The sequence below is a fragment of the Actinotignum sp. usb-actsch-213 genome (genome assembly GCF_059085665.1).
Map to the genome: position 1 here is coordinate 1 of NZ_JBHNSQ010000070.1, position 57,671 is coordinate 57,671.

Below are 57,671 nucleotides of genomic sequence, written 5' to 3' on the forward strand. Positions count from 1 at the left end.
TCTGCGTCACCATCATTTGAAATTTGGTGGCGGGTATGGTGAAATATTCTCTGCGTTTGCACAATCACTCGCGGTGATCCTGGAGATCCTGCTGGTGGTGACGGCATATGCACAAGCTCCTGTGGTGGAATTGGTAGACACACTGCACTCAAAATGCAGCGCCGCAAGGCGTGAGGGTTCGAGTCCCTCCGGGAGCACCGCGGCGATAACCTTGAAGTTCGCTGGGAATCTCTGTCCCGTTGTTTGCTCTGCACCGCGTGGTCTGACAGCATGGTAAGGGGCGCGTGAATCCCGTTGCCGGTCATCATTCTCTCAAGGGTCAGAGAACACTTCGGTGTGGATGCAGGTGCAACATCGCACGCAGTAAATTGGTTCAATCTATCCGGCATGCCGGTCGAAGGGGTCATGATGGCCAAGGACACGGCGGCGCAAGCCGCGGAGAACAAAGAAGCCATTCGGGTTCTTGTCGTTGAAGACGAAACTCTCATTCGCCTCGATATTGTTGAAACACTGGAAGATGCCGGGTATGAGGTTGTCGGAGAAGCCGGCGATGGCGAATCCGCTATTGAACTCGCCGGCGAACTCGAACCCGATCTGATTGTCATGGATGTGAAGATGCCGGGTATGGACGGCATTACCGCAGCGGACCGGATTCTAGAAGAACATCGGGTGGCCATCGTTATGCTCACCGCCTACTCTCAGCGTGACCTGGTGGAACGCGCACGGGACGCCGGAGCGATGGCTTACGTGGTCAAGCCGTTCACGCCCGCTGATCTCATTCCCGCGGTCGAAATCGCCGTCTCGCGTAATCAGGAAATCGAAGCGCTCGAAAACGAAGTCTCTACCATGGCCGAGCAATTTGAAACCCGCAAGCGAGTGGATCGGGCTAAGGGCTTGCTGGAATCTCATATGGGCCTGACCGAACCGGAAGCTTTCCGCTGGATTCAAAAGACCTCGATGGATCGGCGGCTGACCATGCGCGAAGTGGCCGATGCTGTGATCGAACAGGTTGGCGGGCGTAGTTAAGCGCATCCAGCCGCGTACGTGCCAGGTCCCACATTCTCACAGTCAGGCGCTCATCGGTTTTCCGGTGGGCGCCTGCTAGCCATCTCGCGTAGGCTAGAGGGGTGAGTGAAAAAAAATTCCTTCTTGTCGACGGCCATTCAATGGCGTTCCGCGCCTTCTACGCCCTGCGGGCAGAGAATTTCCTCACCGATCGCGGGCAGTACACCAATGCTGTTTACGGTTTCCTCTCCACCCTGCTCAAAATCATTGGTGATTACCACCCCGATTACATCGCCGTGGCCTTCGACCTGCCGGGAGGAACATTCCGTACCCGCGTCTATCCGGAATATAAAGGAGGCCGGGCCCCCACACCGGTAGAATTCTCCGGGCAAATCGATGTTATTAAAAACGTCCTGGATACCTGCGGAATAAGTTGGCTTACTTACGAGGACTACGAAGCCGACGATATTATTGCCACCCTTTCCCGTCGTGCGGTAGAAGAGGGAGCGGATGTCTATATTGCCTCCGGCGACAAAGACTCCTATCAGCTCGTTGATGAGCACACCACCGTGCTCTATCCCATGCCGCGTTCGGCAATGCAGGCCCTTGACCCGGCCGGTATCGAAAAGAAAACTGGAGTGCGCCCCGAACGCTATGCCGACCTGGCTGCACTCGTGGGGGAAGGCGCCGATAATATTCCCGGAGTCCCCGGCGTGGGCCCGAAAACCGCGGCGAAATGGCTCGCGAACTACGGTGACCTTGACTCCATCCTCGCCCGCGCCGACGAAATCGGCGGAAAAGTAGGTTCCTCCTTGCGCGAGCACCTGGATCAGGTTCGCCAGAATCGGTCCCTTAATACCCTCGTGCGTGATCTTCCTATCGGAGAGAACCTTGAGGAATTCCGCCCGCGCGGAGTGGACCGGGAAGCGCTGCACGAACTCTTCGATACCCTCGATTTTGATACCTTGCGCGGGCGTGTCCTCACCGAATTACCGGCGCGTGACGGCGCACCTGAATCCGATGCTCCAGCCGGATTCACCCTCGCCGGCCTGGAGATCACCACATCCGGGGTACGCGCATGGCTTGATCAGCATGCCGACGCCCCATTCTTTGGCCTCGAAATCGCCGGGCCGGCCAGTCCGGGTGCGGGGAGTGTGGAGGCACTTGCGATTGGAACGGCAACGGCCGCCTTACTTCTCGATACTCACACCATGAACGACGACGATACTGCCCAGGTGCGTGCCTGGCTGGAATCTGATGCCCCGAAAGTGGTGCACGGCGCCAAAGAAGCCTGGCATCGGGTGCGGGGGCAGGGCGCCGAGTTACGCGGCGTCGTCCGCGATACCGTGCTGTGCGCTTACCTTCTCTACCCCGATCAGCGCAGCTATGACCTCGGCGATCTTGCGCTGCGTCACCTCGGTGTTGATTTGGGGGACGGGGGAGTGCTGCCCGGGTTGGACGGACAGGCTGATCCTTTGGCGCAGCGCGCCGCACTCCTCGGCCCGCTCTCGGATAAGTTGCTCGGGGAATTGAAGGCCCGCGGTGAGGATGGTGCCTTGCTCGACCTCGAAATGGACGTGTCCCGCACCCTCGCGCGCATGGAGGACACCGGTATTGCGGTGGATTCTCCCTACCTTGAAAAACTGCGAAAAGATTTCGACGGGCGTGTAGAAGCCGCGGCCCGACTCGCTTATGATGCCATCGGCCACGAAGTCAATCTCTCCAGTCCCAAGCAATTACAAGGGGTACTTTTCGAGGAACTCGGCTTGCCCACCACCCGGAAAACCAAATCCGGGTACACCACGAATGCGGAAGCGCTGGCAGATCTGGCGGTGCGCATTGCCGCGCGCGAAGATGATAAGGCGGTAGCCGGGACTCAATTCCTCGGGGCTCTCCTTGAGCACCGTGATGCCATTAAACTGCGGCAATCTGTGGAAGGCCTGCAGCGCAATACCCGGGCGGATGGGAAGATCCACACTACCTACCAGCAGGCGGTGGCGGCTACCGGGCGGCTCTCGTCCACGGATCCGAATCTTCAAAATATTCACGCGCGCACGGCCGAGGGGCTGCAGATCCGCTCTGCCTTTATTCCTTCCGCGGGCTATGCGGCGCTGATGACCGCGGATTACTCTCAGATCGAAATGCGGATCATGGCCTCGCTTTCCGGCGATGAAGCGTTGATCACCGCTTTTAACGAGGGCGAAGACCTGCATTCCTCGGTGGCCTCTCTCGTCTTCGGGATTCCCGAAAGCGAGGTAAGTAGCGAACAGCGCTCCCGTATTAAAGCGATGAGCTACGGCTTGGCTTACGGGCTCTCCGCCTACGGGCTTTCCCGCCAGCTCCGTATTTCCGCCCACGATGCTCAAGAGCTCATGGATACCTATTTCGCACGTTTCGGGAAAGTGCGCGAATATCTCGATTCCCTCGTGGTGAAAGCCCGTGAAGATGGCTATACCCAGACGATGTTGGGGCGGCGGCGCTACCTTCCCGAATTGCGTTCCACGAACCGACAGTTGCGCGAGGCATCTGAACGTATGGCTCTCAATGCTCCGATCCAGGGTAGTGCGGCCGATATCATCAAGATCGCCATGGTGGCCGTGGTAGAGGCGCTGCAGGAAGCAGGTTTGCGCAGTCGGGTACTGCTCCAGGTTCATGACGAACTGGTGCTGGAAGTGGCGCCCGGCGAGCACGAGGCGACCGAGGATATCGTGCGCCGAGAAATGGCCGGGGCAGCGCAGCTGCGGGTGCCACTTTCGGTCGGGGTGGGGTACGGCCCGAATTGGCGGGAGGCAGCCCACTAGAACGAGGCGCTCACACCACGTCGATTCTGGCCCGGATGCCTTGCACTAGCCAAGCTTTTCCGCGTAGTATGGAGAACTGGTGTGAGCACCCGCCGCACTGGCCGATGTCTGTCGGTCCCAAGCAAATATTCACAATAGTGTCCGGAAGTTATCAGTTAATGACTAATACCACCCCCGAGTCTTCGACTCTCCCCGAGATTGCCGTCAACGATATCGGCTCCGAGGAAGAACTTATTGCCGCCGTCGATAAGACGATCAAGTACTTTAACGATGGTGACCTCGTCGAAGGAACCGTTGTCAAGGTCGACCATGACGAAGTGTTGCTCGACATTGGCTACAAAACCGAGGGTGTTATTCCCTCCAAGGAACTTTCGATCAAGCACGATGTCAACCCCGATGATGTCGTCGAAATTGGCGACCAGGTAGAGGCCCTTGTCCTCCAGAAGGAAGACAAGGAAGGCCGTCTCCTCCTTTCGAAGAAGCGCGCGCAGTACGAACGTGCCTGGGCTGAAATCGAGAAGGTCAAGGAAGCTGATGGCGTCGTTACCGGCACTGTCATCGAAGTCGTCAAGGGCGGTCTGATTGTTGATATCGGACTGCGCGGCTTCCTGCCTGCTTCGCTCGTTGAAATGCGCCGCGTGCGCGATCTGCAGCCCTACATCGGCCGTGAGCTTGAAGCGAAGATCATCGAACTTGATAAGAATCGCAATAATGTGGTTCTTTCCCGCCGCGCCTGGCTGGAAGCGTCCCAGTCCCAGGCTCGTGGAGAATTCCTGCACCAGCTTCAGAAGGGCCAGGTGCGCGAAGGCTTCGTGTCCTCCATCGTCAATTTTGGTGCCTTTGTGGACCTCGGCGGTGTGGACGGCCTCGTCCACGTTTCCGAGCTGTCCTGGAAGCACATCGACCACCCGTCCGAGGTTGTCGAAGTGGGTCAGCCTGTCACCGTGGAAGTTCTCGATGTTGACATGGATCGCGAGCGTGTCTCGCTCTCCCTCAAGGCCACCCAGGAAGATCCCTGGCAGTCCTTCGCCCGCACCCACGCGATCGGCCAGATCGTTCCGGGTCGCGTAACCAAGCTCGTTCCCTTCGGTGCCTTCGTGCGCGTGGAGGATGGCATCGAAGGTCTCGTCCACATCTCCGAACTGGCTTCCCGTCATATCGACACCCCGGAAGAGGTTGTCAAGGTGGGCGACGATGTTTTCGTCAAGGTCATCGATATCGATCTGGACCGCCGCCGTATTTCGCTCTCCCTCAAGCAGGCGAACGAAGGCGTGGATCCGAACTCCCAGGACTTCGATCCCTCGCTCTACGGCATGGCCGCTGATTACGACGAAAACGGCAATTACAAGTACCCCGAAGGCTTCGATCCCGAATCGAATGAATGGCTCGAGGGTTACGAAGCTCAGCGCGAGGCATGGGAGAACGAATACGCCCAGGCTCAGGCCCGTTGGGAAGCGCACAAGGCGCAGGTCGCTGCCGCGCTTGAAGCCGATGCTGCTGCGGGCGCCCAGGCTGCTGCCGCTGCCGAACCGGCCGCAGAAATTCCGGCCAGCTACAGCTCCACGTCCGAACCGAGCGGCTCGCTTGACTCGGATGCCGATGAAGCGCTCGCCGCTCTGCGTGAGAAGCTGACCAACAATTAAGGCATAGGCTACCGCGGGTAGCATCTAGTACCGCCGCCGGCGCGTCTCCTCGGGGAGCGCCGGCGGCGTTTTCTTTCCGCGGGACGCATTGTTAAGCTGGGACGGTGAAAACACTACGAGTCGGCGGAGCCAGCGCACAGCAGCTGCGCACCTTCTCCTACCCCAGCGGGCGCGCCCTGCGAGTGGCCGTCTCCGGTGGAATCGGTGCCGGAAAATCCACGGTTACTCGTGTTCTGCGTGAGCGCGGCGCGCTTATTGCCGATGCGGACGCCCTCGCCCGGGAGGTCACCGCCCCGGGTAGCCCGGTCCTCGCGCAGCTCGCCACCGTTTTCGGTTCGGGCATTTTAAACGACGACGGCGCACTTAACCGCACGGCCCTTGCCACACATATCTTCTCCAATCCGGCCGCCCGCCACCGGCTTGAGGCTCTCACCCATCCCGCTATTATCGCGCGGGCCCGGGAGATCCTCGCCGGTGCGCACCCGGACCAGCTGGCTGTCTATGATGTGCCCCTCCTGGTAGAAACCCGCGCCGATCGTGAGGTCGATTGCGTGATAATCGTCTCCGCCCCGGAAGAAAAGCGCCTTGAGCACCTACGCGGCCGGGGCATGAGCGAAGCGGATGCGCGGGCCCGCATGCGCACTCAGGTTGATGATGAGGTCCGTCGGGGCCTGGCTCATATCTGGATTCAGAATGCAGGAAGCCGCCCAGAGCTGGAGAGTCTCGTTGCCACATGCGCGGATAGCTGGCTGGTGGCGCCGCGGGCGCCAGCGTCGTCGTAGAAAAATCAAGATAAACGCAAGTAAAAAGGTGATCCGTACCGTGTTTACTCTCAGCGTAAGGGGGAGTACCATTTACAAATAGTGAAATGACCGTTTCGCTATATGGTACGTCTCGTCGCCACGAAGCAACGATGCGCGGCGATGGGGCCTAAAATTTGAGAGGTTAAAAGCTATGCCAATTGTTTGGCTGCTCGTGGGCATTGCGTTGATGCTCGTGCTCAACATCGTATTCAAGGTGAATTCGATGCTCGCGCTGTTGCTCGCCGCCGTGGTGGTGGCACTGTGCAATGGCATGGGCCCGATGGAAACTCTCAAGACCGTCACCACCGGTTTTGGTTCTACGCTGGGTTCGCTCGCCATTATCGTTGTTTTCGGTGCAGTTATCGGCCGCCTCATGGTGGATTCCGGTGCGTCTCACGTGCTGGCATCGGGGCTCATTCGCCGCTTCGGACTGCGCTTCGTGCGTATCGCTGTTATTATTATCGGTCTTATTTTCGGCCTGGCGATGTTCTACGAAGTCGCCTTCCTAATGATTGCTCCGCTCGTTATTTCTATCGCTCAGGAAGCAAAGGTGCCGTGGCTGCGCCTAGCCATTCCGGCTGTGTGCGCTACCACGGTCGCTCACTCGATCTTCCCGCCGCAGCCCGGTCCGGTTGCGCTCATTGACCAGTATCACGCGGATGCCGGCATGGTGTACCTCCTTGGTATTCCCATGGCGATTCTCTGGGTGATCGTGGGTGGCGTGCTGCTGCCCAAGGTGCTTGGTAACCTCGAGCGCCCGGTGCCGAAGTTCATGTCCGGTGATAAGGACGATAAGGAAGCCGCGGTCAATCCGCCGTCGTTCTTCATCTCCCTCATCGTGCCGCTCAGCCCGGCCATCATCATGATCTCGGTGACCATCGCCAATATTTGGGTAGATAAAGAATCCACGCTGGGCCAGTGGCTCAACTTCTTCGGTTCCTCCCCGGTGGCCATGTCCGTGGCGCTGGTGCTCGCCATGCTGCTCTTCGGTATTCAGCGCGGGCACAAGGGCGAATGGGTCATGGACAAGTTCAATAAGGCCGTGTCGATTATCGCCGGCGTTGTCATGATTATCGGTGCCGGTGGCGCCTTCAAGCAGGTTGTGATTGACTCCGGCATCGGCGATTACATCGGCGGCTTCATGAGTGCGGGCGCGGTATCGCCCTACATCATGGCCTGGTTCATCACCGTTCTTATCCGCCTGGCTACCGGTCAGGGCGTGGTCTCCGCGATGACCGCCGCCTCCATTATTGGTGCGGCTGTTATGGATCCGACCACCGGTGTGATGCAGGCGGGCGTGGATCCCACGCTGCTCGTGCTTGCCACCGCCGCGGGCTCCAACTTCATGACGCATATTAATGACGCGTCCTTCTGGCTCTTCAAGGAATACTTCGATCTGTCCATCAAGGACACTCTCAAGACGTGGGGCGGCCTGCTCGCCTCCGGTTCGCTGGTTTCACTGGCGTACGTAATGTGCCTCTCGCCGTTCTTCGGCTAGAGCATGAGTAGGAGGGTGCGGGCGGCCGGTATGGTCGCCCGCATCGCACACATAAAGAAAATCAAGGAGTACACATGACGCAGAGCATTCCCTTTGCCGAGCAAGCTATCGCCGGCGTCAGCCTCGTCACCCGTGGGGACCTGAGCGCGCTAGAGATTAACACCGATACCGTATCCGGTACCGTATTCCCCTACGGCGCCCACGTTGCCTCCTGGAAACCGGCTGGCTTCGAGGACGTCCTCTACATGAGCGACCTATCTGGCCTCACGCAGGGCACTCCTATCCGGGGAGGTATCCCGGTGGTAGCCCCGTGGTTCGGGCCTTCGGATAACGGCCTGCACGGCTGGGCCCGCATCCAGGACTGGGCCCTCGAATCTGTCAGCGGCGATTCGGCCGCGGTGGAAGCAACTTTCACCCTCGCGGGCAGCGCACTGGGTGGCGACCTGGCTGATTCCCTCGCCCTCAGCTACACCGTGCACCTGGGCAGTGATTTCTGGGTGCGGCTGAAGGCCACCAATACCGGCACCGAAACGATCGGCCCGGAGTTAGCCCTCCACGCCTACTGGGCTGTGGATGCGCAGGATCTGCGTATCAAGGGTATCGAGGAAGGCGGCATCAATCGCCTTGCGGATAATGCCCAACTCCCCGCCGGCCCCTTCGAGGCTCTCGAAGGCCAAACCGTTGATCGTTTCTACCCCTTCGCGGGCGATATCGTGCTCGTGGACGCGGGCGGACACCGTAAGATCACTCTGAGCTCGGAAGAATCCGATAAATCGGTGGTGTGGAACCCAGGTACGAAGGGCTCGGCCGCGAATGCGGATATGCCCGATGATGCCTGGAAGCATTTTGTGTGCGTGGAAGCAACTCGGGTGCGCGAAGGGGCCCCGCAGCTGGCGCCGGGGGAGAGCGCCACGCTCACCCTGCACGCCACCGTGGAGCACCTTGACTAGTTTTTAGTTCAAGGCCGGTTCTCGCCACGTTCGAACGGCGTGGGATAACGACGGCGCCCAGCGGCCGGATAGAAACTCGACCATAACCTCGGGTCTCTATCCGGCCGCTGGCGTATTTCGTACCGCGCGCCGGGTGAGGCTAGTAAGCTCGCCACTATGGCTCTTGATTCTGAGATTGTGCGCAGCGATAAGCCTTTTGAAGTTATCTCCGAGTACCGTCCCTCGGGAGATCAGCCCGCCGCGATTGCCGAACTCACCCGTCGTATTAACGACGGTGAAAAGGATGTGGTGTTGCTGGGAGCCACCGGTACCGGAAAATCGGCCACCACCGCCTGGCTCATCGAACAGGTACAGCGCCCCACCCTTATTATGGAGCCGAATAAAACGCTGGCCGCGCAAATGGCAGCGGAATTCCGCGAACTTATGCCGAATAATGCGGTGGAATACTTCGTTTCCTATTACGATTACTACCAGCCGGAAGCCTATGTTCCTCAAACCGATACCTTTATCGAAAAAGATTCCTCCATTAACGATGAGGTTGAACGACTGCGCCACTCGGCCACCAATTCGCTCCTCACCCGGCGGGATACCGTGGTAGTGGCCTCGGTTTCTTGCATTTACGGCCTGGGTACCCCGCAGGAATATGTTGATCGTATGGTGCAACTGCACGTGGGCCAGCAACTGGATCGTGATGAGCTGCTACGCACCTTCGTCTCCATGCAGTACACCCGTAATGATATTGCTTTTACTCGCGGCACTTTCCGGGTGCGGGGCGATACTGTGGAAATTATTCCCGTGTACGAGGAATTGGCTATCCGCATTGAATTCTTCGGCGATGAAATTGACGGGATATCCCTACTGCACCCGCTCACCGGGGATGTTCTCCAACGCACCGATACCGCCCACGTGTTCCCGGCTTCCCATTACGTGGCCGGACCCGAGCGGATGGAACGCGCTATCCGTTCCATTGAGGAAGAACTGGCCGAACGCCTGGAATACCTGCGTGCGCACAATAAGCTCCTCGAGGCACAGCGCCTGGAAATGCGCACCAGCTACGACATCGAGATGATGCGCAATATTGGAACAACCTCCGGGATTGAGAACTATTCGCGGCATATTGACGGGCGCGGGCCGGGTACCGCACCCAATACGCTTCTTGATTACTTCCCCGATGATTTCCTTCTTATCCTTGATGAATCCCATGTGACTGTTCCCCAAATCGGGGCCATGTACGAAGGGGATATGTCCCGCAAGCGCACGCTCGTCGAGTATGGTTTCCGATTACCTTCCGCCATGGATAACCGTCCCCTCAAATGGGAGGAATTTCTTGATCGTATCGGCCAAACTGTGTACCTATCCGCGACACCTGGTAAATATGAACTCGAGCAAGCGGACGGCGTCGTCGAACAAATTATTCGACCCACCGGTTTGGTGGATCCTCTCATTAAAGTCAAACCCACCGAAGGTCAGATCGATGATCTCCTCGAGGAAGTACGGGTACGGGCCGAACGTGATGAGCGGGTACTTATCACCACGCTAACGAAGAAAATGGCTGAAGATCTCACCGCCTACCTGGCTGACCGCGGGGTGCGGGTGGAGTATCTGCATTCGGATGTGGATACCTTGCGCCGAGTGGAGCTGCTACGGGAATTGCGGCTCGGGAAATTCGATGTGCTTGTGGGTATTAACCTGCTGCGCGAGGGCCTGGATCTTCCGGAAGTTTCCCTCGTGGCCATCCTCGATGCGGATAAGCAGGGCTTTTTGCGTTCTACCACCTCGCTCATCCAAACTATTGGGCGAGCGGCCCGTAACGTTTCCGGGGAAGTGCATATGTACGGCGATAGCATTACCCCGAATATGCAGCAGGCTATTGATGAAACGAATCGGCGCCGGGAAAAGCAGCTCGCCTATAACCGGGAACACGGTATCGATCCGCAACCACTGCGCAAACGCATTGCGGACGTGACCGATATGCTCGCCCGGGAAGACGTGGATACTGAGCAGCTGCTCGCCGGCGGGTATCGTCAAGAACCCGCGCATGCTCGGGCGCGGGCTTCGGAAGCTGAAATTGCCCGGGCGCAGGGTGGCAAAGAGTTGCGCGAACTCATTACCGAGCTCACCGCACAGATGCACGCGGCCGCCGAACAGCTCCAATTTGAGCTCGCGGCGCGCTATCGCGATGAGATCAAAGATTTAAAAAGCGAGCTGTGGCACTCTCAGCAGGCCCAAAAGTAAAATGCCCGCACGGGAAACGCGCGCCCGCACGGGCACGCACTTCCGCCCGGCACCCAAACCGCATAGGAAACGCGGCTCGGTGGTGCTCCCCATCGTGTAAAGTGTGCACTCGTGGAGGGGAGTATTCCCGTCAACCGCCGATTCGTCAGCACGAGACCCACCCGGGTCGTCCGGATCGGAGACCTGCCGCGGCCGCGCGCCCGGTCGGTGGGAAGAGACCTCCGGTCATTCCATCCGGAGGTATATATGCTTTCATACGCCACGGGTGTGCTGCCGTTGACGAGCACGCCCGATCAGATGTCGGTCCATATGGCCGAGTGGATCCTGCTGTTCGTTGTTGTTATCGGTATTTTCGCTTTCGATCTGCTCTCCCACGTGCGCAAACCGCACGAGCCCAGCATGAAAGAATCGGCAGGTTTCCTGCTTTTCTACATTTTCCTCGCCGTCTGCCTGGGCGGATACCTGTGGTGGCGCCACGGGGATACCTTCGGATTGCAATTCTTCAGCGTCTGGGGCGTGGAGTATTCCCTCTCTGTCGATAATATCTTCGTCTTCATTATTATTATGGGTTCCTTCGCGGTGCCCCGTGCCCTCCAGCAAAAAGTGCTGTTCTGGGGTATTGTTATCGCACTGTGCCTGCGGTTCCTCTTTATTTTGCTGGGTAAAGTCATTGTGGAATCCCTGGCCTGGTCCTTCTTCCTCTTCGGCGCTTTCCTGCTGTGGACCGCGTTCTCGCAGGTCAAAGAGGGTCTCTCGAATAGCGAACCGACAGGTGAGGAAGCCGATAATTTCTTCGTGCGCCTGGCGCGCCGCACCCTCCCGGTAGCCGAGGATTACCACGGCGACCACTACATCGTGAAGCGGGGCGGCAAGCGCTACATCACCCCGTTACTGCTGTGCATTATCGCCATCGGCGGGATTGACCTCATGTTCGCCCTCGATTCCATCCCGGCCTCCTTCGGTTTCACCACCGAGCCCTTCATTATTTTCGCGGCAAACGCCTTCGCCCTCATGGGCCTGCGTCAGATGTTCTTCCTGGTGGATGGGCTGTTGGAGCGCCTTGTGTACCTGCACTTTGGCCTGGCAGCTATCCTCGCTTTTATCGGTTTCAAACTCATTTTCGAGGCGCTGCACCATTACGATATCGCCGCGGGATTCTTCGAGTTCACACCGCTGAGCTCGCTGCTCGTGATCGTTGTCATTATCGTGGTGACGGTGGTGGCCTCCCTGCTTCGCTCGCGTTCCCTTGCACGCAAGAAGAAGAACGACGACGATGCAGCTGGCGGTGCTAACTAGGGCGGCGCGTGCCGGGCTAATTGCTGTGGCGCCGGGCTAGGCGGCGCGCCAGAATTGCGCACACAAAAATTTGTAGCTGGTGGAAAATAACCACCGGAACGGACAACGGGGCGACCGTGGCCGGGGCGAATAGTGCCTTAGCCATCGGGAGCCCCGTTGCCAATGATTTCTTCGATCCGCACATGAGTACCACAATGCGGTCCTCTACACGCATCCGAGCCAGGCCCCCCAGCCACCAGGTAATGGATAGCATTGCAGCCAGCAACACACAGCACAGGGCGAGCAGTCCGAGGATTGTCCAGACCGTTACCCCGGCCCAGGCCCCTTCCGCGGTGGCATTGAGGACGGATGAGAGCACGATGAGGATAATCGAGGTGTTATCAACGGTGCGTACCAGGCGCGGGTGCGCGCGGAACCACGTGCCGACCCAGGGCTGAAGGCACTGCCCAATAACAAAGGGGAGGAGCAGCTTGAGGAGCACCGAATTAATAGATCCGGCCGAAGCCCCCTCTACGTGCAGGAAAAGCAGGACGAGTAGCGGGGTGAGGAAAATTCCCGCGATATTGGATACCGTGGCGGACGTGACGGCAGCGGCAACATTCCCGCGGGCGATGGAGACCATGGTCACCGAGGACTGGATGGTAGAAGGCAGGAGTGCCAGGTAGAGGAAACCGAGGGCAAAAGCTGGACCCACAACCGGTGCAACGAGGTGGCCCAGGGCGAAACCGAGGAGTGGGAAAATCAGGTAGGTGCATAGAAACACCAGGCCTTGCAGGCGGATATTGCGCAGCCCGGCCAGTACGTCCCGGGTGCGTAGCCGCATCCCGTAGACCAGGAATACGCAGGCAACCGCGAGGTCCGATACGGTTCCCAAGTGTGCCCGCAGGGCGCTGGGCGCCGGAATCAGCAGTCCCGCGATCATCGCCAGGATAATTCCTGCTACTAGGGGATCGGGGCGGTAGCGGAGGAGGCGAGCGCCCCGATGGGCTCTCTTATCCTCTCGGCCATTCCCGCAGCTTCGTGCTCGCTTAATTGCCATGGAAACCAGCCTAGCGTGAACATTGCACCATTCGGTTATCGAACCTGTGTTCAACCGTGTAAGCTTGGCCGGGTGAGTGATGTTATCCATGTTCAGGGCGCACGGGAAAATAACCTCCGTAATATCACGGTGGATATTCCCCGCGATCAACTCGTTGTGTTTACCGGGCTCTCGGGCTCCGGTAAATCTTCCCTGGCTTTTGACACCATTTTTGCCGAGGGGCAGCGCCGCTATGTGGAGTCGCTGAGCTCCTATGCTCGCATGTTCCTCGGTCAGATGGATAAACCGGATGTGGATCTCATTGAGGGGCTTTCCCCGGCGGTGTCCATCGATCAGAAATCCACCAACCGTAACCCGCGCTCCACGGTGGGCACGGTCACGGAAGTCTACGACTACCTGCGTTTGCTCTACGCGCGTGCCGGGGTGCAGTACTGCCCGGAATGCGGGGCGAAAATCACCGCCCAAAGCGCCCAGCAAATCGTGGATACGCTCCTTACCTACCCGGAAGGAACCCGTTTCCAGGTCCTTGCCCCGGTTGTGCGTGACCGCAAGGGCGAATATGTGGATGTTTTCACGGATCTCGCCCAGGCCGGTTACACTCGCGCCCGGGTGGATAGCGAAGATATCCGCTTGGATAACCCGCCCAGTCTCGATAAGAAGCTGCGCCATAATATCGACGTCGTTGTTGATCGGCTTGTGGTGCGCGAGGGTATCACCAGTCGCCTCACCGATTCGGTGGAGCAGGCTCTCGGGCTCTCCGCCGGGCTCATGGTGGTGGAATTCGTGGACGCGGTGGAAGGTGAAGAACGCTCCCGGCGTTTTTCCGAACATCGGTCCTGCCCAAACGGGCACGCCCTCGCCCTGGAAGAAATCGAACCGCGGACTTTTTCTTTTAACGCTCCTTACGGGGCCTGCCCGGCTTGTGATGGTCTGGGCTCCACCTTGGAAGTGGATCCGGATCTGGTAGTGCCGCATCCGGAAAAAACTCTGCGGGAGGGCGCGATCACTCCGTGGACCGGCCACCAGGACTTCTTTACCCGCCAGATGGAAGCCCTGGGGGAGGAACTCGGCTTCGATGTGGATACTCCCTGGCAGGATCTGCCTAAGAAGGCGCGAAAGGCCCTGCTGGAAGGTAATAATTACAAGGTCACTGTCAAGTACCGTAACCGTTGGGGGCGGGAAAAAACCTATGCGACCGGCTTTGAAGGAGTACTCGGCTACGTTAAACGCAAGCACGGGGAAACCGAATCCAGCTGGTCGAAGGAACGCTACGAAGGCTATATGAGGGAGATCGCCTGCTCGGCCTGCCACGGCGCGCGTCTCAAGCCGGATGTGCTGGCCGTGCGCATCGGAAACCTCAATATTTTCGAGTTGTGCTCCCTCTCCATCGACGATGCTAAAGCCTTCCTCGACTCCGTGGAACTCGATGCGCGCCAGGCCCGTATCGCCGCGCAGGTGCTGCGCGAAATCCAGGCTCGGATGGGCTTCCTCGTGGATGTGGGGCTGTCCTATCTCACCCTTGCGCGCGGGGCCTCCACTCTTTCGGGGGGCGAAGCCCAGCGGATTCGCCTGGCCACCCAGATCGGTTCCGGGCTTGTGGGTGTGCTCTACGTGCTGGACGAACCTTCCATCGGCCTGCACCAGCGCGATAATGAAAAACTCATCGGTACTCTTGTCAAACTCCGTGATCTGGGGAATACCCTGATCGTTGTCGAACACGATGAAGAAACAATTCGCACCGCCGATTACGTTATCGATATTGGGCCGGGTGCGGGGGAATTCGGTGGGCATGTGGTCTACGCGGGGGATGTTGCGGGCTTAAGTGACTGCGAAGAATCCGTGACCGGTGCTTACCTTTCCGGAAAACGTAGTATTACGACGCCGCAGCAACGCCGCGCTAGTGATCCGGATCGGAAGATCACGGTGCGGGGTGCACGGGAAAATAATCTCAAAAACGTGGAGGTGGCGTTCCCCCTCTCTACCTTGATAGCGGTGACCGGGGTTTCCGGTTCCGGGAAATCTACCCTCGTCAATCAGATTCTGTATCGTTCCTTGGCTAATCAGCTTAACGGTGCTCATACCGTACCCGGGCGGCATCGTGAAGTTACCGGGGCCGCGAACCTGGATAAGGTTGTACACGTGGACCAGTCTCCGATTGGGCGCACCCCGCGCTCAAATCCGGCCACTTACACCGGGGTTTGGGATAAAGTTCGTCAGCTTTTCGCCCAAACCCAGGAGGCGAAGGTGCGCGGTTACGGTCCGGGTCGTTTCTCCTTTAACGTCAAAGGTGGTCGCTGCGAAGCCTGCAAGGGCGATGGCACCGTGAAAATTGAGATGAACTTCCTTCCCGATGTGTATGTGCCCTGCGAAGTCTGCCACGGAACCCGCTACAACCGGGAAACCCTAGAGGTGAAGTACCGCGGGAAGAATGTTTCCGAAGTTCTCAATATGACCATTCACGAGGCTGCGGAATTCTTTGATCCCATCACGAATATCACCCGATATCTCACCACCCTGGAACGGGTGGGCCTGGGTTACGTACGCTTGGGGCAATCGGCTACCACGCTCTCCGGTGGGGAAGCGCAGCGCGTGAAGCTTGCTTCGGAACTGCACCGGCGCTCCAGCGGACGCACGGTCTATATTCTGGATGAGCCCACCACGGGCCTGCATTTTGAGGATATTCGCAAGCTTCTTCTAGTGCTGCAATCCCTCGTGGATAAAGGTAATACGGTGATTGTTATCGAGCACAATCTCGATGTTATTAAATGCGCGGATTGGGTTATCGACATGGGTCCGGAAGGGGGCGCCGGTGGTGGCACCGTCGTCGCCACCGGCACCCCGGAACAGATCGCCGCGGTTCCCGAATCCTATACCGGGCAATTCCTTCGCCCGCTCCTGGAGGAGACGAGGAGGTGACGGACCGTGGCTGATCCACGCAGCTACCGCCCGGCGCCGTCGTCGATTCCCGCCGACCCGGGCGTCTACCGTTTCGTGGACGGTGAGGGGCGCATTCTTTACGTTGGGAAAGCGAAGAATCTGCGCAACCGGCTCCAGAACTATTTCCAGCCGCCTGAACGCCTCATTCCGCGCATCCGCACCATGGTGTATACCGCCACGAATGTGGTGTGGGTGGTGGTGGGGAGTGAAATTGAGGCGCTCACTCTGGAATACTCCTGGATTAAGGAATTCGAACCGCCCTTCAACGTGATGTTTCGGGATAATAAGTCCTATCCCTACCTGGCGGTGTCCCTGGGGGAGGAGTTCCCGCGGGCATATATCACCCGGGAAAAGCATCGCAAAGGCACCCTGTACTTCGGGCCGTATACCAAGGTGTGGGCGATCCGGAAAGTGCTGGACGCCCTGCTACCGGTGTTCACCATGCGCTCGTGTTCCGACGCGGAATTTCGGCGGGCGCAGCGCACCGGGAAACCCTGTTTCAATACTCATATCGGGCTGTGTAATGGGGCCTGCGCCGGGATGGTGAGCGCGGCGGAGAATCGCGCCGTCGCCGAAGAATTCGTAAAATTCATGGAATCGGATGGTAGCGATTTTATTCGTGCCCGCACCGCGGAGATGAAAAAGGCAGCCGCCGTGGAAGATTTCGAACGTGCCGCGAAACTACGCGATGAAATCACCGCAATGACAACCGCAACTGAACGCAATGTAGTGGTCTTCGATTCTAATCTCAATGCCGATATTATCGGTCTCGAATCCGATGAAATTGATGCCTCAGTCCAGATTTTTTATGTGCGCGGGGGCAGAATCCGCGGGCAGCGCGGCTGGGTAACAGAAACCGAAGGTACCGAACCAGCCGATATTATCAACGCGCTACTCCTCCATATCTACGGCAATCCTGAATACGACTCCTACCGCGGGGTAGGCACCCAGGGAGATCGAACCGTGCGGGCCGGCACCTCTGTTGATGACCGGGACCACGTACCGCCCGGGGCTATCCCGGGGGAAATCTGGGTGCCGGTCTTCCCCTCGGACCGCGCGGGGCTGGAGCGCTGGCTTGCTGAACGCCGCGGCGGGCCGGTTCACCTCAAGCGCCCCCAGCGCGGGCCGAAAGCCCAGCTGGCGGATACCGTGCACGCGAATGCGAAACAGGCTTTTGACCGCAATAAGCTGGCGCGCGCAGCCGATATTACGGTGCGTTCCCAAGCCCTGGAAGAGCTGCGCATCGGGCTGGATTTGGATCGCGCTCCGCTGCGCATCGAAGGCTACGATATTTCCCATACCCAGGGTCGCCAGCAGGTTGGCTCCATGGTGGTATTCGAGGACGGCCTTAAGAAAACCTCCGATTATCGGCATTTCATCGTGCGCGGGCCGGAGGGCCAGGGGGCCCGGGATGATACCGCCGCGATGGACGAAGTGTTACGCCGGCGATTACACCGTTTGAACGACGCTGCCGCGCACGCCGCCGATGCCGGGGGAGTGGAAGATGAGGGTACGGCTAGTGCCGTTACTGCCGCGGCCGCGCCGCGTCGTTTCGCCTACCGCCCCGACCTCCTCGTGGTGGACGGCGGGCTGCCGCAGGTCAATGCCGCCCAGCGGGTGGTCGAGGAACTCGGTGCCGATGTGCGAGTAGTGGGCCTGGCTAAACGTCTGGAAGAAGTGTGGATTCCGGGGGAAGAATTCCCGATTATTTTCCCGCGCACCTCGCCGGCGCTGCGCCTCCTCCAGCAACTACGCGATGAATCGCATCGCTTCGCCATTACTTTCCACCGCAAGAAACGGGGTCAGGCGATGACCCGCTCCGCGCTTGATGCCATTCCGGGGCTGGGGCCGGCTAAGCAGAAGAAACTACTGAGCGCTCTTGGCTCGGTCAAACGGATTCGGGAAGCCAGCATTGAGGAACTCACCGAAGTTCCGGGTATTGGCCCGGTGCTGGCGGCAGCGATTCAAGAAGCACTGCGGGAGAAGTAGCTCGCGAATCTTTGTGGCATGATGGAGATATGAGTGACACCCGTGACATTAACGATACGTCCCGTATCCCCGCTGTTCTTCCGGCGGCCGATTGTACAGCTGAGCTTCCGCCGGCCGACGTTCCGGAAATCATTATTGTCACGGGAATGTCCGGGGCGGGCAGATCCCGAGCGGCTGCCACCCTCGAAGATCTGGGTTGGTACGTGGTGGATAATCTCCCGCCGCGCTTGCTCAGCGCCCTGGCCGGGCTGCTCTCCGGTAATGGAAAGGTGACCCGCATGGCAGCGGTGGTGGACGTGCGCTCCCGGGAATTCTTCGCTGAGCTCCTGGAAGTTCTTGCCGATCTCACCGCAAGCGGCATTAACTATCGCATTATTTTCCTCGATGCCGATGATGCTTCCCTGGTGCGGCGCTATGAAAGCGTGCGCCGGCCCCACCCGCTCCAGGGCCACGGGCGGCTTTTTGATGGCATCACCGCGGAGCGTAAACTCCTGGCGGATCTGCGTAGCCGCGCAGATTCTGTTATTGATACCTCGCGGCTGTCCGTCCACGATCTTTCTCGCAAAATCCGCCGCCTTGTGGGTGAAACCTCCGGAACAGAAGCCACCCGCGTCACGGTGATGTCTTTCGGTTTCAAATACGGCCTGCCCCTGGATGCTGATAACGTGGCCGATGTGCGCTTCCTGCCGAATCCCTACTGGATTACCGAGTTGCGCCACCTGAGCGGTCACGATAAACCGGTGGCGAATTTCGTGCTGGAACAGGACGGCGCAGAGGCTTTCGTGCAGGAGTACTCCCATCTTATCCACACAATCCTGGCCGGATACGCCCGCGAACTCAAGCCCTTCACCACTATCGCGATTGGCTGCACCGGTGGAAAACACCGTTCGGTGGCTATCGCGGAAGCGGTATCCGAAGCTCTACGCGCCGCCGGGCACTCGGTACGTACAATTCATCGTGATTTGGGGCGTGAATAATGGGTGGGCGCGGTAGTCGCGGCCCGCGTGTCGTCGCCCTCGGGGGCGGTCACGGCTTGTACGCGTCACTTTCGGCCTTGCGGCTCATCACCCAAAATATCACCGCCGTGGTTACTGTTGCGGACGACGGCGGCTCCTCGGGGCGCTTGCGCAATGAATTTAACGTGATTCCACCCGGAGATTTACGTATGGCCCTTTCGGCGCTGTGTGACGACGGCGAATGGGGCCAAACCTGGCGCGATGTTCTCCAATACCGTTTCTCTTCCGAGGGGCCGCTTAACGGCCACGCCATGGGTAACCTCCTCATTGTTTCTATGTGGGAGCAATTGGGGAGTACAGTTTCCGGCCTCGACTGGGTGGGTCAGCTTTTGCGCATTGACGGCCGCGTGCTACCTATGTCTCCTATTCCCCTGGAGATTGAGGCGCGGGTGATTGACGAGGAAGACGGCCCCCAGCTCTACCGCGGGCAGGTGGCGGTAGCAACAGCCCGTGGAAGGGTGGAACACGTCAGCCTTATTCCAGAGAATCCTCCCGCCCAGCCCGAAGCGGTTGCCGCTATTGACGAGGCCGATTGGATCGTTTTCGGACCGGGATCCTGGTATACCTCTGTCATTCCCCATCTCATGGTTCCTGATTTGCACACGGCCCTCGTGCGTTCCCCGGCTCGGCGGGTACTTGCCCTCAATCTCCGTAACGAGCGTGAAACATGGGGAATGAGCGCCGCTGATCATATTCGTTCTTTTGCTCGCCATGCTCCGGATCTGCGTATTGACGTGGTGGTGGCCGATCCGCGCAGCGTGGATGACATCGGCGAAGTCGCAGCGGAAGCTGAAGGCATCGGGGCCACGCTTATGCTGCGACAGGTTAGAATGGGCGATAATCGCGCACGTCACGATGCGTTGCGTTTGGCTGCTGCCTATCGGGATGCCTTCGAAGGCGTCATGGGAGATTCCTAAATCGGGAACTCGCGCACGGAAGAATCCACAACTGGGATATTTCCTGCTGAGCAGCGGTCCCACCATAGGAGGAAGGGGAGTCGTGTCCGCGTTAACACGTACGGTGAAAGATGAGCTAGCCACCGTTACGCCGGCCTCGCTTTCCGCCGCTCTGGCTGAACTCACCGCGATGTTCCGGTACGGCGGGGGATTGGCCGTGCGTTCGCGCACCCTCGAACTCGTGGCTGAGCTGGGCCACCGAGCAACCGCGCAACGCCTGTGGGAATTGGTGCGCCAGCTTTTCTCCGTGGAACCGGAACTTCTCTCGGTTTCCTCGCAGATGCGCCAGGGGCAACGTTTCCTGGTTCGTTCTTCGGAAAACACCGAACGCATTGCGGTGAAACTCGGCCTCCTGGACGCGCACGGGCGGCCGGTGCGGGGGCTACCTCCCTCGGTGGTTGGTGGATCAAAAGCCGATGCGGGAGCAGCCTGGCGCGGAGCTTTTCTCGCGCGAGGTACCCTCATGGAGCCCGGGCGCAATGCTTCCCTTGAGATTATTTGCCCGCGCCTGGAGGCGGCCTATGCTCTGGGTGGGCTGGCACGCCGCCTTGATATCCCCTACCGGGTACGTGAATCGCGCGGCGCCCACCGTATCGATATCCGCGGGGGAGAAGCTATCTCCGATATGCTCACCCGGATGGGCGCCAATGATGCCGTGCTGCGTTGGGAGGAATTACGCGTGGAACGGGAAGTACACGGCACGGTTAATCGTCTTGCTAATTTCGACGACGCAAATATGCGCCGCAGTGCCGATGCCGCTGTCATCGCGGTGATTCGGGTCAAGCGAGCTTTCGAAATTCTCGGCACGGATGTTCCGGAGAATTTGCGGGCAGCCGGCGAAGCCCGCATCGCCCACCCGGAAGATTCCCTCAACCTGCTCGGGGAGCAGCTCACGCCGCGCGCCACCAAAGATGCCGTGGCCGGCCGGTTGCGTCGCTTGAATTCTATGGCTGATAAGCGGGCCAAAGAGCTGGGCATTCCGGATACCATGGCCGCGGTGCGTGCAGCAGGGCACAGCGCAATGTCCTAACGCGCGTAGCGCGTTCGCCGTCGTCGAAAAAACTAACAATCAAAAATGGGACTAAGGGCGTGTTATGCCGCCGTCGAGTTTCGCTCTGTGCCAAAGTTCGCAAGGTGCTTCCCGCTGGCATTAGCCCAAGCCGAACGTGACCGGTAGAATAGCTAATGGTTCCGAGAGAAGTTCTCGGACGGACTTCTCAAAGACAAGAAGTCGAGTTGGAAACGCGCTAGCTGGCGCGTGAGGAGGATAAAGAGTGACTGTACGCGTTGCTATTAACGGCTTCGGCCGTATTGGTCGTGCCGCTGTCCGCGCAGCCCTCGCCGAGGGTGCGGATTTCGAGATCGTCGCGGTCAATGACCTGACCGATATCAAGACTCTCGCCCACCTGCTGAAGTATGACACCGCCGGCGGCCGCCTCCCCGTGGAGATTGAAGCAACCGAAGATGGATTCGTGCTCGACGGCAAGAAGATCAAGGTTCTTGCTGAAAAGGATCCGGCCAACCTCCCGTGGAAGGAACTCGAGGTTGACATTGTTCTCGAGTGCACCGGCCGCTTCCGTACCGGTGAAGCTTGCCAGGCTCATATCGAAGCCGGCGCCAAGAAGGTTCTTATTTCCGCCCCGGCGAAGGGCGAAGATGCCACCTTCGTTATCGGCGTGAACTCCGATCAGTACGATCCGGCCAAGCACAATATCATTTCCAACGCTTCCTGCACCACGAACTGCCTCGCCCCGGTGGCGAAGGTTCTCGTGGACAAGTTCGGTATCAAGAAGGGTCTGATGACCACGATCCACGCTTACACCGCGGATCAGAACCTGCAGGACGGCCCGCACAAGGATCTGCGTCGCGCCCGCGCGGCCGCGCAGAACATGGTCCCCACCACCACCGGTGCGGCCAAGGCCGTTGCTCTGGTTCTTCCCGAGCTCAAGGGCAAGCTTGATGGTTACGCCGTACGCGTTCCCACCATCACCGGCTCCCTCACGGACCTCACCTTCGAAGCTGAGAAGTCCGATGTCACCGTGGAAGAAATCAATGCCGCGATGAAGGAAGCCTCCGAAGGCGCTCTCAAGGGAACCCTCGCTTACACCGAGGATCCCATCGTCTCCTCGGACATCATCGGTGATCATCACCAGTCCATCTTCGATGCCGGCCTCACCAAGGTGATGGACGGCCAGGTCAAGATCGGCGCTTGGTACGACAACGAATACGGCTACGCTGCTTCCCTCGTGAAGCTTGCCAACCTCGTTGCGAGCAAGCTCTAAGATCAAGCGATGAGCTGATGTGAAGCCCGTGCGTGCGCTAGCGCGCACGGGCTTCCCTACGCGAAAGGAAAAATATGAGGACTATTGAATCGCTCGGTGACCTCACCGGCAAGAAGGTTTTTGTTCGTTCTGATTTCAACGTTCCGCTGGATGGGGATCGCATTACCGACGACGGCCGTATCCGCGCCGCGCTGCCCACCATCAAGCGTCTTCTCGATGCCAAGGCGAAGGTCATCGTTACCGCGCACCTGGGCCGGCCCAAGGGCGAACCGAAGCCGGAATTCTCCCTGGCTCCCGTTGCTAAGCGCCTCGGTGAACTCCTCGGCCGTGATGTTCCCCTCGCGGAAGATACCGTGGGTCCGGATGCTAAGGCTAAGATTGATGCCCTGAACGACGGCGATATTGTGCTGCTCCAGAACGTGCGCTACGACAAGCGTGAAGATTCCAAGGTCGATGCTGACCGTGAGGCTCTCGCAAAGGAATACGCTGCACTGGCCGATGTCTTCGTGTCCGACGGTTTCGGCGTTGTCCACCGCAAGCAGGCCTCGGTTTACGATATTGCAAAGCTGCTGCCTTCGGCTGCCGGCGAACTCGTTGCCAAGGAAATTAATTCGCTGTCCAAGGCCACCGCAAATCCGGAGCGTCCCTACACTGTGGTGCTCGGTGGCTCCAAGGTCTCCGATAAGATCGGCGTGATTGAGAACCTTCTGGATAAGGCAGATGTTCTCCTCATCGGTGGCGGTATGGCCTTTACCTTCCTGCGCGCCAAGGGCTATGAGATCGGCTCCTCGCTGTGCGAAGATGACCAGATCGACAAGGCCCGCGAGTACCTTGAAACCGCGTCCAATAAGGGCGTGGAGCTGCTCCTTCCGGTTGACGTTGTCGTCGCCGATAAGTTTGATAAGGATGCAGAATCCGAAATCGTTTCCGCTTCCGATATGCCCGCCAATGGCATGGGCCTGGACATCGGGCCGGAAACCGTATCTGAGTACGCGGAGAAGATCGCTTCCTCGAAGACGATCGTTTGGAATGGCCCCATGGGTGTCTTCGAGTTCCCGGCCTTTGCTGAGGGCACGAAGGGCGTTGCCCAGGCCATGCAGGATGCCGAAGGCTTCACCATCGTTGGTGGCGGTGACTCCGCGGCTGCCGTGCGCATCCTCGGTTTCGACGAAGAGAAGTTCAACCATATTTCCACCGGCGGTGGCGCTTCCCTCGAATTCCTCGAGGGTAAGACCCTGCCCGGTATCGCTGTTCTGGAGGATTAATGGCACGCACCCCCCTGATGGCGGGTAACTGGAAGATGAATATGGATCATCTTGAGGCTACCCACCTTGTGCAAAAAGTCGCGTGGACCCTGGATGATGCAGGTTTCACCTACGGTGATGTAGACGTGGCGGTTTTCGCCCCCTACACCGATCTGCGGTCTATCCAGACCCTGTGCGAATCGGATGAGCTGCGCATTGCCTACGGTGCTCAGGATGTGTCCGTGCATGACGAAGGCGCCTACACCGGCGAAATCTCCACCCCGATGCTTTCCAAGCTCGGGTGCAGCTACGTCATCGTGGGTCATTCGGAGCGGCGCGCCTACCACGGCGAAAGCAATGAACTCATCGGCCAGAAGGCACAGAAGGTTCTTGGCGCTGGCATGACGCCCATCGTCTGCTGCGGTGAGGCACTTGAGGTGCGTAAGGAAGGCCGGCACGTCGAGTACGTCGTCTCTCAGATTGATGAACTCTTCGCTGGTTTCCAGGCAGCAGATGTGGCCAAACTCGTTATTGCCTACGAACCCATCTGGGCTATTGGCACCGGTGAAGTGGCCACCCCGGAAGACGCCCAGGAAGTCTGCGGTGCCATCCGGGCTCGCATCGAGGAAACCTTCGGTGCGGAGGCAGCTGCCGCGGTTCGCATCCAGTACGGCGGATCGGTCAAGGCGGCTAACGTCCAGGAGATTATGGCCCAGCCTGATGTTGACGGTGCCCTCGTGGGTGGCGCCAGCCTCAAGGCGGAGGAATTCGCGAAGATCGTGATGTTCCGCGGCTAAAAAGGATAGCGGCTAGGAACGATCACCGAGGTGTACCGGCCTGGCCCTCGCGTGCGGGGTGGGATTCTTCCCACCCCGCACGTTTTATTTCCCGCTGGCCGGTGTCACCAGGTACACTAGCCAAGGACTCTATTACTCTCCGGGTGCACGAAGCACCCGAAAGGACTGGAAATGAAAGCTTTGCTCATTACCTGCGAAGTACTTATGCTCATCACCAGCATCTTCCTCACGCTCTCCATCTTGCTGCACAAAGGCAAGGGCGGCGGTATCTCCGATATGTTCGGTGGAGGTATTTCCACGTCCATGCGTTCCTCCGGGGTAGCCGAGCGCAACCTCAACCGTATCACCGTGGTGCTGGCCCTCATCTGGGGCATTTCCATTATTCTTATTGGTCTCATCGTCAAGGTCGGCATCTAAGCCCCGAGAGTTTTCACAAGGCGTTAATATAGCCCTTAAGCAGCGGGGCCGGTACGTAATATCTACGTACCGGCCCCGCTTCGCACGCTGCTTCTCGCGGCTGAGTGCATCACGTCGCGTACAACAGCGCTATCCGTCTACGGCTGCAGCAGGTTATACATCCACATCCGCGGGAGAATAATCCAGCAGAGGGAGTCCTTTAGTCAGAACCTCGCCGTAGGCGGTATCGGGATTGAGATCGCGCAAATCCTCGATGAGCATCGCTTCCAAGCTACGTACCGGCAAAGCAACCTCCTGGGGAGCCCGGCCCGGGCGGAGCATGATGCCATGATCATTGCCGGGGGTGCGATGCAGACTGAGGGCTGCGCCGTCGTCCAAGAACAGCTCCACGCCGGTAATCGGAGCGCCCTCCTGCGGCTCTATCTCCACCGGGACGTCGAGACGCAGCCGCAGCCACGCGGCAAGTAAGAAAAGCGAGGAGCGGTGGGGCCGCCCCCACACCTTCGCGCCGGTAATGACACGGGCTGGGAATTCATCAACCATGGAGGCGATGTAATTGCGCCACAGGGTAGTGCCCGCCCAACCCAGGTCAGTATCCCCCGGAACATAATTTGCGGAAAGGTGCTGAAGCGCCAGAGCCGGATGATCTGCGGTGCGGGTAGTCGTAATACGGCGCTGCGCGATGCGCCCAGCCGCGGTAGCCGCGGGGTTTTCCGGCATATTCTGAATCCACCACGTTACAACGGGAGTATCGGGGAGCAACAGCGGGGTGACCAACGTATCCACATTCTCCGCGGCACCCGCGTGCGCGCGCAAAATAACGATCTCGGACGCGCCGGCTTCCGATCCGGTACGAATTTCCGCATCGAGACGGGCGGTTTCTCCGGCTACCGGCAGTACCGCGATAATCCGCGAAGGATGGGCGCGAGAGGCTCCGGCCGCCGCTTCGAGAGCGTCGCGCACCCCTCCCTCGGTATGCGCGACGATAATGAGGGTGAGGACCCTCCCGAGGGCTCCTACCCCGGAAGTTCCGCGCAATTGATCAAGCTGCTGGCCCACCTGGGCAGACGTGGTATCGGCAATATGGTTAATCATGAAGCTTCCTCGGATCTTTTTCAGGCACGGGACGGGTGCGGGCTAGGGACGGCGCCAGGCATGGCCGTGGGCGGCGAGCATGGCATCGGCACCGGCCGGACCCCAGGATCCGGGCGCGTATGTTTCCAGAGATTCCGGGTGGGCGTCCCAATAATTTTCCACCTGGTCGATAATCCGCCAGGACTCTTCCACCTCCCGGGTTTGCGGGAAAAGCGGCGGATCGCCCAGCAGCACGTCAAGAATGAGACGTTCGTATGCCTCCGGGGTGTACTCGGTAAAAGCGTGCCCGTAGGCGAAGTCCATGGTGACATCGCGCAGCCGCATTTCCGAGCCGGGCACCTTGGAACCAAATTTAAAGGTGATGCCCTCATTGGGTTGTACCCGGATAACCAGGGTGTTTTGTCCAAGCCCGGCAACATCCGGGAAGGGGAGGAAAGGTGGGTTGCGGAACACCACCGCAATTTCCGAAACGCGCCGCCCGAGCCGTTTACCGGTCCGCAGGTAGAAAGGCACTCCGGACCAGCGCCGCGTCTCAATTCCCAGGGCGATCGCTCCGTAGGTATCGGTCACGGATTCCGCCGGGATACCGTTCTCTTCCCGGTAGCCGCGCACCCACTGGCCGCCCTGCCAGCCGCTCGAATACTGCGCCCGCACCGAAGCTTCTGCCGGGCTTCCGAACAGATGGGTGGCCTCGAGGACTTTCTCCTTTTCCGCGCGCAGGGCATCGGCATGGAAAGAAGTCGGCTCCTCCATCGCGGTGAGAGCAAGGAGCTGGAGCAGGTGGTTTTGGATAACGTCACGAGTTGCTCCGATACCGTCGTAATATCCGGCGCGCGAGCCAATCCCGATATCCTCAGCCATGGTGATTTGCACGTGGTCCACATGGGAAGAATTCCACAGCGGCTCATACAGTTCGTTGGCGAAACGCAGCGCGAGGATATTCTGCACGGTCTCTTTACCGAGATAGTGGTCGATGCGGAAAACCGAATCATGGGGGAATACTCCGCTTACCGAAGCATTGAGCTCACGCGCGGAGGCCATATCGTGCCCGAAAGGCTTCTCGATGACCACCCGGCGCCAGCTGCCCGGCGCCCCGCGATTAAGCCCCGCGGTGGCGAGTCCCTGGGTCACCACCGGGAAAAGACTGGGTGGGATGGAGAGGTAGAAGGCGAAATTTCCGCCGGTCCCGCGACTGGCATCCACATCGGCCATGGTCGCCCCGAGAGCGCGGTACAGCTCCGGATCATTGTACTGGCCCTCAACCATCCGCAAACCGCCAAGAATCTGGGCCAGGGTGGTAGCGATAACCGGGGTTTGGGCGCCTTTGCGGATAGCTGCTTCAACACTTCGAGCCGCGTCCACGGGACGGCGCGCCACTCCGATAATGGAGAACGACGGCGGCAACAGCCCCCGATTCGCGAGGTCGTAGAGGGCGGGAAGAATTTTGCGGTTCGCCAAGTCACCGGTGATGCCAAAAAGAACGATGCCGCAGGGGCCGGCCACGCGCTGGAGGCGGCGGTCAGCGACAGCCCGGAGTGGATTACCTGAGGTAGGAGCAACCATAAAATTCCTGTCGTGAAAAAGAAGGCGAGAATATGCGCCTGTCTTATGGTAGACGTTTGAGCGACAAAGCGGCACCGCGGTGTCCACGAGTGACAAGCCACCAGCGATGAAAGTTAATCAAGGTCGCGGGGCCGATGCAAGGGCCCCGCGACCTTGATGATATGACGCTACCGGTGCCGAACGACTACGGTTCCTGCTGGCTTGACGCCAGCTAGGACCGCTAATTGCCCGCTAGGCGCGCGCCGCTTCGATGGATTCGAGGGCGGCGGAGACCACGTGCTCAGCGGTCATCCCATATTCTTTCATGAGTTCACCACCGGGCCCGGATTCCCCGTAGGTATTGATACCCACACTGCGCCCGGCGTCCCCGACGTAGCCAGCCCATCCGAAGGTGGCGCCAGCTTCCACGGAGACCCGTGCCTTGACGTTGGGGAGAATCACCGCATCACGGTAGGCCCGATCCTGAGCTTCGAACCATTCCAGGCAGGGCAGCGAGATAACACGCGCACCCACACCCTGCTCCGCGAGGATCTTCTGGGCGGCTACTGCCAGCTGCACTTCCGAACCGGTAGCCAGCAGTTGCACGTCAACGGTCCCGGTGGGGGAGTCCGCCAGCACGTAGCCGCCCTTGAGGACGCCTTCGGTGGAGGTCCCTTCCAGAATCGGCACGCCCTGCCGGGTGAGGATGAGGCCGGTAGGCCCGCCGTCGACCTTCTCCAATGCCCCGCGCCACGCGGCAGCGGTTTCATTCGCATCGGCCGGACGCACAATATTGAGGCGCGGGATGGCTCGGTAGGCCCACAGGTGTTCGATGGGCTGATGGGTGGGGCCGTCTTCGCCTACGCCCACCGAATCATGCGTCCACACAAAGATCGAGGGGATATTCATAATGGCCGCCAGGCGCGCTGCACCGCGCATGTAGTCGGAGAACACAAAGAAAGTGCCGCCGTAGGCGCGGGTGAGTCCATCCAGGGTAATTCCGTTAATGATCGCGCCCATGGCGAATTCACGGATACCGAAGTGGAGGGTACGCCCGTAAATATCACCGGAGAACATCTGCGAGGAACGATGCGCGGGCAGGAAGGACGGTTCGCCCTTCATCGTGGTGTTATTCGAGCCGGCCAGATCAGCCGAACCGCCCCACAATTCGGGGAGCACCGGGGCGAGAGCATTGAGCACCGCTCCGGAAGCCGCGCGAGTGGCGATACCCTTGGGATCCGGCTCCCAGCTCGGCAGCTTCTTTTCCCAGCCCTCCGGGAACTTCTTGGCCCGGATGCGATCATAGAGCGCGGCTTCTTCCGGATGGGAGGCACGCCAGGCTTCGAAACGAGCATCCCAATCTTTGCGGGCCGCGGCCGCCCGCGCTGCCGCATTCTTACGGGTGTGGGCGAGCACCTCATCGTCCAGCGGGAAATCAATATCCGGGTCGAAGCCCAGGATTTCCTTAGTGGCACGAATTTCTTCCACCCCCAGGGCCGAACCGTGCGAGGCGCCGGTATTCTGCTTGGTGGGCGCCGGCCAGGCAATAATGGTGGAGAGCTTAATAATAGAGGGCTTATCGGTAACCTGCTGAGCGGCCAGAATCGCATCGTAGAGCGCCTGGACATCCTCCTGGTAGGAACCATCCTCCTTAATCCAATTCACGTGCTGGGTGTGCCAGCCGTAGGCTTCGTAACGCGCCAGCACATCCTCACTGAAAGCAATGGAGGTATTGTCCTCAATGGAAATGCGGTTGTCATCATAAATGAGAATAAGATTCCCGAGCTCCTGGGTGCCAGCCAGTGAGCAGGCCTCACTGGTCACGCCTTCCTGGAGGCAACCATCACCGGCAATCACGTAGACAAAATGATCAAACACAGATTCACCGAGCGGGGTATCGCGGTCAAAAAGCCCGTGGGCACGCCGGGAAGCCATCGCAAATCCCACCGCGGAGGCCAGGCCCTGGCCCAGCGGACCGGTGGTCATCTCCACGCCGTTGGTATAGCCGTATTCAGGGTGGCCGGGAGTCTTCGAGTGGAGAGTACGCAAGGCCTTAATATCATCAAGTTCCAGACCGTAACCGGCCAGCAGGAGCTGATTGTATTGCGTGAGGGAGGAATGCCCGGCCGAGAGAATAAAACGGTCACGGCCCACCCACGCAGAATCTGCCGGATCGTGGTTCATGACCCGCTGGTAGAGCAGATAGGCCGCCGGAGCCAGGGACATAGCCGTTCCGGGATGCCCATTGCCAGTTTTTTGTACCGCATCGGCGGCCAGCAACCGGGTTGTGTCCACGGCCCGCTGATCGAGCTGCGACCATTCGAGCTTCGCCATTGAATTCTCCTAACATAAGGTTGTGGTTACATGAGATGTGCCACGCACTAGTCTACTGGTCACGCGGGTTTCGCGCGCCCGGGGTGCACCTCCGTTCGCGCCCGGCGCGAGACCCTGAGCGCCTAACTATCGCGTCACTACGCGCGGCTACCGCGCACCCGCGAAGGAGAATAGATGGCTGAACCCGGCACCCCGCCCTTGCAGCGCGCTGTTACGCAGTTCCTCGCCCATATCAGTGTCGAACGTGCCTTATCGCGCAATACCGTGGCTGCGTATCGGCGCGATTTGCGTAAATATCTTGCGCACCTCGATTCCCGCGGGGTCACCAGCCCCGCTGAGGTACGCGAGGAGGACGTCGCCTCCTTTTCCGAAACGCTCACGGGAATGGCCCCGGCTTCTATTGCGCGGGCCGTGACCGCGGTGCGGGCTTTTCATGCGTTTTTATACGACGACGGCGCTTGCCCGGCCAATCCGGCTAGCCGGGTGCGCCCCCCGAAACTCCCCGCGCGCCTGCCCGAAGCCCTGACAATTGCCGAGGTCACCGCCATGATCGAGGCAGCTGGGGCCACTCCACCACCCCTGGGCCTACGCGACCGTGCCCTCCTGGAGGTTCTCTACGGAACTGGAGCGCGGATCTCCGAAGCACTCGGGCTTACCGCCGATGATATCGATACGGATACCACCACGATTCGGCTCTTCGGTAAGGGCCGCAAAGAACGCGTCGTGCCGCTGGGGCGCTACGCCCTGGAAGCACTGGATGCCTACACGACCCGGGCCCGCCCGGAGCTTGCCGCCCGCGGGGAGGGAGTGACCAAGCTCTTCCTCAATACCCGCGGGCGGGTACTTTCCCGCCAGAGCGCCTGGCTCATTATTCGCCAGGCATCCGAGCGCGCCGGTATTACCGCGCATGTCTCTCCGCATTCGCTGCGGCATTCTTTTGCCACCCACCTTCTCCAGGGCGGTGCGGATGTGCGGGTGGTTCAGGAGCTGCTCGGGCATTCCTCGGTGACCACCACCCAGATTTATACCCAGGTTTCCCCCGACGTGCTCAAAGAGGTGTATGCCACCTCGCACCCGCGGGCGCTGCGCAGCGAGTAGGAAGCGGGGTAGGCGCGGCGGCGTCGTTCTACGCTCTTCGCCAGAAATGGCACCGCAAATCCTCCGAGTTTAGGTACCCTAGAGATGTGACCGAACAGAACGCGCTTTTTGAAACTGAAAACGTGGATTTTCCCGAACCGGAGCCCTTGAAAGAACACGGCCCGGCGCGCATTATTGCGATGTCTAACCAAAAAGGTGGCGTGGGGAAAACAACAACGTCGATTAACCTCGCCGCGGCGCTGGCCGGGTATGGCCGGCGCGTTCTCATTGTGGATTTTGATCCGCAGGGCGCCGCCTCTGCCGGTCTTGGTATTAATGCCCGCGCGCTGGATCGCACCATTTATAACGAACTTATTGCCGCGAAACCGGATGTGCGGGGAATCATTCAGCATTCGAAAGTGGAGGGCCTAGATGTGGTCCCGGCCAATATTGACCTTTCCGCTGCCGAAATTGTGCTCATTAATGAAGTGGCACGCGAACAGGCTCTCAGCCGGGTGCTGCGCCCGGTTCTCGATGACTATGACGTCATCATTATTGACTGCCAGCCCTCCCTGGGTCTCCTCACTGTCAATGCGCTCACTGCCGCACACGGAGTTATTATCCCGTTAGAGGCGGAATATTTTGCCATGCGCGGGGTAGCACTACTAACCGAACAGATCGGCCGGGTGCAAGATCGCCTTAATCCCCGGCTCACCATTGACGGAGTCCTCCTCACCATGGTGGATATGCGTACCCTCCACTCGCGCGATGTGATGAGATCCGTGCACGAAGGATTCGGGGATAAGGTCTACCACACCTATATTGCCCGTACCGTGAAGTTCCCCGATGCCTCGGTAGCCGGAGAACCTATCACCCAATACGCGCCCTCGCACCCGGGTGCGGTAGCTTATCGGAAGTTGGCGCGCGAAGTGATTGCCCGCGGTCAGAGTGCCTAAGCGGGAGTGGGCGTGACCACCCTTTTTGATGTCTCCTCCGATTTTGACGTTGATCTCGACGTGTATTCGGGGCCATTTTCGGTACTACTCTCCATGATTTCCAAGAAAAACTTGGATATTACCGAGGTGGCCTTGGCGGAAGTGACGGATGAGTTCATCGCCTGGATTCGGTCTCGGCCGGAGGTAGATCTATCTACCACCTCAGAATTTTTGGTCGTGGCCGCCACCCTCCTCGATATGAAACTAGCGCGCTTGCTGCCGCGCCACGAAAGCGAAGAAGAAGATTGGGAGCTCCTTGAACAGCGTGATCTTCTCTTCGCCAAGCTGCTCCAGTACCGAGCTTTCAAAGAAGTAGCTCGGGATTTCGGGGCACGCCTGGAGGAAACCGGGCGGCGGGTGGGCCGTGATGTTCCCCTCGAGGAAATGTACGCGAAAGCGCTTCCGGAGGTGCGCCTCCCGCTCGGGGTCATGGATCTGGCCCTGCTGGCTGCCCGTGCTTTCACCCGTGATACTTCCGAGCCGCTGGTTCGCCTGGAGCATTTGCACTCCCCGGTTGTTCCGGTTGCCAGTCAAATTTCCTACCTAGAAGAACGTTTTCGAGGTGGCGAGTCTTTCACTTTTGCGCAGCTCTGCTCCGACGCTAGATCGGTGCAGGTAGTCGTGGCCCGTTTCTTGGCGGTCTTGGAATTGTTACGTCGGGGCGCGATAGCCGCCGAACAGGATGAGCCTTTGGGTGCACTGGTGCTGCGCCCCACGCCGGCTGATGATCGCGGGGCGGCCGGTGCGGGCGACGTCGCCGCGGAATACGGCGAGGTGTCGCCAACCAGCGCGCTGAGCAGCGACTAGACTGGGCATCAGGGCGAGCACTGTGCGCGTGCCGCTCCGAATCCGGAAGCTTAAAGGAGAATCTGTGGCTGATCTTTGCCCCGCCACCGCACTCGAGGCGGTGCTTTTTGTGGCGGCCACCCCGGTTCCCCTCGCCATCCTGGCCGAAGCGGTGGGCTTGAGCGAAGCGGAAACCCGCACCGAGCTGGAGAACCTGGCCCGGGAGTACCGTAGTGGGCGCCCGCGCGGATTCGAATTGCGCGAAGCGGGAGGGGGGTGGCGTTTCTACACCAATCCGTTAGTATCGGACGTTGTTCTTGCCCACGTGACCCGCGGACAATCGGGTAAACTATCCACGCCGGCTTTGGAAACGCTGGCGGTGATCGCTTATCGGCAGCCTGTTACCCGTGCCCAGATCGCGGCAATTCGCGGTGTGAACGTTGATGGAGTTGTTCGTACGCTCGCCACTCGCGGCCTCATTGAAGAAGCGGGCACTACACCGTCCACCGGTGCAGTGCTGTATGTGACCACCCCGTATTTCCTCGAAGCCATGGGTATGAATTCCCTGGATGACCTGCCTCCGCTGGCGCCCTATCTACCCGAAGCAACCGACCTTGATGATGTGGAAAGAGAAATAAGATGAGAGAACGCTTGCAAAAGATCCTGGCCCACGCGGGGGTGGGTTCCCGGCGCGCTTGCGAAGCGCTCATTGCCGAGGGGCGGGTGGCTGTGAACGGCGCCGTCGTGACCGAAATGGGAACGCGTGCGGATGCCGAACGTGACACCATCCACGTGGATGGTATGCCAATCGCCGTGAAACCCGATCTCCTGACCGTCGCGCTTTACAAGCCGCCGGGGGTTGTTTCTACCATGGATGATGATATGGGCCGCCCGAGCCTCGCCCAGTACGTGGAGAAATACGAGCAACGGCTCTACCACGTCGGGCGCCTGGACGAAGATACCGAGGGCCTGATTCTGCTCTCGAACGATGGCGAACTTACCCATCGGCTCACCCACCCCTCGTACGAGGTCCCCAAAACCTACGTGGCGCGGGTGGAAGGCCAGGTGACGCGTGGCCTCGCGCGAGTGTTGGAAAAGGGCATCACCCTGGAGGACGGACCCATCCGGGTGGATAAATTCGTACTGCGGGAATCGCAGCCGCGCAATTCCATCGTGGAACTCACGTTGCATTCGGGCCGCAATCGGATTGTGCGTCGCATTATGGAAGAAGTGGGACACCCCGTTATGGAACTGGTGCGCACCCGTTTCGCCACTATTGATGCCGGGAGGTTGCGCCCCGGTAAAAGCAGGGTTATCGCAGGAAGTGAGCTCTCGGCCCTCATGCATTCGGTAGGGATGTGATGCGCGCCGGTCCGGTCCTTATTATCGGTTCGGGGTTGCTGGGCGCTTCCCTCGGACTGCGGCTACGGCTGCGCGATATCCCGGTGTATCTGGAGGATGCTTCTCCGCTCGCGGCGGCCCTCGCCCGTGATCTGGGGGCGGGGGAGGAGCCTCCGGAAGATGCCTGGGTGCCGAGCCTCGTGGTAGTTGCGGTTCCCCCGGATGTGACGGCGCAGGTGGTGAGCACGGCCCTGGATCGTTTCCCCACCGCGCTTGTCACCGATGTTGCCTCCGTTAAGGGCGTGGTGGCGGATCGCCTTGCCGCGCATCCCGAACGAGCCCGCTACGTGGGTTGCCATCCCATGGCCGGTCGGGAACGTTCGGGGGCGATCGCCGCGGATGCCGATCTTTTTGAGGGCCGTCCGTGGGTGATCTGCCCGCGCCCGGAGACCCGCGAAGAAGATATTGTGCACTTGCGCACCCTGGCTTTGGATTGCGGGGCCATGCCGATTCTTGTGGAGGCAAACGCGCATGATCGCGCCGTTGCCCTTGTCAGTCACGTTCCGCAATTGGTGTCGTCCCTGCTGGCGGGCACGTTGAACGACGCCGCAGCTACCGAGCTGAGCCTCGCCGGCCAAGGTTTACGCGATATGACTCGGTTGGCCCATTCGGATCCGCAGCTATGGACCGCGATTATCGCCTGTAATTGCGCGGCGGTTGCTCCCGTTCTTCGCGATGTTGCCGAGCGCACCGCCACCCTGGCCAGCACACTCGAAGAAGCCGCGGGTGCGGCGCGGGCACCCGGGCTGGCCCGGGCGGTTGCCGCGGTGGTCGCTGCAGGTGGGCGCGGGGTGGCGCGTATTCCCGGCAAACATGGGGGAGCTCCCCAGCGCTACACCGAAGTAACCGTCCTGGTTCCGGACCGCCCGGGTGAATTGGGCCGCCTCTTCACCGAGGTAGGGGAAATCGGCGTGAATATTGAAGATTTTTCTCTTGAACATTCCGTGTCCCAAAAAGTAGGGCGGGCACGGTTATCTGTAGCTCCGGCCGCTGCCCGGGATCTCACCGGGGCTCTCGCCGCGCGCCAGTGGCAAGCTTTTATTGAAGGAGGAGAGCATGAGTGAGATGGGCACATTGGGCATCCCACGCCCCGAAGCTGCGGGCTATCCCATTGCTATTGACGGACCCTCCGGCTCGGGTAAATCCACCGTGTCCCGCCAGGTTGCCCGGGAACTTGGGCTGCGCTACTTGGATACCGGGGCAATGTACCGCGCCGCGGCCTGGGCCGCGCAGCGTGCCGGCGTGGAGCTCACTGATGGGCCGGCCGTGACCGCCGTGGTGCGGACAATGAAACTTGAGATGCCCCTCGATCCTGATGAACAGGTGATTAGCTGCGAAGGTGAAGATATAACCGCCGCTATTCGCGCTCCGGAGCTTTCCCGGGTAGTTTCCCAGGTGGCCGTCAATCTTGAGGTACGAGCCGAACTCATTGCCCGGCAGCGGGCCATTATTGCAGCGCACCCGGACATTGTGGTGGAGGGGCGCGATATCACCAGCGTCGTCGCCCCCGATGCGCCCACAAAAATTCTTCTCACCGCATCGGAAGAAACACGTTTGGCGCGGCGGGCCCGGGAGGTACGCGGAAGCGTAGCGCCCGCTGCCCTAGCAGCTACCCGCGCGGAAGTGAGCGAGCGGGATGCGAAGGACTCGACGGTCGCTTCTTTCCTGGAAGATCGCGACGGAGTCGTTACAATTGATTCTTCTCAGATGAGTATTGCGGACGTGGTGGCCGCGGTGCGAGCGCTGGCACAGGGCTCTCGAAAGGAACAGGAATGACTGAGGAATACCGTGATATGAGCACGGAGGGGACCGCCCCGGACGATGCCGAACGCGTACTCCGGGCCGGTCTGGACGCCTACGATCTGGACGAAGCCGATCTGGCGCTCCTGGCCGGTGAGGAACCCCAGGAGCAGGCGGCTGCCCGCGCGCTACCCGTGGTGGCGGTTATTGGGCGCCCGAATGTGGGCAAGTCCTCCCTGGTGAATCGCATTGTTGGTAAGCGGGTGGCCGTGGTGCAGGACGTTCCGGGCGTGACCCGTGACCGGGTATCTTACGAAGCCGAGTGGGCGGATCGCCGCTTCCTCCTCATGGATACCGGCGGTTGGGAACGTGATGTTGCCGGTCTGGATCGCGATGTTGCCCTGCAGGCCGAAATTGCTATTGACCAGGCCGATGCCGTTATTTTCGTCGTGGATGCCGCCGTGGGTATGACGGATACCGATGAGGCTCTGGTGCGGGTACTGCGCCGCTCGCGCAAGCCCGTGATTGTTGCGGCCAATAAAGTAGATTCGCCCCAGCAGGAACCGGATGCGGCGTATCTGTGGTCTTTAGGGCTGGGGGAGCCGTACCCGGTATCCGCCCTGCACGGGCGTGGCTCGGGGGATCTTCTCGACGTGGTCATCGGTGCGCTTCCTGCGGAACGCGAGGTACCGGCACGTCCCGTTCACCGCGGCCCGCGCCGGGTCGCGATTGTGGGGCGCCCGAATGTGGGCAAGTCCTCACTGCTCAACCAATTAGCTGGGGAAACGCGCGCCGTGGTGAGTGATATTGCCGGAACCACTCGCGATCCTGTTGACGAAGTCATTGAGCTAGACGGTACCCCGTGGACTTTTGTTGATACCGCTGGAATTCGCCGACGGGTTCACCAAACTCGCGGGGCGGATTATTACGCGAATCTGCGCACCCAGCGCGCGCTGGCGGAAGCGGAGCTGGCCCTGGCTCTTATCGATGCCTCCGAGCCGCTGACCGAACAGGATATTCGGGTGATCCAGCAGGTGATTGACGCTGGGCGCGCCCTGGTCATCGTCTGCAATAAATGGGACGAAGTGGATGACGAACGTCGCTTCGAACTTGACCGCGAATTCGAGCGGGAGCTGGTTCAGATCCAGTGGGCCGCGCGCGTCAATCTTTCGGCAAAAACCGGATGGCATACCAATCGGCTCTCCAACGCCATGACCACTGCGCTGCGATCCTGGGACCAGCGTATTCCCACTGGCAAACTCAATGCTTTCCTCAGCGAATTGGCGGCCGCGCACCCGCATCCGGTGCGTGGAGGCAAGCAGCCGCGTATCCTCTACGGCACCCAGGCTTCCACCCGTCCGCCGCGTTTCGTGCTTTTTGCCACCGGCTTCATCGAAGCAGGCTACCGGCGTTTCTTGGAAAATCGCTTGCGGGCCACTTTCGGCTTCGAAGGCTCCCCGCTTCAGATTTCGGTTCGGGTGCGCGAACGGCGCAAGAAGTAGCGGAGATGGGGTACGACGGCGCAGCTAGTGGCGTCGTCGTACTTCCACCACCGGCAGGGATCGCGGCAGGAAAGCTCCCATCGCTGCCCCCGGCGTTCCGGCTAGCGCGCCGAGCGCGGCAGTAGAACCTCCGGAACGCTCACGCCGGTGGAACCGGCGATAGCGCTGATTTCTTCCGCGATGCCGTAAGCCACCGCTTCACGTGTTGCCGCACCCAGGCGTTCGGCGGGCGCGGTGACGGATACCGCTACCCGCTCGCCGTTTTTCAAATCCACGGGAACCGCCACGCAAGCAATCCCCGCTTCGTTTTCTTCCACTTCCATACCCCAGCCGTAGCGGTGCACATGCTCGATACATTCTTCGATAGCGGCGCGGGTAGGGGGAGTATCGGTGGGGACACTCAGGTACCAGTCAATTTCCGCGCCCGTCACGTTATTCGCGCCCAGGAGGGCACGCCCGAGCGCGGTGGTGACGGCCGGCGCATTACGCCCGATATAAGAAACCACTCGAATGGGCCGGTCTGGCTCCACCTTATCCAGGTAGGTGACAACTTGACCGGATAGCTTGCCCAGGTGCACCAACTCGTTAAAGCGGTGGCAAATAGCAACCAGGGCCGGGTGGAGTTGGTCCACCACGAATTGGGTGCGCGTAGTGTAGCGAATGATCGGATCGACGCCGTCCCCGAGGAAGTAGTAACCGTTGTCGGGATCCTGGTTCACCCAATCCCGGTAGCGCAGCGAACGCAGAGTGTGGTGAACCGTGGCCTTATTGGACTCTACCGCGGCTGCGATATCGGAGAGGGGAGCACCTTCCGGTCCGCGGCGTGCTAAAAACTCGACAACGAGCAATGCACGATCAATGGAGGAGAGCGGAGCGCGCTCCTCAGGAGAAGTACCGGACACCTCAAGCTCCTTTACTCAACGAGGGTATAACTGCAGGCCGGGAAAATTATACCGCGGGATTTCAATATGTGAAACATGGAAATGAGGATATCAGGCAGTCAGTGTTGAATAAGAAAAGGCCCGGAATCCGAATACTTCACACGTCGCTCAGGGGTGCCGTCCGGAATGAAAATGAGGTACAATCATTTCATACGTACGAACGGGCGTTTCACGTAAAGAAACATACGGGTGCGGGGGTGCCCGGCCAGTTCGTCGTCTTATAAAGGAATACTGGGTGGTGACATCGGGAGCGGTGTTCACTCACCGGGTGACCTTACGGCAGGAACGCGGCGCATGCCCGCGATCCTGCGGGGCGGCCGCCGGTGGATCGCACGTGGAGCTGTCCCGATCCAACTATCAAAGGTGATGTATATGAAACTCAATCTCAGCTCGCTTTCCCACGCGAGTGATTACGAAGCAGCCGGTATTCAAGTTCCGGCTTTTGATGTGGCCGCCACGCAGGAGCGCGCGCGCACCAACCCGCGCTGGTTGCATATCGGCCCGGGTAATATTTTCCGGATTTTCTTGGCTCGCATTGCGGATGACATGCTGGCAGACGGCAAGTACTGGCCGATTACCGGTGTGGTTCCCATGGATCCCGCTGAAATGGAAAAGCAGCTCGAAGCTTTTGATCTGCTGACCCTGGGCGTTATTCTTTCCGGGGACAAGCGCGATACCCGCGTTATCGCCGGCCTGGCTGATGGCCTGGCCACCCGCCGCGACGGCGATTTTGACCGGCTCGTCTCTATTTTTACCAAGCCGGAGATGACCACGGTAACTCTTACCATTACCGAAAAAGGCTATGTCATTCAGGATTCCCAGGGTGAGCTCTCCGAAGCTACCCGCGCGGATATCGCTTCGGATCCGTACGCTAACCATGAAAACACCATGGCACTGCTGGCCGGGCTCCTCGCGCATCGCTACCAGGCGGGCGGAGCGCCCATTAACTTCATCTCTGCGGATAACTTCTCCCACAACGGCGATAAGCTGCGCGATTCGATATTGCAAATTGCCCGCGGGTGGGTGGAGCGCGGCGCACTCAGCCAGGAATTCCTGGACTGGGTCAGTGATGACACCAAGGTTGCTTTCCCGATTTCCGTGATCGATAAGATCACCCCACGGCCCTCGGAAGAAGTTTCGGAATACCTGACCGGTCTTGGCTTTACCGACATGGGTATTGACCACCTCGGGCGCACCCCGATTGCCGGGTTTGTCAACGCCGAACCCACCGAATACCTCATTATCGAAGATAAGTTCGCGGCCGAACGCCCGCCTTTTGAGGACTACGGCGTGTACATCACCGATCGTGAAACCTGCGATAAGTTCGAGCGGATGAAGGTCACCACCTGCCTCAATCCGCTCCACACCGCACTGGCAGTGTCCGGTACGGTTATGCGCTTCCCGACCATTGATTCGGAAATGCGCGATCCCGATTTGGCGAAGATGGTCAATATCCTCGCCTATGATGAAGCGATGCCGGTAGTAACCGATCCGGGGATCATCGATCCGAAGGACTTCGTGCGCGAAGTCCTCGAAGAGCGTTTCCCCAATAGCGCGCTGCCGGACAATCCGGCCCGTATCGCCATGGATACCTCGCAGAAGATTCCGATCCGTTTCGGTGTCACGCTGCAGGAGTATCAGCGCCGCGGTCTGGATATGGACAAGTTGCGCGTGATCCCGCTCGTATTCGCGGTGTGGGCACGGTACCTGCTCGGTATCGCGGACGATGGCGAAGAATTTACGCCGTCATCCGATCCGCTGCTGGAAGAACTCCAGGGGCACCTCAAGGGAATTAAGCTCGGTGAAAGCGTTGACGCTCACGCCGTGCTCAAGCCCATTCTGTCCAATGCCAATATCTTCGGCCTTGACCTGTATACCACTCCGCTGGCGGAAAAGGTCGAAGCCCTGTTTACCAAGCTCATTGCCGGTCCCGGCGCTGTGCGTGCCACTATTCACGAGGAGATCAACTAATGAAAATGACATTCCGCTGGTACGGCGAAGGTCACGACCCGATTCCGCTGCAGTACATTAAGCAGATTCCGGGCGTGTCCGGAATTATGGGAACCCTGTCCTACAAGGCGGCGGGGGAGAACTGGGAAAAGGACGAAATCAAGGTCCTCATCGACCAGGTCCACGAAGCCGGGCTTGAATGCGAGATCATCGAATCCGTCAACGTCCACGAGGACATCAAGCTCGGGCTTCCGAGCCGTGACGAGTACATCAAGAACTACTGCACCACGCTGGAAAACCTCGCGGAATTCGGCGTCAAGGTGGTTGTGTACAACTTCATGCCGGTCTTTGACTGGCTGCGCACCGAGCTCGCTCACGTGAACGAGGATGGCTCCACCTGCCTGTACTACGATCACTCCGAAATCGAAGGCATGACCCCGCAGGATATCGTCAATAAGACGGCCGAAGAGTCCGGCGGCCTCACCCTGCCCGGGTGGGAACCCGAACGCTTGGCCAAGTTGGATGAAGTCATGGCGCTTTACCAGAATATGACGGTGGAGAAACTGCGCGAAAACTGGAAGTACTTCCTGGACGGCATCATCCCCACCTGTGAAAAGGTCGGCATTAAGATGGCCTGCCATCCGGATGATCCGGCCTGGGATCTCTTCGGTATTCCGCGTGCCTACAAGAGCCTGGATGACATCAAGGAAATCCTGGCTCTCAATGATTCCCCGATGCACTCCCTGTGCGTGTGCATCGGCTCGCTCGGCTCCAACCCGTCCAATAACGTTGCTGAGATCCTGCGCTACGTGGGCGAACGCGGCCGTATCGCCGCTTCCCACCTGCGTAACGTCAAGTACCTCGGGGAGAAGACGTTCAAGGAAGCAGCCCACTGGTCCGCGGACGGCGACCTCGATATGCAGGCCGCGGTGGAAGCCATTTACGATACCTGCCCCGATATTTACGTGCGTCCCGATCACGGCCGCATGATTTGGGGCGAAGAAGGCCGCCCCGGCTACCCGCTGTATGACCGGGCACTGGGCACCCAGTACCTCCTCGGGCTGTGGGACGGCATCGACAAGATGAAGAAGGCGGCAAAGTAGTGTCTCAGCAACTTCCAGACGTTCGTCCGTTCCTGGAAACCCACCCCATTGTTCCCGTTGTGGTGATCGATGATGCCGCGCAGGCACCCGAGGCGGCCCGCGCGCTCGTCGCCGGCGGTATCCATTGCGCCGAAGTGACGTTCCGTACCGCTGCCGGTGGGGAAGCCATTAAGGCCATGCGCGATATCGAGGGAATGACGGTGGGGGCTGGAACGGTGCTCACCCGGGCCCAGGCGGAAACCGCCGCGGACCTGGGCGCGAAGTTCTTCGTGTCCCCGGGCTGGAGCGCCGGTGTTGCCGATGTGGCCGCCGAACGCCAGATTCCCTACCTTCCGGGTGTGCAGACCGCTACGGAAATCATGATGGCCCTGGAGTACGGTGCCACCGCGGTGAAGTTCTTCCCCGGTGGGGAAGCGGGCGGGTTGCCCATGGTCAAGGCCCTGCGCGGTCCCTTCCCGAATACCTACTTCGTACCCTCGGGCGGGGTGAAGCTCGCGAATATGGCCGAATGGCTGTCCGATCCGGCGATCCTGTCCGTTTCGGGTTCGTGGATGATCAAGCGCGACCTGATTTCCTCTGGGAACTTTGCGGAGATCACCCGTCTGTCCCAAGAAGCATCCGATCTAGCTAAGGAGATTCGCAAGTGAGCGACGCCCTGACGATTAAATCCGCCGAGGAAACCACCTACGATATTGTCTCCCTGGGTGAAGTCATGCTTCGCCTGGATCCGGGTGCCGGGCGTATCCGCACCACGCGTCAGTTTGCTGCCTCCGAAGGTGGCGGCGAATACAACGTGGCCCGCGGCCTGCGGCGCGCCTTCCAGAAGCGCGGTGCGATCCTCACTTCCCTGGTACGTAACGAAGTGGGCTTGCTGCTCGAGGATCTGATCCTCACCGGCGGTCTGGATACCCGTTTTATTCATTGGGTCGACGACGACGGCATCGGCCAGTCGGCTCGTAACGGTCTCAATTTCACCGAACGCGGTTTCGGGGTGCGCGGAGCGGTCGGCTGTTCCGACCGGGCCCACACTGCGATTTCGCAGCTCACCCCGGAGGATATCGATCTCGATTACCTCTTTGGCGAGCTCGGGGTGCGCTGGCTGCACACCGGCGGGATTTACGCGGCCCTCTCGGAGCAAGCTTCGGAAACGGCGCTGGCGGTTATTAAGAAGGCCAAGGAATACGGCACCATCGTGTCCTATGACCTCAACTACCGTCCCTCGCTGTGGAATCTGCACGGTGGAAAGGCCCGCGCGCAGGAAGTGAATAAGTCCCTGGCACCCTTCGTGGATGTCATGATCGGTAACGAAGAGGACTTCACCGCCTGCCTCGGTCTGGAAATCGAAGGCGCAAATGAAAACCTCGATAATCTCCAGGTGGAATCCTTCCACAAGATGATTGAGAAGGCAGCAGAAACCTTCCCGAACTTCAAGGCCATCGGTACCACGATGCGCCAGGTCCGTTCGGCAACCATCAACGACTGGGGTGCAGTGGCATGGAAGCGTGACCAGGGCTTCGTGCAGGCCACCCAGCGTGATGGCCTAGAGATATTCGACCGCGTGGGTGGGGGAGACTCCTTCGCCTCCGGGCTTATCTTCGGGCTCATGGAATACGGTGATGTCCAGAAGGCAGTGGAACTCGGGGCCGCCCACGGCGCCCTCGCCATGACCACGCCGGGTGATACCACCATGGCTACCCGTGCCGAGGTAGAGAACCTCGCCCGCGGTGGCTCGGCGCGCGTCAAGCGCTAAGGCCGTATAAGCTGCACAGGTGCAGCGTACGCCACGCGCTAAAGCCGCATAACCGCGGCGTGCGTCACGCGCCTATCGCGCGGCTTGCCTTCGAGTGAGCTAGCTCAGGGCGCACACCGCACACAACGCAATGAGTGGGGAGCAGATCCGGGCATCCGGATCTGCTCCCCACTGCATTCACGGAGCCGCATGAACCGAACCTGGAAACGAAGTGGTCCGGCCCGGAACTACCGTGAACCGTGCCCGCAAACAAAGTGTGCGGGAGAGCACCGTGTCGGGGCGATTTCGCGTTCCCTACGCGCGCTTGGCGGGGACCACGGTTCGACATGCGCACTTTGAGGAGGAGAGAGCCCAGGCCGCCTAACAGAATGTACGTGGGTGACAGTTTTTGCGCGATTTAATGTCCGTGGCGTACACTCTGTGCCCCTAACAGTCCAAAATGCACGTTTTGCAGCCTTGACGCTTGAGAATGACCCACTCTACCTACCTCGCCCGCGGGAGATGGGGTGTTTTTTCGGGATGTACTTCGCATGTACGACAAGCGCAGTACAGCTCTGAAAACAGATACCCCCTCGCCCGGGGCCGATGTGACTATCGAAGTTCGTGAGGTCCATGAGACTCTCGCGGGAAGACCGCAGCGTTTGCCCGAAATCAAAGCGCAACGGCAGCTACATTACACACACCCTTGCGCTATTAGTTCAGTTTCAACTCGCGCTTGAGATTACCCGGCAGTGAAGTCCTCACGGCGGCGGCCGGTGTACTGGATTGCGATACGGTCCTCCGGGCGAGTATCAACAAGGTAAATAACTGCCAGGAACAGCCATTCCAGGGGTTTCATAGCGAGCCATACGACGTCCGCTGCGAGGCGGGTGCAGATGAGTCGCGAGAGCGGGAAGCCGTAACGGTTATAGAAGCTGCGGATTGCCCGATGTGCCTTCGGGGTCTTTTCTTCGAGAACCTGTTCGAAAGCATTCGCAATAAGAAGTTGGCGATTCACGGTAATGCGATGCCCGCCGCGCACTCCGTCCCGGATCGGTTTGACTACCGCCGGGTGCCCACCGGCTGCCACGGTACACAGATAGTGTTCGTCGTAGTACGTATTGGGAGGTGCGATGCGCTGCGAAAGCGTCCAGTCACTTGTTTCCGTGAAGGCTTTGATGGCGGCGTTTGGTTCCTGGCCGAAAAGCACCAGAATAAGGAGGAAGATACCCAGCACAGGGATGAGGGCGAGCAGAGCGAGAAGGGGCCAGTTTCTAGCTTGGGAAAGAATCCTTTCAAAGTAGGCGAGCACGCCAGATCCGACCGCCCGTTCCTCCTGGGTATCCTGAACTCGAGGCCCGTTCTGCACATCCTGCGCATCCTGGATGTCCGGCACCCGCCGATCCGCCTGAGTCTCCTGGATAGCTTGGGGTGCGTGGGAATGAAATTCGTGGATTTTCACGATGATTGTTTTCGCGGAGATCAACACTACCGCGGTGACCGGCAACAACAGAATGAGATTTTCAGGTCCCCCAGGCCGGAATGTTTGAATAGTCCATACGATAACAATCGCGTTGCCAAGATAGATGCACGAGAAGCAGAGAACCGTGAGAAGTGGCGGGATCTGGCTGAGCGGCTTGAGCCGCACGTAAAGAAAAGCTACCGAGCATACGATGCACAGCAGCACTAAAAATGGCTGAAAATCAGTGTGGACCGGCGTATGCGTCTGGTCATTGACGAGTTGCTCCGACCAATCGGCATAAAAGACCACCCTGTATCTCATCGAGATAGCGGCCAAATGGAAACTAAGCGCTAGAAAGATAGTCCAGACATCATGCGCTACTTCCAGAACCGGCAGCGGCTTCCCCCGTATTGCGGTGATGAGCGCGATCACCTGGTAACAGGTGAGAATAACCGGGTACGTGGTCACCCAGGGGAGGAGGGTGAAGAAAACCGAAAGGAAAATGAAAGCTTGAGGGTCCCACGAAGCCCCCGGGTTAAGCTGTCCCGTATATGCGGTATAGAGGAGATACCCGGGGACTGCAATAACATAGGCAAGAAAAATCTGCGTGAGGTAGGGGTGCCGCTTCACGAAACTACGCTTGCGGGCCTGAGACATCCGGATCCTCCTCAGCCGTCTTCCGCTTGCTTCCGGTGGCGCAAGCGTCACCCCAGATTCTAGATCGCTAGCAAGCCGATGTAGGTGAGGGTACCGGCGGCGAGGGAAACGAGCATGCGGCGCCCAGAAAGCTCGTGCGCCAGGATCGTGACGGCGCTGGCTACGCTCACGTACAGCACAGATTCAGCAGACACCGGAAGGACTTCGTTGCGTACCATCGCCAGGGCCAAAATGACCAGCACCCCCACCGGGAGCCAGACCGAGAGCGCTCGAACCAGGCGCGAGCGGCGCAGCGGATGCAAAATGAGGAAGGGAATCCCGCGCAGGCACAGCATGAGAGCCAAAGAGCCGAGCAGGACAGCCAGGAGATAGCTAGTCATCGCAGATCACCTACCTCGCCTGCTGCGCCGCCCGGGGAAGGTGCTGCGCCGTCGTTCTTCTTGACACGAGTGCGCACCACGAAACGCACCACCAAGAACAGCGCGAAAAGACTCATCGCGACGGGCAGAAGGGCGCTCGGCGCACATAGCTGCGCCAGCAGGAACGCGAGGCCGGCACCGAGCACGCCGGGAATATCGCGGCGTGCGTGGAAAGCGTCCAGGGCGAGGACGATGAAAAGGGCGACGAGCGCAAAATTAACACCACGAATCTGCCCGGGGAGGAATCCGCCAATCGCTACTCCCAGTAGTCCGCCACCAACCCAGCATGCCTGGAGCACAGCTTGGAGAGAGATGAGCCGGCGTTGGTTCCAGACGCCCGGATGCGAGGTGGTGATCGCGTAGGTTTCGTCGGTGAGGGAGTAGACGCAATACATGCGGGCAAGCGGGTGGGTGAGCTGCGCGATGGGATACGAAAACGCGTAAAAAACGTGACGTACGTTCACGAAAAAGATGGTGAGGAGAATCGTGAGGACCGGTGCGTGTGCGCTAATGAGGGCGACGGCGAGCAGCTCAGCCGAGCCGGAATAAATAAAGAAGGACAGCGCGGGAGCAAGCCACCACGGTTGGCCGTACTGGATGACAAGAAGTCCGAAGGCCATGCCCAGGGGGATCATTCCCAGGCCGGCGCCCGCGGCCATCTGTGCTCCGAAGCGTACATCTGATACGTGGGAAGGCATGCGCCCTATTGTGGCACTGGCGGGGGAGCGGAGGGTGAAGTTTCCACGATGCGGAGCGCGGGGCGCCAAGAGAGTTACTATGGTGCACGTCCCATTATTCAAGGTGAAGGAGCCTCCATGACCGTCGTGAAAATCAATGCTATTTCTGTTCCGGAAGGTGCTGGCGAGCACTTCGAAGCGCGTTTTGCTGCGCGCGAAGGTGCCGTAGATCAGCGGCCCGGTTTCCTATCCTTCCGGTTGCTGCGCCCGCTCAACGAAGGGGAGCGCTACCTGGTGGTCACCGAATGGGAGTCCGAGGAAGATTTCACAGCGTGGCGTAGCGATCCAGCGGCACATCCGCGCAAGATGGAGGAGAACCGCCACGCGGCTGCCCATGCGGACCTGAGCGCGCAGCTGCTCGAATTTGATGTAGTCAATCTTCCCGAAGTCGAGCACGGGGAAACCCCGCAGGCGGGTTTTGTTTCTCTTGTGGCGCTATCCTTCCTTCCCGGGATGGAAAAGGTTATTGAGCAGCGTTTCGCGGCGCGCAAAGCGGCCGTGGATGCCGCGCCCGGATTCTCCTTCTTCGAGCTGTGGCGCCCGGTGCGCGGGGTGGAGGAGTACTACGTGGTGACCGGCTGGGATGCGCAGGAGTCTTACGATGCCTGGGCTGCGGCTCGGGAACGCGCTCCGCATAACACCGCGGATCAGCCCAAGAATCGGGGGCTGGATGTGACCCTGCACGGGTACGCAGTGGTGCAGCAGAGCACCAAGCGGTAGGTCCTGGATTCGGAGCTGAGGCGCGGGGTGAGGACGATGCTGTGGAAATACGGATATCATTCAGGAAGAATGATGTCCGCCTGGCAAACTAAGGGGCGGGTACCGTTTCCTCGGTACCCGCCCGTGTACAGGTTGATTCTTGTGCGCTAGCTGGTGTCGTGTTCCAGCCCCGCAACTACAGCAAAAGGCCGCGCCTAGCGCTCCCGGTCCTCCAGATATCGGAGCAGCACTGCTTCGTATCCGTCCAGAGCGCCCGCGGGCTCCTCCGCCGCATCCTCGAGGAAGGGAATCAGATCCGGCCCGGTTTTCTCCATGACATCCAGACCCTCCAGATCGATGTTACGGAAAGCCTTTTCCGTAACATAGTGGAGAATAGTCCGCCCGGTTGCCATAAATGCGAAAGCCACCGCCTTGCGATGCGAAAAACCGCCATCTTCCAGTGCCCGGGAGAGCCCTTGGAGCTGACGGGCAAAATGCACCGTCAATTTCGGGTTACACAGCAGCACCTCACCCAGACCCACGAAATCATCCAGGGTGCGCCGCAGATTCGCATCTGCCTGCTCAATGGCATCGTGCCAATCTGTGCCCGCCAGCACGATTGGTGTTTCATCGGCGGCACGCCGAACGACTGCATCCACAATGTCCTGGCGGCCATCGTAGAGGCGGTACACCGCGGGGGTCGCGACGCCGATCTTGCTTGCTATATCACTCATAGTGAAGGTAAAGACGCCAACCTCCTTCGCTGCCCGAATAACATCGTCAGCGTTGAAGCGTTGCTTCCTACCCACTTTTCTTCCATGCGTTCGTTCCACGGTTTCAGTTTAGTGTAAAAATAACTCCGGTGTCGCTCGAAACACAGGTTTTTTCTTAATAAATGGGGAAACCGAGGTGGTGCTCGCAGCAACGAGTTCCGAAGCCCCCCATGCGCCGCCGCCATTCAAAAGATGCCCGGATAAAAATGAGGCTCAGCACCGGCGCCCTTGTCGGTACTGAGCCTCATCTCGCGCGGTGAGTTCGCCGCACGCTTCATTCGGTTTCCTTAACGCTTATCCCGTGTTCTTCATTCCAGCGGAGATCCCGTTAATCGTGGTGAGCAGAGCACGCTGCTCACCAGCTGATTGCTCCTTGCCCGAAGCCGCATCAGCCCGAACCCGCGCCAGTAGTGCCACCTGGAGGTAATGGATGGGTTTGAGATACTGGTCACGGATACGCAAGGTACGCTGGAGAACCGGTTGGGTGTCAAGAAGGTCATCCTCAGCCAGCAGGGCCTCAAGTTCACGCACCGTCAGCTCGTATTCTTCGCGAATCTCCGCGTAGATATGGTGGAGACGCTCAGGCACAAGCGTACGTACGTAATGCCCTGCAATATCCATATCAGTTTTCGCCAGGGTCATCTCGATATTGGACATCGTGGTGCGGAAGAACTGCCAACCGCGCACCATCTTCTTCAAATCCTCACCGTAACCGGCTTCGCGAGCAGCCCGGAGCCCAGAACCAGCGCCGAACCATCCCGGAACGATCTGGCGGGATTGGGTCCACCCGAAAACCCAGGGAATAGCTCGCAGGCCATCCAAGCCCTTTTCCGAGGTGGTGCGCTTGGAAGGACGTGATCCGATATTGAGATCGCCCAGCAATTCCACCGGAGTGGAGGTCACGAAGTATTCAGGCAAATCGGGATCATCGGCAAGAACCCGATAGCGCTGGTACGCAGCACCGCTGAGGAAATCCATGACTTCGTCATAACGGCTGAGCGACACATTGCTATTGCGCGGTTCGCGGTGCAGGGCGGAGGCCTCCATCACGGCAGCCAGGGTGAGGGAGAGATTCTCCCGTGCCAGGGCCGGCAGCGTGTACTTATCGGAGATAACCTCGCCCTGTTCTGTGAACTTAATTTCCCCGTCCAGGACACCGTAGGGCTGAGACAAAATTGCGTCATAGGTGGGTCCACCCCCGCGCCCCACCGAGCCACCGCGGCCGTGGAAGAGCCGCAGGGTCACGCCGTGGCGTGCGGCGACGTCGCGCAATTGACGCTGGGCCTGGTGAATCTCCCACTGGGAGGTCACCACACCCGCATCTTTATTGGAATCGGAGTAGCCCAGCATTACTTCCTGACGGTTACCCCGTAGCCGCACAATTTCCCGATAGGAAGGATCGGAAAGGAGGGTATCGAGGATATCCCCGGCCCGGCGCAGTTCCGGCACTTCTTCCAGCAACGGAGCGAATCCCAGATCTGCTCGTTTCTCCGCGCTTTCCAGATCGATAATCCCGGCTTCGCGGGCCAGCAGAGCCACGGAGAGGATGTCATCAGGACCGTGGGTCATGGAGACCAAATAGGTGGTGATGGCGTCGGTCCCGTATATCTTATGGGCCTGGCGAATCGCCCGGAACACCTCGAAAGTCTTTTGCGAACTCGCGGTGAGCGGCGAATCATCGGTGTTAATGAGCGCGGGGGCCAGCGGGCGTGCCGAAGCCAGTTCCCGCCCCAGCAGCACGGTGCGTTCTTCGCGGCTCAGCGTTGCGTAATCCGCCTCCAGCCCACCAAAGCGATTGAACAATTCACTCAGCAGTTCAAAATGCTTCTCGGAATGCTCTCGGACATCCAAAATGACTAGCCCTAGGCCCATCCCGTGAATAATTTGCTGGGCGGTGGCGAGCAGCCCATCGGCTACCCGTTCCGCACCGTGGCGGCGCAGTGCATCGCGGAGCAGCTGGAATTCTTCCTGAATTTCCGATCCGGTTGCGTAATCATGGCCGGGGATGTGCTCGGCCCCGGTGGTAATGCGCACCTTCGTATTATTGAGTTTGGAGCGAATAGCGCCGAGTTTGAGCCGGTAGGGTTCTTCCGCGTAAAGAGCCCGCGAATCTTCATCCACAAGGTCCGGGAAGCGGAAGTCCTCTTCCAGAGAAGCCAGCAGTGCGGCGTCGTCGCCCGAAAGACGCGAGGAAATGGACAAGCTGAGCATCGCGCGGTTGACGAACCACACCGCAATATCGATAGCGGTGCTGGACTGCAACCGCAACACATCGGCGGTGACATCTGCCGTGACGTAAGGATTTCCGTCGCGGTCCCCACCGATCCAGGATCCGAAACGAATCGGCACTGCGTCTTCCGGAAGGCGGGCACCGTAACGTTCCAGTTCGTCACGGAAATCCGTGATGACATCGGGAAGGGTATCCGTGTAGAGGCTGCGCAGATACCACATGACATTGCGGGCTTCGTCCAGAGGAGTGGGCTGTACCCGGCGCAATTCATCCGTGAGCCAGATACTCTCCATCACCGAGGCGAGTTCGCGATCTTGGCGGGCGCGTTCTTCACTGCCTTCTTCCGTTTCCGTCTCTACAATTTCCGAGACGCGGCGTAGCTTGGTGAGCACGGCGCGCCGCTGCGCTTCGGTGGGGTGAGCGGTAAAAACAAGGCGAATATCAAGCGAATCGACGGTTTTTTGCAGGCCTTCCAGCCCGACCGCGTCATAGATTCGGGAAATTGCGCGCGGCACCCAGGATTCGGCCGGCTCTTTATCACCGATAACCTTGATACGGAACGTTTGTTCCGCGGCATTGGCCAGCAGGAAATATTCCGCGAAAGCGCGGGTGAGAATAATGGCGGTATCCGTGGACATATCATCCAGGGAGCGCTGCACTTCCGAAGCTGCCGTCTCCGAATCTAGGTCACGCGCAGCCGCGCGAACTTTCTCAATAAGGTCGAGGGTTTCTTCCCCGTGCTGCTGGGCGATTTCTTGACCGAGCATCGTGCTCAGGCGCCGCACAACCGCGCGCAACGGGGCGTCAAAATCTTCAGTGGAGCGGGCCGTGGTGCGGTCAACGGAGTCGTGGAGCTGAATATCTTGGTCGTGGCTCACTAGATCTACTCGCCTCTCCTTAGGGATCTCACCGTCACGGTATCGGGCGAGGCACAGCTGTGGCGTGTGCCCTTACCGATGCCGCTCTCCATCCTAACGCTAAGGCCGCGCCCCGGTGTAATCACAGGTCCCGGGTGGAACGACGCCGCGGCGACTGCGTTGTTACGTGCGCGGGAAGCCTCGCTTACACTAGCGGTGGTGAGGTACGACGACGAGGTGGTGCACGTGGACTCTGGTCTTTCTACTCGGGATATTGATGCGCTTGATGCCGCAAAACTGTATTACTCCGGTCTCAGTCAGGATGAGGTCGCCCAGCGGATGCACCTGGCTCGCTCCACGATTTCCAAGTTGCTCAGCCACGCCCGCAAACGCGGTTTTGTGCGGATTACCGTCAATGATCCGCGTGAAGATGATGCTTTCCTGTGCGCGCGTTTGAGCGAACGCTTCAATTTACTGGATGTGCGCCTGGTCAGTCCTCCCAGTTCCGCGCCGGAAGATATGCGCGAGGCCCTCGGGCGGGTGGGCGCGCAGGTGCTCAGCGAACAGATTCGTGACGGCGACGCTATCGGCATCTGCCTTTCGCGCACGACCGAAGCGGTCTCCCGCCATATGCCTCGTATTCCGCGCAAAGGCGTTGCCATTATTCAACTCACGTGCTGCATCGGGGCGTGCGTGCGCACCATTGATGAAACGATGGTGATGGAACGCATTGCCGCCTCCTGCGGCGGGCAGGCCGTGTATTTCCAGCTCCCGGCTTTTCTCAGTGCTCAGCAACGTGAAGATCCGGGCGTGAAGGCGCGCTTGCGAGCTACGCGCACGCAGCGGGCCAGCACTCGGGTGGTTCTCTACACCGTGGGGGATGCCCGCTCGAATCTGGCCTATCTGGCAGGTTTCCGCCTGGAGGATGCGGATATGACGCGCCTGCTCACCACCTCGGTTGGTGATATTTGCACCCATTTCATTACCGCGCAGGGCCGGATATGCCTCCCGGATCTCAATAATCGCGCCACCGGGATTAGCCTGCCCGAGTTGCGCGAAAAGGAGCAAAAGATCCTGGTCGCCGGAGGGCCGGATAAACTCCAAGCAATTTATGCAGCCCTGGCCAATGGCTATGTGTCCCGCCTGGTCACCGATGTTGGGACCGCGCGGGCTTTGACGATGATGGCCTGACGATGAGTCTGAACGCAGTGATCCGAAGTTGAACCGCTGAGGGATAACAAGGCTAAGCTGCCGTGTAACAAATGTTCCTTTCGCGAACATCGGTGGCAATATGCGCGCTCCGTAACCGCGCCACAGTGGTTTTCCCGCAAGCTGACGCCGTTCTATACGCTGCCGAAGCGCGGGGCAGCGCGTGGCGCGCAAGCGGGGCTCTCGCCTAGATTCACTCGTGAACACCGGGAACGGTGTTATATCAGTAGCGTGAGACTGCTAGGGGAGACTACGGTGGTGGAGTTTCCCGCTATCAGCGTGAATCACGGTGGGAAACATACAAAGGAGTCATGATGCCCGCTCTCGATCATTATCCACATCCCGCACAGCTCATCGACCACACACTCTTGCGAGCCGATGCACGCCGCGGCGAAATTGAGGAACTGTGCTCCCAGGCCCGCGACCTGGGAACAGCATCGGTATGCGTTAACCCGGTGTGGGTGGAAACTTGCGCGACCCTCCTTGCGGGTAGCGGCGTCAAGGTGTGCACCGTTATTGGATTCCCCTTGGGGGCCAGTACTTCGGCAACCAAAGCTTTCGAGACTCGCGATGCTATCGCGCATGGGGCTACCGAAGTAGATATGGTCATAGACCTGGGTGCGGCACGCGATGGACGCTGGGAGGATGTGGAAACGGATATCGCCGCGGTAGTGGGTGCGGCTCAGCCCACCGCACTGGTCAAGGTGATCATTGAGATCTGCCTGCTCAGCGATGAGGAGATCGTGCACGCCTGCCGGGCTGCCCAACGTGCCGGAGCGGATTTCGTAAAAACCTCAACGGGCTTTTCCTCCGGTGGGGCAACGGAACACGCTGTCGCCCTCATGCGGGCAACTGTAGGGGAAGAGATGGGGGTGAAAGCGGCCGGCGGAATCCGCAGCGCCGCTGATTTCCGCGCCATGGTGGAAGCCGGAGCCAATCGCATCGGAGCTTCCGCCGGAGTTCAGATCCTCGCCGAATTACAGCGCTAAACACACTAAACACCCGAACAAGTACCAGCAAAAACAACCGAATATTCTCCATCCGGGAGGTGGGGTGGCAGCGAGGCCGCAACCCACCACCCGCGGGCGAACTTTGACAAAAGAAGGACTAGTCATGTCAGGAAAATCGGGCAATGACGCCCCACTGCGGACCACACTAAAACCGCACGAAGAAGAATCCGGAGTTCCCAATACCAGCTTCGGTCTCATTAAAGATCCCTCCCTCCAGCTGCGCGACGGTTATCTCAACCGCACTCCGCTGCTCCAATACATTCTTATTTCTATTTGTTTCCCATTGTGGGGAGCTGCCGCGTCCCTCAATGACGTGCTCATTACCCAATTCAAATCAATTTTCGAGCTCTCTGATTTCGCCTCCGCCTTCGTGCAATCCGCCTTTTATGGCGGGTACTTCCTGCTGGCCATCCCCGCCTCGCGGGTGATCCGGAAATGGTCGTATAAAACCGGGATCCTGGTGGGTCTGAGCTGCTATATCATCGGCTGCACGATGTTCTTCCCGGCCTCACATATGGCAACCTACTCCGTTTTCCTGGCAGCGCTGTTCGCTATTGCTACCGGGCTTTCCTTCCTGGAGACCTCCTGCAATACCTATTCCACCATGATTGGCCCGCGGCGTAGCGCTACATTGCGGCTCAATATTTCCCAAACTTTCTATCCGCTGGGCTCTATTTTCGGAATTCTGCTCGGTAAATACCTGATTTTCACGGAAGGAGAGGCTCTTCATAAGCAGCTTGATGACCTGAGCGGCCTGGAGAAAACCCAATTTGCGCAGGAAATGCTCCAGCGCACCTTGCAGCCCTATAGGTTCATTATTCTGGTGCTCGCCGTCGTACTTATTTTGGTGGCGCTCACGCAATTGCCGTCGTGTAAACCGCTCAACGCCGCGCACCACCAGTCCCGGGCGTCCATTGGCGAAACGCTGCGCTATCTTGTCCACAATAAGCGCTTCGGCACCGGGATTCTCACCCAATTCCTCTACGTGGGTATGCAGACGGCGGTGTGGTCCTTCACGATTCGCCTCGCTCTCACCCTCGATACGTCGATTAATGAACGTACCGCCAGTAACTACATGGTGTGGGCTTTCGCGGCTTTCTTTACCGGGAAATTTATCGCGAATATTCTCATGACGAAGCTGAACGAAAACCTGGTCCTCGTGCTGTATTCCCTGGCCGGGGTAGCGGCCCTCAGCTACGTAGTACTGGTACCGAATATGACCGCGGTCTACGCCGCCATCGTAACCTCCGGGCTTTTCGGGCCGTGCTGGGCCACTATTTATTCACGTACCCTCGACGCCATCGAGGATAAGCGGCATACAGAAACCGGCGGTGCCGTTATTGTTATGTCGATTATCGGCGGCGCGGTGATCCCCGTCATTCAGGGACTGGTTTCGGACAAGACCGGGTCAATGCAGACGTCCTTCATCGTATCGCTATGCTGCTTCGTGGCGGTGCTCATCTACTTCTTCTCTATTTATCGTAAGGATCGCGCGTGCGCTGCGGCATGATCGCGCCCACCTGTCGTGCTGTTTTAAAACGTCACTGTTATGAACAAAGGAGATCATTATGACGTTCACTATTAATCTGCGTGAGGACCAGTTCGCCGAGGCACCGCGCTGCCTGGCCAAGTCCCCGGAGTTTCGGGTGATTGCGCAGCGCTATCCTTCGGGCGTTGCCTCGCTCACCGTGCATAATTCGCGCGGCTATATTGAGGTTCTGCCATTTATGGGCGGAATTATCTGGGACGCCCAATTCGACGGCATCTCGCTGCGCATGAAAAATATGTTTACTCAGCCGCGCCCAGCCCACGAAATTTCGGATACCTACGGCTGCTTCGCTTTCCATTCCGGATTGCTTGCGGCCGGCTGCCCCAGTCCGGACGATACTCACGTGCTGCACGGGGAGTTTTCTTGCGCCACGATGGATCGCGCCTGGATTGAGATCGACGGTTCTGGGAACGACGGCGTAGTTCGGTTCGCTTCCACCTATGAATACGCACGTGGGTTTGGCGATCATTACCGCGCCACGCCCACGGTTTCACTGAGTGCCGGGGCAACCGATTTCACCATCGGTATGGATGTGGAGAATCTTTCTCCGTGCCAGCCGATGCCCCTCCAGTACATGTGCCATATGAATTATGCTTTCGTGCCCGGCGGCGTCATGCGCCAGTCGCTCCCGGCGGGTAGTTTCCACTTGCGCCGCTCCATTCCCGCGCACGTAACGCCCACGCCGGAATGGACCGAGTTGAATAACCGAATTATCGCCGGTGACATTGATGCGGATTCCTTGGAAGGTGCGGAGAGCTTCAATCCGGAAATCGTGTACTTCGCCGATGACTTGCCCCGCTACGGGCAGAGCGCACGTTTTGAACTCGCGGCCCCGGAGGGGCACGCTTTCTTCACAGAATTTTCGACGGCGCAATTCCCCGTGGCGACCCGGTGGATCCTCTGGACTTTAGACCAGCAGGTAGCTGCTTTTGTGCTTCCGGGGACCAGCCGGCCCGAAGGTTTCCTGGCCGCGAAGGAGGCCGGCACCCTCATCTGGGTGGAACCCGGCGGTACACGGAGTTTCCGGGTCCATACTGGCCTGGTACCGGAAGGGCAGGCCACGGAGCTTTCTAGTTCCCGCAGCGCGAAGAACAATACAGCAGAAGAGGCACACTAATGGATATCGCAGTAATCGGCTCAAATATGGTCGACCTTATTTCCTATATCAACCGTATGCCCGGAGACGGCGAAACCGTGGAGGCGCCTGATTTCGCGCTCGGCTGTGGTGGAAAGGGAGCCAATCAGGCGGTGGCCGCCGCCCGCCTGGGCTCGGCCGTGCGGATGGTGACCCGAGTGGGTAATGACCTCTTTGCCGATAACACGGTCGCGAATTTCGAGCGCAACGGGATTGATACCACCTACGTGCTGCGTACCGCGGCAACATCAGGGGTGGCTCCTATTTTCGTCAATCCGGATTCCCAGAATTCCATCATTATTGTGCAGGGTGCTAATTCCTTGCTGACTCCGGCCGATATTGATGCCGCGGCGGCTGAGATTTCCAGGTGCAAACTGATCGTTCTACAGCTGGAGATTCCCCTGGAAACGGTCTATTACGCTATTGAATTCGGGGTGAAACACGGAATTGATGTGCTTCTCAACCCTGCGCCAGCCCAGCCGGATCTGCTGCTTTCCCGGGTGCGAGCCTGCACCTATTTCACACCCAATGAAAGTGAGCTATCGCTGCTCACCGGGATGCCGGTAGAAACTATCCCGGATGTTCGCAATGCCGCGCATACGTTGCTGGAGGCGGGCATGCGCAACGTTATTGTGACGCTCGGCGGTAGGGGAGTGCTCTGGGTGGCCGAGGGCGTGGATATGCTGTTGCCGGCAACGCCGGTGGAGGCGGTGGATACCACTGGCGCAGGCGATGCCTTTATCGGGTGCTTCTCGCATTACGTGGTGGCCACCGGCGATATCGAGTATTCCTTGCGGATGGCCAATCGCTACGCTGCCGATTCGGTAACGAAGCGCGGCACCCAAACCTCCTACGCCAGCAAGGAGGAATTCGCTCTCCTGCACAGCTAAACGGCGGTATGGAATAGGATCGAACTCGGTTATATCCCCGCGGTGAAAGGCGCGTAGAAAGTAGCGGCCAGGGGCTCTTTCGGGAGCTTCCTGGCCGCTGCTGTGATAGTGCGCCATTGATATAAGGGCGTACGCTAAATAATTGCATGTGACATCACGCACTATATCCTAATACACTAGTCAAAAGTATAATCGCAGATATACGATAATCATGACGCCAGGAGCGGCATATAGACCAGCTAGAAGCTGGCTGTGAATACTATTTACAAAACCATTCTATAAACCTACACCTTTTTCTGAAAAGTTGTACTGATTTTGTATCGGGGGTGTGAATGGGTAAGCCGCGAAGCAAGCTCATTCCCTATCACAAGCTCAAGTTTCCCGAAGTCTACGGGTTCACCACTGAAGTTCATTTTGGCAGGCAGGCTAAACACATGCCCGGCCAGCCCGAATACGATCCGTCACGTTCACCCGTCACGGTAGATATTCTCACGATTCAGCGACTTGTTCTACGGCACGCCGGAACAGGGTCGCGGCGCGGAAAAGATTCCAATAAAGAACGCGTGAATTGTGGATTCATAATCGGTTTATACCGTCGACAATCCACAAGACCCGACTTGCCTACATCTTGGGTAACCATTCACTATTCAAAAAGCGGAGCGCATATAGTTCCGGCTGATCCAAGGAAGAAATAATGGGAATGAAGAAAATTTACCATCCTGAAGAAGACTGTCAATTTGGACTGGTATGGGATTATGACAACCAACATCCCAACGCCGTTTATAAGATCAGTTTTTCCAATGGCGAGTGTTACCGCGCGGTTTACGACACTGCTTACGAAAGTGACAATTGCGGTGAACTCGACATCGAAATGGACGATCCTCAATATGACGAATTTTCTGTCATAGATTTCGAGATCTTGGAGATAGTCCATGACGGCC

The 57,671-nt window shown here is 59.2% G+C and carries 47 protein-coding genes and 1 tRNA gene (1 of these 48 running past the window's edge); 38 read left to right on the forward strand and 10 right to left on the reverse strand.

Features of this window, described 5'->3' with window-relative positions:
- Positions 1-115: 115 nt before the first annotated feature.
- The 9 genes from AC5RK6_RS07080 (at position 116) to AC5RK6_RS07120 (ending at position 12,231) form a co-directional block, all read left to right on the forward strand.
- A tRNA-Leu gene (locus AC5RK6_RS07080) sits at positions 116-197 on the forward strand.
- 190 nt (positions 198-387) lie between these two features.
- On the forward strand, positions 388-1,026 hold the full coding sequence (locus AC5RK6_RS07085; RefSeq protein WP_414429720.1) for an ANTAR domain-containing response regulator: 639 nt from the start codon (positions 388-390) through the stop codon (positions 1,024-1,026).
- Positions 1,027-1,127: 101 nt separating this feature from the next.
- The gene (polA, locus tag AC5RK6_RS07090) at positions 1,128-3,806 is read left to right on the forward strand and encodes a DNA polymerase I (RefSeq protein WP_320757174.1); all 2,679 of its coding nucleotides are present in this window, start codon (positions 1,128-1,130) and stop codon (positions 3,804-3,806) included.
- 158 nt (positions 3,807-3,964) lie between these two features.
- Entirely contained in the window at positions 3,965-5,449 is a 1,485-nt protein-coding gene (gene rpsA / locus AC5RK6_RS07095) for a 30S ribosomal protein S1 (RefSeq protein WP_320757173.1), read from the forward strand.
- A 104-nt stretch (positions 5,450-5,553) separates the two neighbouring features.
- Positions 5,554-6,231 carry a dephospho-CoA kinase gene (coaE, locus tag AC5RK6_RS07100; protein ID WP_435730980.1) on the forward strand — a complete coding sequence of 226 codons (678 nt, stop codon included), beginning with the start codon at positions 5,554-5,556 and terminating at the stop codon, positions 6,229-6,231.
- Positions 6,232-6,403: 172 nt separating this feature from the next.
- On the forward strand, positions 6,404-7,750 hold the full coding sequence (locus AC5RK6_RS07105) for a gluconate:H+ symporter (RefSeq protein ID WP_016442747.1): 1,347 nt from the start codon (positions 6,404-6,406) through the stop codon (positions 7,748-7,750).
- A 74-nt stretch (positions 7,751-7,824) separates the two neighbouring features.
- A complete protein-coding gene (locus AC5RK6_RS07110) occupies positions 7,825-8,700 on the forward strand; it encodes an aldose epimerase family protein (protein ID WP_320757171.1) in 876 nt (291 codons plus the stop codon).
- A gap of 156 nt (positions 8,701-8,856) precedes the next feature.
- The gene (uvrB, locus tag AC5RK6_RS07115; RefSeq protein WP_320757170.1) at positions 8,857-10,935 is read left to right on the forward strand and encodes an excinuclease ABC subunit UvrB; all 2,079 of its coding nucleotides are present in this window, start codon (positions 8,857-8,859) and stop codon (positions 10,933-10,935) included.
- Positions 10,936-11,181: 246 nt separating this feature from the next.
- The gene (locus AC5RK6_RS07120) at positions 11,182-12,231 is read left to right on the forward strand and encodes a TerC/Alx family metal homeostasis membrane protein (RefSeq protein ID WP_016442750.1); all 1,050 of its coding nucleotides are present in this window, start codon (positions 11,182-11,184) and stop codon (positions 12,229-12,231) included.
- 16 nt (positions 12,232-12,247) lie between these two features.
- Here AC5RK6_RS07120 and AC5RK6_RS07125 read toward each other — a convergent pair whose 3' ends face one another.
- The gene (locus AC5RK6_RS07125) at positions 12,248-13,270 is read right to left on the reverse strand and encodes a bile acid:sodium symporter family protein (RefSeq protein WP_081637313.1); all 1,023 of its coding nucleotides are present in this window, start codon (positions 13,268-13,270) and stop codon (positions 12,248-12,250) included.
- Positions 13,271-13,342: 72 nt separating this feature from the next.
- On the opposite strand from AC5RK6_RS07125, the gene uvrA reads away from it, so the two are divergent.
- The 9 genes from uvrA (at position 13,343) to secG (ending at position 24,908) form a co-directional block, all read left to right on the forward strand.
- On the forward strand, positions 13,343-16,186 hold the full coding sequence (uvrA, locus tag AC5RK6_RS07130) for an excinuclease ABC subunit UvrA (protein WP_320757169.1): 2,844 nt from the start codon (positions 13,343-13,345) through the stop codon (positions 16,184-16,186).
- A gap of 6 nt (positions 16,187-16,192) precedes the next feature.
- The gene (gene uvrC / locus AC5RK6_RS07135; RefSeq protein ID WP_320757168.1) at positions 16,193-18,196 is read left to right on the forward strand and encodes an excinuclease ABC subunit UvrC; all 2,004 of its coding nucleotides are present in this window, start codon (positions 16,193-16,195) and stop codon (positions 18,194-18,196) included.
- A 29-nt stretch (positions 18,197-18,225) separates the two neighbouring features.
- The gene (rapZ, locus tag AC5RK6_RS07140) at positions 18,226-19,173 is read left to right on the forward strand and encodes an RNase adapter RapZ (protein ID WP_016442754.1); all 948 of its coding nucleotides are present in this window, start codon (positions 18,226-18,228) and stop codon (positions 19,171-19,173) included.
- Positions 19,173-20,129 carry a gluconeogenesis factor YvcK family protein gene (locus AC5RK6_RS07145; protein WP_016442755.1) on the forward strand — a complete coding sequence of 319 codons (957 nt, stop codon included), beginning with the start codon at positions 19,173-19,175 and terminating at the stop codon, positions 20,127-20,129. The genes rapZ and AC5RK6_RS07145 overlap by 1 nt, the downstream gene beginning before the upstream one ends.
- An 82-nt stretch (positions 20,130-20,211) precedes the next feature.
- Complete coding sequence (gene whiA / locus AC5RK6_RS07150) at positions 20,212-21,198, forward strand: DNA-binding protein WhiA (RefSeq protein ID WP_284883402.1); 987 nt, start codon at positions 20,212-20,214, stop codon at positions 21,196-21,198.
- Positions 21,199-21,442: 244 nt separating this feature from the next.
- Positions 21,443-22,450 (forward strand): type I glyceraldehyde-3-phosphate dehydrogenase, encoded by a 1,008-nt coding sequence (gene gap / locus AC5RK6_RS07155; protein WP_284890189.1) that lies wholly within the window; start codon positions 21,443-21,445, stop codon positions 22,448-22,450.
- A gap of 74 nt (positions 22,451-22,524) precedes the next feature.
- Positions 22,525-23,715 (forward strand): phosphoglycerate kinase, encoded by a 1,191-nt coding sequence (locus tag AC5RK6_RS07160; protein WP_320757167.1) that lies wholly within the window; start codon positions 22,525-22,527, stop codon positions 23,713-23,715.
- Entirely contained in the window at positions 23,715-24,491 is a 777-nt protein-coding gene (gene tpiA, locus AC5RK6_RS07165) for a triose-phosphate isomerase (protein ID WP_320757166.1), read from the forward strand. Before AC5RK6_RS07160 ends, tpiA begins: the two co-directional genes overlap by 1 nt.
- 171 nt (positions 24,492-24,662) lie before the next feature.
- Positions 24,663-24,908: a preprotein translocase subunit SecG gene (gene secG / locus AC5RK6_RS07170; protein WP_016442760.1), complete on the forward strand. Its 246-nt coding sequence runs from the start codon at positions 24,663-24,665 to the stop codon at positions 24,906-24,908.
- Between the two features lie 153 nt (positions 24,909-25,061).
- Here secG and AC5RK6_RS07175 read toward each other — a convergent pair whose 3' ends face one another.
- The 3 genes from AC5RK6_RS07175 to tkt all read right to left on the reverse strand — a co-directional run bounded on the left by AC5RK6_RS07175 (position 25,062) and on the right by tkt (position 29,879).
- On the reverse strand, positions 25,062-26,003 hold the full coding sequence (locus AC5RK6_RS07175) for a glucose-6-phosphate dehydrogenase assembly protein OpcA (protein WP_320757165.1): 942 nt from the start codon (positions 26,001-26,003) through the stop codon (positions 25,062-25,064).
- Between the two features lie 42 nt (positions 26,004-26,045).
- On the reverse strand, positions 26,046-27,566 hold the full coding sequence (gene zwf / locus AC5RK6_RS07180; protein WP_320757164.1) for a glucose-6-phosphate dehydrogenase: 1,521 nt from the start codon (positions 27,564-27,566) through the stop codon (positions 26,046-26,048).
- Between the two features lie 231 nt (positions 27,567-27,797).
- Positions 27,798-29,879 (reverse strand): transketolase, encoded by a 2,082-nt coding sequence (tkt, locus tag AC5RK6_RS07185; RefSeq protein WP_320757163.1) that lies wholly within the window; start codon positions 29,877-29,879, stop codon positions 27,798-27,800.
- 174 nt (positions 29,880-30,053) lie between these two features.
- Between tkt and xerD the strand changes: the two genes are divergently transcribed.
- The 8 genes from xerD to der all read left to right on the forward strand — a co-directional run bounded on the left by xerD (position 30,054) and on the right by der (position 37,380).
- Positions 30,054-30,977 carry a site-specific tyrosine recombinase XerD gene (gene xerD, locus AC5RK6_RS07190; protein WP_320757162.1) on the forward strand — a complete coding sequence of 308 codons (924 nt, stop codon included), beginning with the start codon at positions 30,054-30,056 and terminating at the stop codon, positions 30,975-30,977.
- An 86-nt stretch (positions 30,978-31,063) separates the two neighbouring features.
- Positions 31,064-31,912 carry a ParA family protein gene (locus AC5RK6_RS07195; protein ID WP_016442765.1) on the forward strand — a complete coding sequence of 283 codons (849 nt, stop codon included), beginning with the start codon at positions 31,064-31,066 and terminating at the stop codon, positions 31,910-31,912.
- A gap of 12 nt (positions 31,913-31,924) precedes the next feature.
- Positions 31,925-32,758: a segregation and condensation protein A gene (locus tag AC5RK6_RS07200; RefSeq protein WP_320757161.1), complete on the forward strand. Its 834-nt coding sequence runs from the start codon at positions 31,925-31,927 to the stop codon at positions 32,756-32,758.
- A gap of 64 nt (positions 32,759-32,822) precedes the next feature.
- Complete coding sequence (gene scpB, locus AC5RK6_RS07205) at positions 32,823-33,380, forward strand: SMC-Scp complex subunit ScpB (RefSeq protein ID WP_320757160.1); 558 nt, start codon at positions 32,823-32,825, stop codon at positions 33,378-33,380.
- On the forward strand, positions 33,377-34,099 hold the full coding sequence (locus AC5RK6_RS07210; protein ID WP_016442768.1) for a pseudouridine synthase: 723 nt from the start codon (positions 33,377-33,379) through the stop codon (positions 34,097-34,099). The genes scpB and AC5RK6_RS07210 overlap by 4 nt, the downstream gene beginning before the upstream one ends.
- Positions 34,099-35,202: a prephenate dehydrogenase gene (locus AC5RK6_RS07215; RefSeq protein WP_320757159.1), complete on the forward strand. Its 1,104-nt coding sequence runs from the start codon at positions 34,099-34,101 to the stop codon at positions 35,200-35,202. The genes AC5RK6_RS07210 and AC5RK6_RS07215 overlap by 1 nt, the downstream gene beginning before the upstream one ends.
- Positions 35,195-35,914: a (d)CMP kinase gene (gene cmk / locus AC5RK6_RS07220; protein ID WP_320757158.1), complete on the forward strand. Its 720-nt coding sequence runs from the start codon at positions 35,195-35,197 to the stop codon at positions 35,912-35,914. The genes AC5RK6_RS07215 and cmk overlap by 8 nt, the downstream gene beginning before the upstream one ends.
- Positions 35,911-37,380, forward strand: coding sequence for a ribosome biogenesis GTPase Der (der, locus tag AC5RK6_RS07225; protein ID WP_320757157.1), 1,470 nt, complete (start codon positions 35,911-35,913; stop codon positions 37,378-37,380). The genes cmk and der overlap by 4 nt, the downstream gene beginning before the upstream one ends.
- Before the next feature lie 101 nt (positions 37,381-37,481).
- Here der and AC5RK6_RS07230 read toward each other — a convergent pair whose 3' ends face one another.
- Positions 37,482-38,282 carry an IclR family transcriptional regulator gene (locus tag AC5RK6_RS07230; protein WP_016442772.1) on the reverse strand — a complete coding sequence of 267 codons (801 nt, stop codon included), beginning with the start codon at positions 38,280-38,282 and terminating at the stop codon, positions 37,482-37,484.
- Between the two features lie 411 nt (positions 38,283-38,693).
- On the opposite strand from AC5RK6_RS07230, the gene AC5RK6_RS07235 reads away from it, so the two are divergent.
- Genes AC5RK6_RS07235 through AC5RK6_RS07250 form a run of 4 tightly spaced genes read left to right on the forward strand, consistent with a single transcriptional unit; the run spans position 38,694 to position 43,124 of the window.
- Positions 38,694-40,292, forward strand: coding sequence for a mannitol dehydrogenase family protein (locus AC5RK6_RS07235; protein ID WP_039898995.1), 1,599 nt, complete (start codon positions 38,694-38,696; stop codon positions 40,290-40,292).
- The gene (gene uxuA / locus AC5RK6_RS07240) at positions 40,292-41,374 is read left to right on the forward strand and encodes a mannonate dehydratase (RefSeq protein WP_016442774.1); all 1,083 of its coding nucleotides are present in this window, start codon (positions 40,292-40,294) and stop codon (positions 41,372-41,374) included. Before AC5RK6_RS07235 ends, uxuA begins: the two co-directional genes overlap by 1 nt.
- The gene (locus tag AC5RK6_RS07245; RefSeq protein ID WP_016442775.1) at positions 41,374-42,021 is read left to right on the forward strand and encodes a bifunctional 4-hydroxy-2-oxoglutarate aldolase/2-dehydro-3-deoxy-phosphogluconate aldolase; all 648 of its coding nucleotides are present in this window, start codon (positions 41,374-41,376) and stop codon (positions 42,019-42,021) included. The genes uxuA and AC5RK6_RS07245 overlap by 1 nt, the downstream gene beginning before the upstream one ends.
- On the forward strand, positions 42,018-43,124 hold the full coding sequence (locus AC5RK6_RS07250; RefSeq protein ID WP_320757156.1) for a sugar kinase: 1,107 nt from the start codon (positions 42,018-42,020) through the stop codon (positions 43,122-43,124). Before AC5RK6_RS07245 ends, AC5RK6_RS07250 begins: the two co-directional genes overlap by 4 nt.
- 721 nt (positions 43,125-43,845) lie before the next feature.
- On the opposite strand, the gene AC5RK6_RS07255 is transcribed toward AC5RK6_RS07250, so the two are convergent.
- From AC5RK6_RS07255 to AC5RK6_RS07265, 3 genes are read right to left on the reverse strand one after another with little or no spacing between them, the layout of a single operon-like run.
- Positions 43,846-45,222: a DUF6688 domain-containing protein gene (locus AC5RK6_RS07255; RefSeq protein WP_320757155.1), complete on the reverse strand. Its 1,377-nt coding sequence runs from the start codon at positions 45,220-45,222 to the stop codon at positions 43,846-43,848.
- 59 nt (positions 45,223-45,281) lie between these two features.
- Complete coding sequence (locus AC5RK6_RS07260) at positions 45,282-45,602, reverse strand: AzlD domain-containing protein (RefSeq protein WP_320757154.1); 321 nt, start codon at positions 45,600-45,602, stop codon at positions 45,282-45,284.
- Entirely contained in the window at positions 45,599-46,339 is a 741-nt protein-coding gene (locus AC5RK6_RS07265) for an AzlC family ABC transporter permease (protein ID WP_320757153.1), read from the reverse strand. The genes AC5RK6_RS07260 and AC5RK6_RS07265 overlap by 4 nt, the downstream gene beginning before the upstream one ends.
- A 117-nt stretch (positions 46,340-46,456) precedes the next feature.
- On the opposite strand from AC5RK6_RS07265, the gene AC5RK6_RS07270 reads away from it, so the two are divergent.
- Positions 46,457-47,098, forward strand: coding sequence for an antibiotic biosynthesis monooxygenase family protein (locus AC5RK6_RS07270; protein WP_320757152.1), 642 nt, complete (start codon positions 46,457-46,459; stop codon positions 47,096-47,098).
- A gap of 194 nt (positions 47,099-47,292) precedes the next feature.
- On the opposite strand, the gene AC5RK6_RS07275 is transcribed toward AC5RK6_RS07270, so the two are convergent.
- Together AC5RK6_RS07275 and ppc are read right to left on the reverse strand one after the other, a co-directional pair.
- Complete coding sequence (locus AC5RK6_RS07275) at positions 47,293-47,886, reverse strand: TetR/AcrR family transcriptional regulator (RefSeq protein ID WP_320757151.1); 594 nt, start codon at positions 47,884-47,886, stop codon at positions 47,293-47,295.
- 258 nt (positions 47,887-48,144) lie between these two features.
- Entirely contained in the window at positions 48,145-50,958 is a 2,814-nt protein-coding gene (gene ppc, locus AC5RK6_RS07280; protein ID WP_320757150.1) for a phosphoenolpyruvate carboxylase, read from the reverse strand.
- Between the two features lie 198 nt (positions 50,959-51,156).
- Here ppc and AC5RK6_RS07285 point away from each other — a divergent pair, with 198 nt between their 5' ends.
- The 7 genes from AC5RK6_RS07285 to AC5RK6_RS07315 form a co-directional block, all read left to right on the forward strand.
- Positions 51,157-52,128 (forward strand): sugar-binding transcriptional regulator, encoded by a 972-nt coding sequence (locus AC5RK6_RS07285; RefSeq protein WP_155875945.1) that lies wholly within the window; start codon positions 51,157-51,159, stop codon positions 52,126-52,128.
- A 332-nt stretch (positions 52,129-52,460) separates the two neighbouring features.
- The gene (gene deoC / locus AC5RK6_RS07290; protein ID WP_320757214.1) at positions 52,461-53,135 is read left to right on the forward strand and encodes a deoxyribose-phosphate aldolase; all 675 of its coding nucleotides are present in this window, start codon (positions 52,461-52,463) and stop codon (positions 53,133-53,135) included.
- Between the two features lie 124 nt (positions 53,136-53,259).
- A complete protein-coding gene (fucP, locus tag AC5RK6_RS07295) occupies positions 53,260-54,666 on the forward strand; it encodes an L-fucose:H+ symporter permease (RefSeq protein WP_320757149.1) in 1,407 nt (468 codons plus the stop codon).
- A 58-nt stretch (positions 54,667-54,724) separates the two neighbouring features.
- Entirely contained in the window at positions 54,725-55,822 is a 1,098-nt protein-coding gene (locus AC5RK6_RS07300) for an aldose 1-epimerase family protein (RefSeq protein WP_320757148.1), read from the forward strand.
- Positions 55,822-56,730: a ribokinase gene (gene rbsK, locus AC5RK6_RS07305; protein ID WP_320757147.1), complete on the forward strand. Its 909-nt coding sequence runs from the start codon at positions 55,822-55,824 to the stop codon at positions 56,728-56,730. The genes AC5RK6_RS07300 and rbsK overlap by 1 nt, the downstream gene beginning before the upstream one ends.
- A gap of 332 nt (positions 56,731-57,062) precedes the next feature.
- Positions 57,063-57,425 carry a polymorphic toxin type 50 domain-containing protein gene (locus AC5RK6_RS07310; protein WP_320757146.1) on the forward strand — a complete coding sequence of 121 codons (363 nt, stop codon included), beginning with the start codon at positions 57,063-57,065 and terminating at the stop codon, positions 57,423-57,425.
- Positions 57,425-57,671: the 5' portion of a hypothetical protein gene (locus tag AC5RK6_RS07315; protein WP_320757145.1), read on the forward strand. 128 nt of this gene lie beyond the right edge of the window; only the first 247 of its 375 coding nucleotides appear in the window; its start codon is at positions 57,425-57,427; the stop codon falls past the right edge of the window. Before AC5RK6_RS07310 ends, AC5RK6_RS07315 begins: the two co-directional genes overlap by 1 nt.

What these genes read in the sequence shown, in the direction of transcription:
- AC5RK6_RS07085 (WP_414429720.1), top strand. Translation starts at nt 388, where the DNA reads ATGCCGGTCGAAGGGGTCATGATGGCCAAGGACACGGCGGCGCAAGCC.
- rpsA (WP_320757173.1), top strand. Translation starts at nt 3,965, where the DNA reads ATGACTAATACCACCCCCGAGTCTTCGACTCTCCCCGAGATTGCCGTC.
- AC5RK6_RS07105 (WP_016442747.1), top strand. Translation starts at nt 6,404, where the DNA reads ATGCCAATTGTTTGGCTGCTCGTGGGCATTGCGTTGATGCTCGTGCTC.
- AC5RK6_RS07110 (WP_320757171.1), top strand. Translation starts at nt 7,825, where the DNA reads ATGACGCAGAGCATTCCCTTTGCCGAGCAAGCTATCGCCGGCGTCAGC.
- uvrB (WP_320757170.1), top strand. Translation starts at nt 8,857, where the DNA reads ATGGCTCTTGATTCTGAGATTGTGCGCAGCGATAAGCCTTTTGAAGTT.
- AC5RK6_RS07120 (WP_016442750.1), top strand. Translation starts at nt 11,182, where the DNA reads ATGCTTTCATACGCCACGGGTGTGCTGCCGTTGACGAGCACGCCCGAT.
- AC5RK6_RS07125 (WP_081637313.1), bottom strand. Translation starts at nt 13,270, where the DNA reads ATGGCAATTAAGCGAGCACGAAGCTGCGGGAATGGCCGAGAGGATAAG.
- rapZ (WP_016442754.1), top strand. Translation starts at nt 18,226, where the DNA reads ATGAGTGACACCCGTGACATTAACGATACGTCCCGTATCCCCGCTGTT.
- AC5RK6_RS07145 (WP_016442755.1), top strand. Translation starts at nt 19,173, where the DNA reads ATGGGTGGGCGCGGTAGTCGCGGCCCGCGTGTCGTCGCCCTCGGGGGC.
- AC5RK6_RS07160 (WP_320757167.1), top strand. Translation starts at nt 22,525, where the DNA reads ATGAGGACTATTGAATCGCTCGGTGACCTCACCGGCAAGAAGGTTTTT.
- tpiA (WP_320757166.1), top strand. Translation starts at nt 23,715, where the DNA reads ATGGCACGCACCCCCCTGATGGCGGGTAACTGGAAGATGAATATGGAT.
- secG (WP_016442760.1), top strand. Translation starts at nt 24,663, where the DNA reads ATGAAAGCTTTGCTCATTACCTGCGAAGTACTTATGCTCATCACCAGC.
- AC5RK6_RS07175 (WP_320757165.1), bottom strand. Translation starts at nt 26,003, where the DNA reads ATGATTAACCATATTGCCGATACCACGTCTGCCCAGGTGGGCCAGCAG.
- zwf (WP_320757164.1), bottom strand. Translation starts at nt 27,566, where the DNA reads ATGGTTGCTCCTACCTCAGGTAATCCACTCCGGGCTGTCGCTGACCGC.
- tkt (WP_320757163.1), bottom strand. Translation starts at nt 29,879, where the DNA reads ATGGCGAAGCTCGAATGGTCGCAGCTCGATCAGCGGGCCGTGGACACA.
- xerD (WP_320757162.1), top strand. Translation starts at nt 30,054, where the DNA reads ATGGCTGAACCCGGCACCCCGCCCTTGCAGCGCGCTGTTACGCAGTTC.
- AC5RK6_RS07210 (WP_016442768.1), top strand. Translation starts at nt 33,377, where the DNA reads ATGAGAGAACGCTTGCAAAAGATCCTGGCCCACGCGGGGGTGGGTTCC.
- AC5RK6_RS07215 (WP_320757159.1), top strand. Translation starts at nt 34,099, where the DNA reads ATGCGCGCCGGTCCGGTCCTTATTATCGGTTCGGGGTTGCTGGGCGCT.
- cmk (WP_320757158.1), top strand. Translation starts at nt 35,195, where the DNA reads ATGAGTGAGATGGGCACATTGGGCATCCCACGCCCCGAAGCTGCGGGC.
- der (WP_320757157.1), top strand. Translation starts at nt 35,911, where the DNA reads ATGACTGAGGAATACCGTGATATGAGCACGGAGGGGACCGCCCCGGAC.
- AC5RK6_RS07235 (WP_039898995.1), top strand. Translation starts at nt 38,694, where the DNA reads ATGAAACTCAATCTCAGCTCGCTTTCCCACGCGAGTGATTACGAAGCA.
- uxuA (WP_016442774.1), top strand. Translation starts at nt 40,292, where the DNA reads ATGAAAATGACATTCCGCTGGTACGGCGAAGGTCACGACCCGATTCCG.
- AC5RK6_RS07255 (WP_320757155.1), bottom strand. Translation starts at nt 45,222, where the DNA reads ATGTCTCAGGCCCGCAAGCGTAGTTTCGTGAAGCGGCACCCCTACCTC.
- AC5RK6_RS07260 (WP_320757154.1), bottom strand. Translation starts at nt 45,602, where the DNA reads ATGACTAGCTATCTCCTGGCTGTCCTGCTCGGCTCTTTGGCTCTCATG.
- AC5RK6_RS07265 (WP_320757153.1), bottom strand. Translation starts at nt 46,339, where the DNA reads ATGCCTTCCCACGTATCAGATGTACGCTTCGGAGCACAGATGGCCGCG.
- AC5RK6_RS07270 (WP_320757152.1), top strand. Translation starts at nt 46,457, where the DNA reads ATGACCGTCGTGAAAATCAATGCTATTTCTGTTCCGGAAGGTGCTGGC.
- deoC (WP_320757214.1), top strand. Translation starts at nt 52,461, where the DNA reads ATGCCCGCTCTCGATCATTATCCACATCCCGCACAGCTCATCGACCAC.
- fucP (WP_320757149.1), top strand. Translation starts at nt 53,260, where the DNA reads ATGTCAGGAAAATCGGGCAATGACGCCCCACTGCGGACCACACTAAAA.
- AC5RK6_RS07300 (WP_320757148.1), top strand. Translation starts at nt 54,725, where the DNA reads ATGACGTTCACTATTAATCTGCGTGAGGACCAGTTCGCCGAGGCACCG.
- rbsK (WP_320757147.1), top strand. Translation starts at nt 55,822, where the DNA reads ATGGATATCGCAGTAATCGGCTCAAATATGGTCGACCTTATTTCCTAT.
- AC5RK6_RS07310 (WP_320757146.1), top strand. Translation starts at nt 57,063, where the DNA reads ATGGGTAAGCCGCGAAGCAAGCTCATTCCCTATCACAAGCTCAAGTTT.